The organism is Desulfonatronovibrio magnus (genome assembly GCF_000934755.1).
GTDB classification, from domain to species: domain Bacteria; phylum Desulfobacterota; class Desulfovibrionia; order Desulfovibrionales; family Desulfonatronovibrionaceae; genus Desulfonatronovibrio; species Desulfonatronovibrio magnus.
Genome location: NZ_JYNP01000018.1, coordinates 1 through 57,671, shown reverse-complemented (window position 1 = coordinate 57,671; position 57,671 = coordinate 1). Strand labels below are relative to the sequence as shown.

Annotated in this window: 48 protein-coding genes and 1 tRNA gene (1 of these 49 running past the window's edge); 26 read left to right on the top strand and 23 right to left on the bottom strand. The window is 44.5% G+C overall.

Translation table 11 applies throughout. The annotated features are described in order from the left end of the window. The 3 genes from LZ23_RS03030 to LZ23_RS22205 all read right to left on the bottom strand — a co-directional run. Window positions 1-918, bottom strand: the 5' portion of a protein-coding gene (locus LZ23_RS03030; protein WP_045211482.1) for an ABC transporter permease. The gene continues 237 nt to the left of window position 1, outside the view; only the first 918 of its 1,155 coding nucleotides appear in the window; it begins with the start codon at window positions 916-918; its stop codon lies off the left edge, out of view. Window positions 919-1,648: 730 nt separating this feature from the next. Continuing rightward, the gene (locus LZ23_RS03020) at window positions 1,649-2,863 is read right to left on the bottom strand and encodes a response regulator (protein ID WP_045211478.1); all 1,215 of its coding nucleotides are present in this window, start codon (window positions 2,861-2,863) and stop codon (window positions 1,649-1,651) included. Then, on the bottom strand, window positions 2,860-4,842 hold the full coding sequence (locus LZ23_RS22205) for a PAS domain S-box protein (RefSeq protein ID WP_052507065.1): 1,983 nt from the start codon (window positions 4,840-4,842) through the stop codon (window positions 2,860-2,862). Before LZ23_RS22205 ends, LZ23_RS03020 begins: the two co-directional genes overlap by 4 nt. Before the next feature lie 386 nt (window positions 4,843-5,228). Between LZ23_RS22205 and LZ23_RS03010 the strand changes: the two genes are divergently transcribed. The 3 genes from LZ23_RS03010 to LZ23_RS03000 all read left to right on the top strand — a co-directional run bounded on the left by LZ23_RS03010 (window position 5,229) and on the right by LZ23_RS03000 (window position 8,107). Further along, complete coding sequence (locus LZ23_RS03010) at window positions 5,229-6,389, top strand: HD domain-containing phosphohydrolase (protein WP_045211476.1); 1,161 nt, start codon at window positions 5,229-5,231, stop codon at window positions 6,387-6,389. Between the two features lie 74 nt (window positions 6,390-6,463). Next, window positions 6,464-6,688: a hypothetical protein gene (locus LZ23_RS03005; protein WP_045211474.1), complete on the top strand. Its 225-nt coding sequence runs from the start codon at window positions 6,464-6,466 to the stop codon at window positions 6,686-6,688. Window positions 6,689-6,745: 57 nt separating this feature from the next. After that, the gene (locus LZ23_RS03000) at window positions 6,746-8,107 is read left to right on the top strand and encodes an NlpC/P60 family N-terminal domain-containing protein (RefSeq protein WP_052507064.1); all 1,362 of its coding nucleotides are present in this window, start codon (window positions 6,746-6,748) and stop codon (window positions 8,105-8,107) included. Window positions 8,108-8,178: 71 nt separating this feature from the next. Here the strand turns inward: LZ23_RS03000 and LZ23_RS02995 are convergent, their stop codons facing one another. Continuing rightward, window positions 8,179-8,580 carry a flagellar protein FlaG gene (locus LZ23_RS02995; RefSeq protein ID WP_045211472.1) on the bottom strand — a complete coding sequence of 134 codons (402 nt, stop codon included), beginning with the start codon at window positions 8,578-8,580 and terminating at the stop codon, window positions 8,179-8,181. A gap of 357 nt (window positions 8,581-8,937) precedes the next feature. Then, complete coding sequence (locus LZ23_RS02990; RefSeq protein ID WP_045211470.1) at window positions 8,938-10,869, bottom strand: peptidase U32 family protein; 1,932 nt, start codon at window positions 10,867-10,869, stop codon at window positions 8,938-8,940. Window positions 10,870-11,620: 751 nt separating this feature from the next. On the opposite strand from LZ23_RS02990, the gene LZ23_RS25270 reads away from it, so the two are divergent. Then, window positions 11,621-11,752, top strand: a complete 132-nt coding sequence (locus LZ23_RS25270) for a hypothetical protein (protein WP_269745156.1) — start codon at window positions 11,621-11,623, stop codon at window positions 11,750-11,752. Between the two features lie 366 nt (window positions 11,753-12,118). On the opposite strand, the gene LZ23_RS02985 is transcribed toward LZ23_RS25270, so the two are convergent. From LZ23_RS02985 to LZ23_RS02940, 10 genes are all read right to left on the bottom strand, one after another. Further along, window positions 12,119-12,583 (bottom strand): hypothetical protein, encoded by a 465-nt coding sequence (locus LZ23_RS02985; RefSeq protein WP_045211469.1) that lies wholly within the window; start codon window positions 12,581-12,583, stop codon window positions 12,119-12,121. A 2-nt stretch (window positions 12,584-12,585) separates the two neighbouring features. Beyond that, window positions 12,586-13,545, bottom strand: coding sequence for a 4Fe-4S dicluster domain-containing protein (locus LZ23_RS02980; RefSeq protein ID WP_045211464.1), 960 nt, complete (start codon window positions 13,543-13,545; stop codon window positions 12,586-12,588). A gap of 386 nt (window positions 13,546-13,931) precedes the next feature. Then, window positions 13,932-14,624 (bottom strand): molecular chaperone TorD family protein, encoded by a 693-nt coding sequence (locus LZ23_RS22200; protein ID WP_052507063.1) that lies wholly within the window; start codon window positions 14,622-14,624, stop codon window positions 13,932-13,934. Window positions 14,625-14,744: 120 nt separating this feature from the next. Beyond that, complete coding sequence (locus tag LZ23_RS02970; RefSeq protein WP_332308254.1) at window positions 14,745-15,242, bottom strand: rhodanese-like domain-containing protein; 498 nt, start codon at window positions 15,240-15,242, stop codon at window positions 14,745-14,747. Window positions 15,243-15,410: 168 nt separating this feature from the next. Next, window positions 15,411-15,851, bottom strand: a complete 441-nt coding sequence (locus tag LZ23_RS02965; RefSeq protein WP_045211462.1) for a rhodanese-like domain-containing protein — start codon at window positions 15,849-15,851, stop codon at window positions 15,411-15,413. 75 nt (window positions 15,852-15,926) lie between these two features. Beyond that, a complete protein-coding gene (locus tag LZ23_RS02960) occupies window positions 15,927-16,328 on the bottom strand; it encodes a rhodanese-like domain-containing protein (protein WP_045211461.1) in 402 nt (133 codons plus the stop codon). A gap of 204 nt (window positions 16,329-16,532) precedes the next feature. Continuing rightward, window positions 16,533-17,243 (bottom strand): formate dehydrogenase subunit gamma, encoded by a 711-nt coding sequence (locus LZ23_RS02955; protein WP_045211460.1) that lies wholly within the window; start codon window positions 17,241-17,243, stop codon window positions 16,533-16,535. A gap of 1 nt (window position 17,244) precedes the next feature. Further along, window positions 17,245-17,985, bottom strand: a complete 741-nt coding sequence (locus LZ23_RS02950; protein ID WP_052507062.1) for a 4Fe-4S dicluster domain-containing protein — start codon at window positions 17,983-17,985, stop codon at window positions 17,245-17,247. Next, on the bottom strand, window positions 17,985-20,186 hold the full coding sequence (locus tag LZ23_RS02945) for a molybdopterin-containing oxidoreductase family protein (RefSeq protein WP_045211457.1): 2,202 nt from the start codon (window positions 20,184-20,186) through the stop codon (window positions 17,985-17,987). The genes LZ23_RS02950 and LZ23_RS02945 overlap by 1 nt, the downstream gene beginning before the upstream one ends. A 79-nt stretch (window positions 20,187-20,265) precedes the next feature. Then, on the bottom strand, window positions 20,266-20,613 hold the full coding sequence (locus LZ23_RS02940; RefSeq protein ID WP_045211455.1) for a c-type cytochrome: 348 nt from the start codon (window positions 20,611-20,613) through the stop codon (window positions 20,266-20,268). A gap of 1,306 nt (window positions 20,614-21,919) precedes the next feature. Between LZ23_RS02940 and LZ23_RS02935 the strand changes: the two genes are divergently transcribed. The 5 genes from LZ23_RS02935 to LZ23_RS22195 all read left to right on the top strand — a co-directional run bounded on the left by LZ23_RS02935 (window position 21,920) and on the right by LZ23_RS22195 (window position 30,415). After that, window positions 21,920-23,293, top strand: coding sequence for a sigma-54 interaction domain-containing protein (locus LZ23_RS02935; protein WP_269745155.1), 1,374 nt, complete (start codon window positions 21,920-21,922; stop codon window positions 23,291-23,293). 1 nt (window position 23,294) lies between these two features. Then, window positions 23,295-25,160, top strand: a complete 1,866-nt coding sequence (locus LZ23_RS02930) for an SLC13 family permease (protein ID WP_045211448.1) — start codon at window positions 23,295-23,297, stop codon at window positions 25,158-25,160. Window positions 25,161-25,504: 344 nt separating this feature from the next. Beyond that, window positions 25,505-26,755 carry a response regulator gene (locus LZ23_RS02925; protein ID WP_045211447.1) on the top strand — a complete coding sequence of 417 codons (1,251 nt, stop codon included), beginning with the start codon at window positions 25,505-25,507 and terminating at the stop codon, window positions 26,753-26,755. Further along, a complete protein-coding gene (locus LZ23_RS02920) occupies window positions 26,752-28,023 on the top strand; it encodes an HDOD domain-containing protein (RefSeq protein ID WP_045211446.1) in 1,272 nt (423 codons plus the stop codon). Before LZ23_RS02925 ends, LZ23_RS02920 begins: the two co-directional genes overlap by 4 nt. Next, window positions 28,013-30,415, top strand: a complete 2,403-nt coding sequence (locus LZ23_RS22195; RefSeq protein WP_052507061.1) for a PAS domain S-box protein — start codon at window positions 28,013-28,015, stop codon at window positions 30,413-30,415. Before LZ23_RS02920 ends, LZ23_RS22195 begins: the two co-directional genes overlap by 11 nt. A gap of 600 nt (window positions 30,416-31,015) precedes the next feature. Here LZ23_RS22195 and lgt read toward each other — a convergent pair. The 4 genes from lgt to LZ23_RS02885 all read right to left on the bottom strand — a co-directional run bounded on the left by lgt (window position 31,016) and on the right by LZ23_RS02885 (window position 34,971). Beyond that, window positions 31,016-31,801 carry a prolipoprotein diacylglyceryl transferase gene (gene lgt, locus LZ23_RS02905; protein WP_045211443.1) on the bottom strand — a complete coding sequence of 262 codons (786 nt, stop codon included), beginning with the start codon at window positions 31,799-31,801 and terminating at the stop codon, window positions 31,016-31,018. Window positions 31,802-32,383: 582 nt separating this feature from the next. Next, window positions 32,384-33,190, bottom strand: a complete 807-nt coding sequence (locus LZ23_RS02895) for a metal ABC transporter permease (RefSeq protein ID WP_045211439.1) — start codon at window positions 33,188-33,190, stop codon at window positions 32,384-32,386. Further along, window positions 33,183-33,899: a metal ABC transporter ATP-binding protein gene (locus LZ23_RS02890; protein WP_232300385.1), complete on the bottom strand. Its 717-nt coding sequence runs from the start codon at window positions 33,897-33,899 to the stop codon at window positions 33,183-33,185. Before LZ23_RS02890 ends, LZ23_RS02895 begins: the two co-directional genes overlap by 8 nt. Window positions 33,900-33,945: 46 nt before the next feature. After that, window positions 33,946-34,971, bottom strand: coding sequence for a metal ABC transporter solute-binding protein, Zn/Mn family (locus LZ23_RS02885; protein WP_052507060.1), 1,026 nt, complete (start codon window positions 34,969-34,971; stop codon window positions 33,946-33,948). Between the two features lie 429 nt (window positions 34,972-35,400). Here LZ23_RS02885 and LZ23_RS02880 point away from each other — a divergent pair, with 429 nt between their 5' ends. From LZ23_RS02880 to LZ23_RS02855, 6 genes are all read left to right on the top strand, one after another. After that, the gene (locus LZ23_RS02880; RefSeq protein WP_045211435.1) at window positions 35,401-35,781 is read left to right on the top strand and encodes a Fur family transcriptional regulator; all 381 of its coding nucleotides are present in this window, start codon (window positions 35,401-35,403) and stop codon (window positions 35,779-35,781) included. Between the two features lie 565 nt (window positions 35,782-36,346). Beyond that, a complete protein-coding gene (locus LZ23_RS02875; protein WP_045211433.1) occupies window positions 36,347-38,071 on the top strand; it encodes a proline--tRNA ligase in 1,725 nt (574 codons plus the stop codon). Between the two features lie 5 nt (window positions 38,072-38,076). Continuing rightward, window positions 38,077-39,417: an exodeoxyribonuclease VII large subunit gene (xseA, locus tag LZ23_RS02870; RefSeq protein WP_045211431.1), complete on the top strand. Its 1,341-nt coding sequence runs from the start codon at window positions 38,077-38,079 to the stop codon at window positions 39,415-39,417. Between the two features lie 23 nt (window positions 39,418-39,440). Beyond that, entirely contained in the window at window positions 39,441-41,435 is a 1,995-nt protein-coding gene (gene uvrB, locus LZ23_RS02865; protein ID WP_045211429.1) for an excinuclease ABC subunit UvrB, read from the top strand. 70 nt (window positions 41,436-41,505) lie between these two features. Continuing rightward, window positions 41,506-42,165 (top strand): nicotinate (nicotinamide) nucleotide adenylyltransferase, encoded by a 660-nt coding sequence (nadD, locus tag LZ23_RS02860; RefSeq protein WP_045211428.1) that lies wholly within the window; start codon window positions 41,506-41,508, stop codon window positions 42,163-42,165. Continuing rightward, window positions 42,153-42,917, top strand: a complete 765-nt coding sequence (locus LZ23_RS02855; protein WP_045211426.1) for an HAD family hydrolase — start codon at window positions 42,153-42,155, stop codon at window positions 42,915-42,917. Before nadD ends, LZ23_RS02855 begins: the two co-directional genes overlap by 13 nt. Window positions 42,918-42,991: 74 nt before the next feature. On the opposite strand, the gene LZ23_RS22190 is transcribed toward LZ23_RS02855, so the two are convergent. Further along, on the bottom strand, window positions 42,992-43,486 hold the full coding sequence (locus LZ23_RS22190) for an amphi-Trp domain-containing protein (RefSeq protein ID WP_052507059.1): 495 nt from the start codon (window positions 43,484-43,486) through the stop codon (window positions 42,992-42,994). Between the two features lie 240 nt (window positions 43,487-43,726). Here LZ23_RS22190 and trmFO point away from each other — a divergent pair, with 240 nt between their 5' ends. Next, on the top strand, window positions 43,727-45,049 hold the full coding sequence (gene trmFO, locus LZ23_RS02845; RefSeq protein ID WP_045211425.1) for a methylenetetrahydrofolate--tRNA-(uracil(54)-C(5))-methyltransferase (FADH(2)-oxidizing) TrmFO: 1,323 nt from the start codon (window positions 43,727-43,729) through the stop codon (window positions 45,047-45,049). Here the strand turns inward: trmFO and LZ23_RS02840 are convergent. Then, window positions 45,038-45,433 (bottom strand): secondary thiamine-phosphate synthase enzyme YjbQ, encoded by a 396-nt coding sequence (locus LZ23_RS02840; RefSeq protein WP_045211423.1) that lies wholly within the window; start codon window positions 45,431-45,433, stop codon window positions 45,038-45,040. The two genes, trmFO and LZ23_RS02840, sit on opposite strands and share 12 nt — an antisense overlap. A gap of 875 nt (window positions 45,434-46,308) precedes the next feature. Between LZ23_RS02840 and LZ23_RS02830 the strand changes: the two genes are divergently transcribed. The 8 genes from LZ23_RS02830 (at window position 46,309) to LZ23_RS02790 (ending at window position 54,289) form a co-directional block, all read left to right on the top strand. Then, a tRNA-Val gene (locus LZ23_RS02830) sits at window positions 46,309-46,383 on the top strand. Window positions 46,384-46,863: 480 nt separating this feature from the next. Continuing rightward, the gene (gene thrS, locus LZ23_RS02820) at window positions 46,864-48,804 is read left to right on the top strand and encodes a threonine--tRNA ligase (RefSeq protein WP_045211419.1); all 1,941 of its coding nucleotides are present in this window, start codon (window positions 46,864-46,866) and stop codon (window positions 48,802-48,804) included. Beyond that, window positions 48,788-49,312 (top strand): translation initiation factor IF-3, encoded by a 525-nt coding sequence (gene infC, locus LZ23_RS02815; RefSeq protein WP_045211417.1) that lies wholly within the window; start codon window positions 48,788-48,790, stop codon window positions 49,310-49,312. The genes thrS and infC overlap by 17 nt, the downstream gene beginning before the upstream one ends. 154 nt (window positions 49,313-49,466) lie before the next feature. Continuing rightward, window positions 49,467-49,667 carry a 50S ribosomal protein L35 gene (gene rpmI, locus LZ23_RS02810; RefSeq protein WP_045211415.1) on the top strand — a complete coding sequence of 67 codons (201 nt, stop codon included), beginning with the start codon at window positions 49,467-49,469 and terminating at the stop codon, window positions 49,665-49,667. A gap of 200 nt (window positions 49,668-49,867) precedes the next feature. After that, a complete protein-coding gene (rplT, locus tag LZ23_RS02805) occupies window positions 49,868-50,218 on the top strand; it encodes a 50S ribosomal protein L20 (protein WP_045211414.1) in 351 nt (116 codons plus the stop codon). Between the two features lie 3 nt (window positions 50,219-50,221). After that, window positions 50,222-51,274 (top strand): phenylalanine--tRNA ligase subunit alpha, encoded by a 1,053-nt coding sequence (pheS, locus tag LZ23_RS02800; RefSeq protein WP_045211412.1) that lies wholly within the window; start codon window positions 50,222-50,224, stop codon window positions 51,272-51,274. Between the two features lie 23 nt (window positions 51,275-51,297). Continuing rightward, window positions 51,298-53,694 (top strand): phenylalanine--tRNA ligase subunit beta, encoded by a 2,397-nt coding sequence (pheT, locus tag LZ23_RS02795; protein WP_045211411.1) that lies wholly within the window; start codon window positions 51,298-51,300, stop codon window positions 53,692-53,694. A gap of 292 nt (window positions 53,695-53,986) precedes the next feature. After that, on the top strand, window positions 53,987-54,289 hold the full coding sequence (locus LZ23_RS02790; RefSeq protein WP_045211409.1) for a MerR family transcriptional regulator: 303 nt from the start codon (window positions 53,987-53,989) through the stop codon (window positions 54,287-54,289). A 567-nt stretch (window positions 54,290-54,856) separates the two neighbouring features. Here the strand turns inward: LZ23_RS02790 and LZ23_RS02785 are convergent. Then, window positions 54,857-55,714, bottom strand: coding sequence for a PD-(D/E)XK nuclease family protein (locus tag LZ23_RS02785; RefSeq protein ID WP_045211407.1), 858 nt, complete (start codon window positions 55,712-55,714; stop codon window positions 54,857-54,859). 163 nt (window positions 55,715-55,877) lie between these two features. Here LZ23_RS02785 and LZ23_RS02780 point away from each other — a divergent pair, with 163 nt between their 5' ends. Together LZ23_RS02780 and LZ23_RS02775 are read left to right on the top strand one after the other, a co-directional pair. Further along, window positions 55,878-56,150, top strand: a complete 273-nt coding sequence (locus LZ23_RS02780; RefSeq protein ID WP_045211405.1) for a helix-turn-helix domain-containing protein — start codon at window positions 55,878-55,880, stop codon at window positions 56,148-56,150. Window positions 56,151-56,254: 104 nt separating this feature from the next. Then, window positions 56,255-56,506, top strand: a complete 252-nt coding sequence (locus LZ23_RS02775; protein WP_045211404.1) for a hypothetical protein — start codon at window positions 56,255-56,257, stop codon at window positions 56,504-56,506. Window positions 56,507-56,903: 397 nt separating this feature from the next. Here the strand turns inward: LZ23_RS02775 and LZ23_RS02765 are convergent. Continuing rightward, a partial coding sequence (locus tag LZ23_RS02765) for a PD-(D/E)XK nuclease domain-containing protein (RefSeq protein WP_045211402.1) occupies window positions 56,904-57,671 on the bottom strand: 768 nt, incomplete at its 5' end.

The window sequence follows — 57,671 nt, the reverse complement described above, 5'->3', positions numbered from 1 at the left end:
AATAAGTGGAAATCCAAGAGAAAGCATGACTATTGCACCGCCAATCAGGCTGAACAGAATAAAAAACATGGTCAGAAAAGGCATGATGATCATGGTAGCAAGCATGCGCGGCACCACCAGAAATTTGATGGGACTTAAGCCCATGGTGGTAAGAGCGTTAATTTCTTCATTGATTTTCATGGTTCCGATTTCAGCTGCAAAGGAAGATCCTGTTCTGCCTGCAAGGATAATGGCGGTCACCAATGGTCCGAGCTCTCTGACCATGGATAAGCCAAGCAGTCTGGCCACAAATATTTCAGCTCCAAACATCCTCAAGGGCATGGCGGACTGGAAGGAAATGATGAGCCCCATAAGAAAACCAATGAGGACTATGATAAAAACTGCCCTGGCTCCAACATTTTCAATGTGAACCATGACATCTTTCCAGCGGATGGTATGAGGCTTTACAGCACAATATGCAAAAGCTGAAACAAACTGACCAAGAAAGATAAAAAAAGCTTTAATGTCCAACCCGAGCTTGTGGGTGGCCCTGCCCATTTCCTCAAAGATGGATTTTTTGGCTGGTTCCGGCTTGTCCTGGCAGTCAAAGCATGACAATTGATGATGAAGGGCCTCAAAATCGCTGCGCAAACCTATAATTTCAGCCTGCCCCCCTTCAGCCTGAACGGAACGGATGGACTGCAGTAGAAAGGCCTGCCCGCTTATATCAATATAATCAAGATTGTGGGCATCTATGGTCAGATTGTTTCCAGATATCCCCTTAAGCTTATTGTCCATATTCTGCCATAACTTACCCACAGTCCTGTTATTCAGACTTCCGTTCAGGCGTAAAACCAGATCGTTGCCAGATGAATCAAAGGACCATTGCAATTTTTTTTCGGGTGAAGATTTGGCTGGATTTAAATGTTCTGTTGTCATGTTTGGAATTGAGAAATAGCGTTATGCAGCATTTGAATCTGTGTAACAGTTTAGCCATTCGCATGTGGCACGGCTTCCTGCCCGGAGGCATACAGCCCGGAGGGGGACTGGCTCTCCCAGCCCTTGTTTTATTAAGAAGCGCTATCTGCAAACAATAACTTATCTTGATGTGAAAAGTAAAGCCATAGCCATGAGTGTATTTTTTTTGGATATCAGGCTGAAGCACGGTGATCTGGAATATGCCTCTCAGCATGGTTCATTGTTGCAGGAAATGCAACACTACAGCGAAATTGTATTTAAGCTGGAAGGGGACTGGCTTTTTTGCCTGAGTATAGTCCAGTTGATTTATGGCTTGAGGTCGGCAAAAGTGCCTGTCCTCTGCTTTCCTTCTAAGTAACTAAAACCAAATTATCAACAAAATCAGATGGTTATAATTTTCATATTTTTACGATTTTTGCTTATGATTGATGCACATTTGCCAGAAAAGTTCCGTCAAAGATGGGAACTTTGCACCTGGCACTGGGACTGTCCCTCGCTGTGTAAATTTTGTCATCAAAGAAAATCTCTTCCAGGAACCAATGCAGCATCAATCTTTTTTAAAGTACCTCGCGGGGACTGTCCCAATTTCCAGAAAAGTGACAGACTCGTAAAGTTACTCACAGATTCGGTCCCGGGCCGCCCGGGTGAGGAGCTTAAAAAGGGCTACAGCTACCAGGAAATTATATCATTTTCATCCTTTTTGATGGCATACGTGGTCCAGTTCACCTCTGGCCAGTTTTTCCCAGTCCTTTAGTCTGTCAGTGAGTTGCAGGGTTTTGAGATAGTCAAAACTGTAGTCGGGCAGGTTGTAGTTTGGGTTAAAGACATTGTATCTTCTTTCAAGGATGTTGGAAACATGAGTGGTGGTGAGGGCTCGCATGCCTGACTGAGCAAGACATGGCTGATGATGAAAGGTGACTGCCTCCACAATATCATCTGGAAAACCCCACACTCCGAGCAGGTATCCGCCCACTTCGGCATGGCTGGTACCAAGAATCTGTATTTCAGCTGTGCGAACTGTCAGCCCCTTATTTCTGATTTTTTCCAGGATGGCATTGTATTCCTCAGGCAGTTGACTGGCCAGGACCAGCTTTCCTATGTCATGAAAGAGGCCTGCAAAATAACAGTCTTCAGCGCTTTCTCTTGACATACCCTCCAGTACAGCGAGTTTCTGAGCAAGATTTGCCGAACCTAAACAGTGTTCCCATAATTTTTTCAGGGAAAATCCAGGCACATTGGAAAGGTCATAAAGGCTGAAGATATGTACGGAAAGAATCAATGACCTGATAATATTTATTCCAAGCAGGGTCACAGCCTGTTCTAAGCTGGCAATATGGCGACAAAATCCAAAGAATGAAGAATTGACCAGTTTAAGAAGCTTGGCACTCATGCCAATATCCATGGCAATAATGCGGCTTACAGCTTTAATATCCGGATCACTTTTTCTGAGCTCTTCAGTCAGCTGATGATAGAGTTCAGGCAAGGCAGGCAGAGTGTCTAAGCTGGAAATAACTGCTTTTACAGGATGTCCATTGATGTGTTTTCTTACTTTGATGGCCCTCTGGATGGCTGACTTGATGGTCTCGGCCGAACTTGGTTTGGAAATATACTGATGTGCGGGCAGTACAGCCTGATAAACCACATCCAGATCAGAGTGCCCGGACAGAACCATGCGTATTGTTTCCGGCCAGAGTTTCATGACTTTTGTCAAAAGTTCGCCTCCGTGCATGCCCGGCATTCTCATGTCAGTGACGATCACGTCCACATTTTGCGCAGACATGATTTGCAGAGCCTGGTCACCGCTTGTGGCAAAGTGCATATCCCATTCGCCCCGCATGTTTCGGAGCATTCTTCTGATGCCGTTTAAAACATTTATTTCATCGTCTACGAAAAGTATTGTTGTCATTGACCTTTCTCTTCCTTGTGGTTGGTGGGTAAAAGCACGGTAAAAGTGGTTCCTTTTTGAGGTGTGGATTGAAAGCTGATCTTTCCCTGGTGCTTGTCTACAACAATGGAATAGGCCAGTGCCAATCCCTGTCCGGTGCCCATGCCTACAGGCTTGGTGGTGAAGAACTGTTCGAATATCCGATCCTGGATTTCATGGGGAATCCCAGTCCCGGTATCTGTAAAGTCTATTCTGGCGTGTCCTTCACTGATAGAAACATGGATGTGAATCAGCCCCTTTTTTCCGGTGGAGCCTACCTTTTTCTTGATTGAATAGGCTGCATTGACAATCAGGTTTAGAAAAACCTGGTTTAAATCATTAGGATATCCATGGACTATGGGCGATGCAGACTGACAAGTGATTTTTGTTTCAGCCACGTACTTCCATTCGTTGCGTGAGATGGCCAGAGTGTTTTCAATAGCATCCTTAAGATCAATACTGGTCATGTCGTTTCTTTCACCGGGATGGGAAAATCTTTTCATGGCTCGGACAATATTGCTGATATGATCAATGCCTTGCAAGGATTGGTCGATGCTGGAGGGCACCTCTGACTGAAGGAATGAATAGTCAGCCTGTTCAAGCATTTGCTCAAACTCATGCTTAGAGAAAAATGTAGACTGTTCATCATATCTTGCCCTGCATTTGTCCACAAGGTTGAGCAAATCATGAAAGGCGTCTTTTAAAAAACGGATATTGTCTCCAACGTACTGTGCAGGAGTGTTGATTTCGTGGGCGATGCCGGCAGCGAGAGAGCCCACTGCTTTCATTTTCTGGGCATGGGTCAGTTGCATTTCCAATTCCTTATGTTCAGAGATGTCATGAAAAGTAAGAATGATTGTTTTTTCAGAATTCAGACCGCTGCTGAATGCGCTGCAAAGCACTGGAATTTTGGTGCCGCGGATTGTTTTCAGGGAGCGTTCCTCGTTAAAGTAGGGCATTTTTTGAACAATAGAGGCAAAGGAAACGTTCTGGTCAGGAAAAAGTGCAGACATAACATCATCAATGGCAGCCCCGATTATTTTCTGGTTTGGGCAGCAGGCCAGTGCCTCAGCGTTTGCCCTGGTGATAACCCCGGAATCTCTGTCCAACACCATCATGCCTACTTTCAAGGCTTTAAGGACCTGTGAAAGGGCACGTTCGTTTTCAGCGAGAGACAGGGTTGTTTGTTTCTGTTTTGTTATATCCAGGCCTATGGCAAGGTAATAATTCAAGTGCCCCTGGTCATCAAACAGTGCCCGGTCTGTCCATGCCATCCATTTCAAATCTCCACTTTCATTTGTTACACGATGCTCATAAGAGTTGAAGGGATGTTCCACGCTAAGCTGCTGAAAATTTTTTCTGGCAGCTTCTCTTTCAGTCTCAGGCACAAAGTCCAGCCATCTGGCACCAAGAAGAGCTTCAGGGGTGCTGTTAAAAAAATCAGCATAAGCCTTGTTGACATAGGTTAGAGTGCTGTCCGAAGTAAAGGTACAGATCATGCTGGGCATATCCTCGGAAAGTTTTCGGAATTTTTCCTCGGATTGTCTGAGCCGGTTTACCGCTCTTTTTCTCTGCTTAAGAGTTTTAACTTCTATCTTTTTCAGACGCAGAGCCAGATCCATCTGGGCAATGAGGTGGTACTCCTCAAAAGGCTTGCGGAGATAGCCGTAAGGTCGGGCCCTTGCTGCCCTGCGCATGATGTCTTCACTGTATTCCGAGGTCAGAAACAATACCGGAATGTCCCAGTTGTTGCGGATGATGGATGCAGCTCTGATGCCGTCCATCTCCCCGCTGAGGTTGATGTCCATGAGTACGAGATCAGGAAATTTTTCAGGAATACTCTCTATAGCCTTTTCGGCAAAGGCCACGCAGTCGGTGACTTCATAGCTGTTTCTGAGCAGGAACTTTTGTATCAGCCCGGATATGGTCCTGGAATCTTCAACGATAAGCACTTTGGACATGTCTGGCTCCTTTTCAGCGATTTAGATATGGGAATGTGGACAGTATATAGTAGCCATAATTATGATGACAAGTTTAATTTAGAAAAGGACTGAATTTTTTTTTAAGCTTGTTATTTGTCTACTTTTTGAGTAACTTGTTACAGATTGTAATCGTATACATTAGTAACTTACCGTTTCAACCCTGTAGAAAAAAACAAGAAATTGATTTAACCTTGAAAGAGCAATGATGCCCAAGATCCTTATTTTTCAGCCTTCAGTCTGAAAAGTAAGGTTATCGTCCAAACTCAACTATTCTTGTTTAAACTGGGTTGTGGGCACAGCCCGCATTAGACTCAATTTTTTAAATTTTGTGCCAAGAGTTGTGCAGCTTTTTGCTGGAGTAACCCATGAATGACTATAAAATCCTGTTTGTTGATGATGATTTGAATATTTTGCAAGGCTTTAAAAGGACCTTGCGCAAGAAGTTTTGTGTGGACACAGCAAGCGGTCCTGTGGAGGGCATGAAGGCCATTAATGAAAAAGGGCCTTACGCAGTTGTGGTGGCTGATTTGAAAATGCCCGAAATGAATGGGGTTGAATTTCTTTCCAGGGTCAGAAATCTATTTCCGGACAGTGTAAGAATAATGCTTACCGGGCAGGCCGATTTAATCTCAGCAGTGGAGGCTATCAATGCCGGCAATGTGTTCAGGTTTTTGACCAAGCCATGTTACCCGGTGAATCTGGAGAGGGCCTTAAATGACGGCATTAAACAGTATCGACTGATCAGAGCAGAAAAAGAGATTTTGGAAGATACGGTAAGGGGAATTACCCAGGTTTTGACGGATATTTTGGGATCAACCAATGAACTGGCCATGGGCAGGGCTACAAGAATCAAGCATCTTGTCCGGGATACTGCAGCAAGACTTGGAGAAACTGATGTCTGGTTTTATGAAACAGGGGCCCTGCTTTCTCAGGTGGGCTGCATTACCTTGCCTCCCTCTGTACTGGAGAAACTAAAAACAGGGGAGAGGCTGCAAAGCCAGGAGATAGTACTTTTTGCCAGGCATCCTGAAAGCGGTTCCAGAATGATCAGTATGATTCCCCGTCTGGAAAATCTGGCCAGTATGATCGCTTACCAGGAAAAGCTGTATGATGGACGGGGAGTACCTCTGGATGAGGTTGAGGGTAAAGATATCCCTCTTGGATCCAGGATTCTTAAGCTGATTCTGGATTATGATCTGTTAATGTCGAGAGGTTATGATGTCCGGGGAGCCATGGAAAAGATTTTGATTAGAAAGGGGCGCTATGATCCTGATGTGATCAGAGCATTCGTGGAAGTGCTTCAGACTCAGGAACAATACGAGCACAAACAGATCAGACTGGCCGAACTTACTCCTTATATGGTGATTACTGAAGAGATCAGGTCACTTAGCGGCAGACTGCTGTTACAGAAAGGCAGTGAACTTAGCCCCAGCCAGATTGAAAAGCTGGTCAGTCTGGATAAAAGCCTTGGGGTAAAGCATCCCATATCAGTGCTTATTCCGCCCCAGGCTTTGAGGAAAGGCTGAGGTATTGTTGTGAAATCATTGTTTTGTAGTAATCTTTGAGTGACAATGGCTAATCAAGGTGCAGGGAAAATACCATGAAAGAAAGTACAGAGCAAAGGAAATGCCCTGATTGCGGCAAATCCAATTTGATAACGGGAAAAATGGGAGTCTCCAAACATACTTTTATTCCCCAAGGTCGTATTATGATGCTGGGTTATCCGGTGAAGGCTTTTGTCTGCTTAGACTGCGGCTTTCAGGGCAATTATCTCGAGGAAGCTAGCCTGAGTGACCTGAGACGCAGACGAGTTGATCCGCAGTAGATATTCATCGTGTACTCTCAATAAGTTAAACCCGGCAGGGTAGTTGAAAGGAAATATATGAAAACTCAAAGTAAACAAAGTGGTAACGTTTTCAGAGTATTTGTTTTGGTTACTTTCTGCATGCTTTTATTGGCCTGTGCAGCGAGAGAGCCGGGGATGGTCCGAGACCTTAAGATGCTGCCTCAGGATGCTGCTGAGTTTGTTACGGATGAGCAGACTCTGCTCATTTCAGAGGATGGGCAAATGGAAATGTATCAGGACTTTCTGATGAAATTTTATTCTCCCTGGCACAGAAATAATCCCAAATTTGATGCGGAACAGGTTTTCTGGGGGCTGAACAGGTTCAAGTCCCGAACGATTTATGGAGAAAACAATCTACCACTGCCTGACGGATGGCTGGCAGAGATGAAGAGAACATCGGACATAGATAATTATCCATCAATGCATCTTCGAGCTATAACAACCTCCAATGCTTCAATGCGTGTTCTTCCAACTCATCGGCCTCTTTTTTACAATCCATCACAGCCTGGAGAAGGATTTCCCTTTGATTACCTGCAAAACTCCCTGGTTCCTGCAGGGACTCCTGTTTTGATCACTCATATGAGTCAGGACAACCAGTGGGTTCTTGCTGAGACTGACTATGCTGCAGGGTGGATGAGGTGGACAGAAATTGCCACAGTGGATCAAGACTTTATGCAGATTTATGAGAACGGTTCATTGGCTGGATTTACAGTTGATGAAACTTCTGTATTGACTGACAAAGGAATGTTCCTGTTTGAGGGCAGGGTTGGGATGAGTCTTCCACTAAAATCTGAAACAGTATTAAGCGCATTTTATGACGTATTTGCGCCAGTGCGCGATAAAAATGGAGATGCGCACTTAGTCACGGTCAGGATAGGAAAGGATAAGATGAGCGTTATGCCGTTTCAGCCTACTCAAAATAAAATGGCATCATTACTTAACGCCATGATGGGGCAGAAATATGGCTGGGGAGGACTTTATGAAAACAGAGACTGTTCTGCCTTGCTCAAAGACTTGTTTTCGGGTTTCGGTATTTTTTTGCCGAGAAACTCAAGACAACAGGCTCAAGCAGGTTATTTTATTCCCATGCAGGGGATTTCAGCACAGGCAAAAATGGATCTTATTTCTGAGCATGGCAGGCCATGGCTGACAATTTTATATATGCCCGGACACGTAATGCTATATATAGGACATGATGCAGTACTTGATGAGCCGGTTATTTATCATTCCATGTGGGGACTGCGTACCTGGAGGCCTTTTAGTGCTAACCATGGCCGGTGGATTATCGGCAGGACTGTAATTACCAGCCTGCAGCCCGGAAAGGAAATGCGAGACATTGCCAGGCCTGAGGGGCTTCTTTTAGAAAGGATTACAGGCATGGTTCTGGTGGCATACTGAGTATGTTTTTTGTATTTAATTTTAAAATGATAGTTTTGGGTAGCAATTCACCATGCACAATTAGGTGCCCATCATAGTGTCTTATTGACAAACAAGCCCAGCATTTCTTCAATTGATTCAGCCAGTTTGAGCATTTCATCGGCTGGAATTTTTCTGATCACCCTTTCTCCTTCCGAATCCAGAACTTTGACCTGCATACCATCTCCATCTCGAAGGACCTGAAACTCCAGCTTTATGCCCATAGAGTCCATGTATTCTTTAACCGAGTTGGTCGCACTGACAAGTTTGTCATGTTCAAGTTTCGATAATTCAGTATTATCAGCTATTTTTGGAGAAAGGTCAGCCTGATTAGCAGGTATTCTTGGAGGAAGGTCAGCCTGGGCAGACTTCCGGTGGCTTATCTGTACTTCCTGTCTGTTGTATGTTGTGGACAGAAAGTTATCAACTGCTTGAGGTGATTCTGTCAGGTTCATGTCAATACCGCCTTGTTTAATGTTAATAGTATCTTACCGTTTCAATCCAGTAGAAAAAATGAAAGTTTTTTTACCTTGAAAGAGCAATGATGCTCAGGTTACTTAATTCTTCAGCCTTCAGCCTTCAGCCTTCAGCCTGAAAAGTACGGTAAACGGCCCGGCTTAACGATCCCTGTTTAAATTGGGTTGTGGGCACAGCCTGTACTAAAAGAGATTTAGCCTTCATATAACATATCGGGAATAGCTTAATAAACTTTAGGGCAGGGAGTAAAAAATTGATGGGAAAAGTATCACTTTCATGACTGAAAGATAAGCCTTGGTTCCCGTACCTTTGTGAAGTGGTTTCAGAGATGAGTACTACAGCAGGCCCTGTTCCCAGTTCCAAAGTCCAGGTCTTTGTTTGAGCTGCATTTTTTTGGGCAGAGTTTCTTTGAGGTGCAGAAAAAGACAGCATCCTGATTTGCGCAGGGTGGTATCATGTTGCCTGAGGTTAATTTCCCAGTTGGGAAAGGTGTAATAGTTTTCATCGTGTTGTGCTGTCCAGAAGGTTTCTTTTTTGGGACTTTCAAAAAATGCTACGGGCCTGGCTTCCTGAGCAAAAGTTCTGGAAATGCAAACAGGCCACAACCCCTGAATTATCACCCCTGTTGGAAGGGGGGAAGAGGTCATGAGCCGGGTCATGTCACTTTCAGCAAGCTCAGGGCTTAGCACGATTCCCTTAAAACCCATATCTTTTAACACCCTGATGTGAGCTGAGTTGGCAATATTGCAGAAAGGTCCAGCCCAAAGATTTAGTCTGGCTGAAGTATTAAACAGAGCATTTTGCCAGGGAGAACCGAGAACAAAATTTACAGCTCCTTTTTTCTGCAAAAAACTTGTCAGTTCAATCCATTCCTTTTCAACCCCAGGCCAGATCACAGGTGGAAGGAAGTACCAGTTTTTTTTGAATGGTCCAAGCTTGGATCTAATGGCAGGATCCAGGCTGAGCTGGATGCCTGCTTCTTTTCGCTCTCTTGGAGGAAATCTGAAGACATCAATATTTTTCAATTGATTTCTAATGACAGCAGGTTTTGGATTTTGATACTGAAAAGACACTTGAATTTTTTCAGGCCCAATAGCATCCAGCTGATTTTCCATCTCCCTGATCATTGTCATAAGCTCTTTTTCCTGGCGATCCACCAGGAATACAGGAGATCCGTGGCGTGTTCCTGGAGGAAGATTGAATTTTCCTTTGGAAGGAACAGGCTTTCTTATCTTTACTGTTTTATGTCCAGATTGACCCTCATAGCCTATGCGAACCAGGTCTCCAGGCTGCAATTGTGACCAGGGAGTAAAGAAAATGTTTTTGTCGGAACCTTTTGTTTTGCCCATATATTGACCTGAGGCAGGTTCATTTTTTGGGTCTATGGGGTTGAATGGTCTTTGGGGCAGAAAGTTATAGTGAGTAAATTTTCTGCTCAGAGCCATATTCAGCAGTCCTATGGCTTGTTTACGGGCTCTGGGATCGTCAGGATTGTCTCTGATAATCTGATATGCTTTGGTAGTATAAAATACATAGTGAGGCCCTTTTTTACGTCCCTCAATTTTCCAGGCCCGCAGCTGGGGAATATCCAGCAGGGTTTTCGCCAGGATATCAAGTCCTAAATCCTGACAGGAAAAATAAGTGCCCTTGGAGCCTTTATAAGTATAGGAACGTCTGCAGGGCTGAACACACCGTCCTCGAAGACCGCTTTTGCCCCCAAGGTAACTGCTCCAGTAACAGCGTCCTGATATGGCGTAACAAAGTGCACCGTGAACGAATACTTCCAGATCAATATTTGAAAGTGATGCCAAGTGTTTTATTTCATCAATATTCAGCTCTCTTGGCAGGACCACTCTTTTGATATTAAGACTTTTAAGCTGGTCCAGGGCTGACAGACAATGGAAATTGCTCAGGGTTGACAGATGCAGTTCAGACTTAATACCCACCTGTTGAGCAATATCAACGAGTCCGAGATCAGAAAAAATAATGGCATCAGGCTGAACCTGCTTCTCAAGCCTCTGTAAAAGCCTGCCGGTTTTATCTAATTCATCATGTTTGATAAGTGTATTCAGGGCCACATAAACCCTGCAATTTTTCCTTTTTGCAAGAGATGTCAAAGAGCTCAGCTCTGCGATGGAAAAATTGTCTGCCTCCATCCTGGCTGAAAGGTGTTTGAGACCGCAATATACAGCGTCTGCTCCGGCTGATAGAGCAGCAAGAAAGGAAAGCCTGCTACCAGCAGGGGCCAAAATTTCCGGCTTTATCATTACACAATACCTTTTAGTAACTTACCGTTTCAATCTTTTAGAAAAAAACAAGAAATGTATCTGTTTAGCGCTTACAAGTAACTAAAATCAAATTATTAATAAATTCAAAGCATTATGGTTTTACCTTACAGATTGCTTCGGTCGCTTAGGCTCCCTCGTGGGTGACAGGTTTTCAGCAACCATATCCCTGACACCTCAGGTGTCATTGCGAGCGAGTCTTCGAGCGCGGCAATCTCTAACGTGTTAAGGCTATTACTTCTTTTTTTGTGGCTTAAGCCACATTTCAAAGAAGCGGCTGGAGCCGCAATAACAAGACGTCCCCAGGCTGGAGCCTGGGAACGAGTGGTGTAAGTTACTCACACGTTCGGTCCCGGGCCGCCCAGGTGAGGAGCCTACAAGTAACTACAATCTTTTTGCCAATAAAATCAGATGTTTACAGTTTTCATATTTTGACGATTTTTGCTCATGATTGATGCACATTTGCCAGAAAAGTTCCGTCAAAGATGAGAGCTTTACGCCTGGCACAGGGACTGTCCCAATTTCCAGAAAAGTGACAGACTCTTAAAGTTACTCGCAGGTTCGGTCCTGTTCCGCCCAGGTGAGGAGCTTTTAAGGAAAGCAGTGGACAGGTACTCCGTAACCCACTTGAGCATCAATTTGTGCTCAAAATGACTCATTTTTGGGACAAGTGGGCCCCGGAAGAGCCAGTCCCCCTCCGGGCTGCATGCCTCCGGGCAGGAAGCCATGCCACATGCAAAGCGCTAAACAGATACCTAGAAATATGTTTAATCTTGAAAGAGCAATGATGCCCAAGATCTTTATTCTTCAACCTTCAGCCTTCAACCTTCAGCCTTCAGCCTTCAACCTTCAGTCTTCAGCCTGAAAAGTAAGGGTATCGCCCAAACTTAACTATTCTTGTTTAAATTGGGTTGTGGGCACATCCCGCATTAGTTCTTGTATTTGTTAAAATTTTAATTGTAGTTATTTAGTGTAAAAAAAGCAATTTATTTTCTCATAGTTTTTTGGCCTGCTGAGTTGTAACAGGGGGGCGTCATTTTATGGATTGTCCACTTACCCTCTGGACAGTCAAAAGTTCTTGTGCAACCCCTTGGATGTATTGCCACTTTACAATCTTTAGATATCCAGACGTTTCCAACGCCTAACCATTTGAAATCATAATGTTTTTTTCTTCAACTAATAACAATTAACTGATAACTATTAACTCTCAAGTTACCCTGAAAAAACCATTTTACTGATTGAGATAAGGCTTTGCAGCCAACCTGGCGTATATAGCCGCAACGCATAGTAAAGCACCCGCTGCCAGGTGTATCCAGATTATGGAAGTGGTGGCCAGGGGGCTGAAGAAAACATCAGGTAAGTTTTTGGCAGCCCTTAAAAAGCCTGTGATAATTATAGCCAAAAACAGACCTGCCCTTATGAATCCGTTCATGGTTAGACTTACACCTTGCTTTCTATCTTTTATAAATATGGCTGACCATTTTAACACAATAAAGAGCAAAACTGCTGCCGCGATATAGTGTAGATAATGGTTGAAGTGATAATCAGCTGTCCAGGCCATCCCAGGAATATCAGCAATATAATAGCGTTTAAATAAAGGCATCTGAGCCAGTCCCGACAAAATAAGCAGGCCAATGGATATTTTAAAAACATGCACTTCCCAGCGCTTGGCAATGTGGTTGACTTTGTTTTTCATGTTTACTCCGTATCTATTTTTGCATCTTTATCAGCTTTATGACTCAGCAGGCCAGCAGCAAGACCGGCCAGAGGCGCACCAACCAGGGCTGCAGTAAGATATTCCGACTTGCTCATGGTGTTTTCAACAGGTTTAAGATGGGGCTTACCTGGCCCGGTAGTTATGTTTTCATTTAAAACATTGAAAGGAACTGGTGAAACATAAAAAGTATTGGTTCCGCCGTTTTCCTGGTCACCATATATGTATCCTTGAATATCATCAGCCAACTCTCTGGCCTGAGCCAGTATTTTGTCCCTGGGACCAATGGTCTGCAGCTGCATGGGGCACGCTTCTATGCAGGCAGGCAGTTCCCCTTCTGCCAGTTTCTGGTAACAGCGGTCGCATTTGTACATGACGCCGTTGCCGGCAAATCTTGGCATGAGATCAAGATACAGACCTACACCAGTCTGGCGTTGCGGGATCAACCATGGGCAAACGTCTTTACACTTTCCTCCACCAAGGCAGATCCTGTCGTTAATTCTGACTGTTCCACTGACTTCCCGTACTGCTGCTCCCCAGGGACACAAATTGGCGCATGGAGGGTTCTGGCAGTGCAGACATCTCCTGGGAATGTGAATCTCAAAATTCCGGCCATTGTACGTTCCCTTAGATGTTTGAATATAGAGCCAGTTGTAAGGAGTCAGTCGATTGCTTACATCCTGTTTGTCTGACCAGTCTTCAACCGGCACCCGGGATGGAAACATTTCCGGGTAGGGCTTCTCCGGGTTTGGGAATTTACTGCTGTTTGCTTCTTTACATGCTTTAACGCATTCACGACAGTTGATGCAGGATTCAATATCCAGCATTGTGGCAATGGTGTGTCCTCTTTGAGCAGCTTCTAAAGTTCCAGGCAGGATCATACCGGCTACCCCCGCTGCAGTGAAGCTCAGAAAGTGCCTTCTGGACAGTTTTTTGGCATTCATAGTTTTTCTCCGTATTTTATTACTCCAATAATGTTTTGCATATGTCTCACCCGTGAAGCCCGTGACCTAACCTGCGAGTAACTTACATCCATCAAAACCTGGATTCCGGGTTTCGCCGAAGTGACGGTAAAGAGTAAGAACTTGCTTTAACCGTCAATCCGAGCTTTATAAGGGGCCAGTTTTTGAAGTTATTTGGGATAAGCGTAACGTTTGCAGCAACCAGGGTACGGCACCTCGCACCGAATGAAGTGACATACCGGACAGGGCAAAGTGTGTGCCATAAAAATGGAAATGGCTAACGTGCTGGAATGATAGATATTATCAGATTGTGTGTTTTTGAAAGGGCCAAAGGAAGGTCAAAAACTTAATCAGATGATTATACAGGGTTAATCAATCTTTCCAATAATAATGAGCAGTTGTTTCATGGTCTGGGCTGTCTGGCAAAAAAAAGAGGCAGGCATGTAATTGGGAATGCTTTTTTGAAATTTTGAGATCCATGGGAGCATGAATTCAGAAGCAAACACCTGAATATGCTTGATCAGATCCGGGTCAGGGTCTGGCTCAATGTGTTCCAGCAGAAACAGCAGGTATTCAAGTTCAATGCAAAGATGGTCAGGAGGTTCACCCATGCCCGACTTGGTGTCCATCCCGATATCTTCCAGCAGGCGGGTCATTTCAGCTGCAGGCTCGTTCATAAGCAGATGCTGTTCGTCATAATAAAATGAGTGATACAAAGACGCAGTCACACCTCCTCTGGTGTTGATAAATATGCGTACAAATTCGCTTTCCAGTTCTATTTGCAGGTCATCATGGGAAAGGTCTGATAAGAGAATGTTGATGGTTTGTAGAGTTTGATCAAGCTCAAATTCTGGAGTCCTGTGCAATGACATCCAGATTGACTTAGACCAGTCTATCAGCTCAACCCAGTCTTTTTTACCGTCTTTACTCCAGAAGATATGAATCAAAAGTCTTAACGCGTCCTTGAATATTTGCTGTCTCTCAGTGGACAGGTTCTGATATTGAAGCTTAGAAGAAGTATTATGCGTTTCTGAAAATTTAAAATATGAGCTGTTTGTCATAGCGATTTTGAAGGTAAAAGTGGTTTATTAAGGCTTGACACGGCTTCCTGCCTGGAGGCTTACAGCCCGGCGGGGGACTGTCTTTATTGGACTTTTACAGAAACGCATAATGCTTCCGGATTATCTTCCTTCAAGGTCATCAGGATAGTGTTCTGTCCAGGCAGCCATTCCAGCAGTGTATCGGTAAACATCGGTATAGCCAAGGCGCACGGCCCATTTGGCGGCGATGCCGCTTAAGATTCACCTGAAATCTCTACAATAGGTTACTATGGTCATGTCTTTATCTTCACCTAAAGCATCCGTGAGCTCAGCACGTTTTTCATTAGGAAGTGACTGCAAATGAGAAAGATCAAAGGTGACATTTATTGCACCCGGAAGAAAACCGCTACTCAGTTCGTAAGTATATCGGTTGTCAAGTATGATGAAATCCTGTTCTTCCTGATAGAGTTGCTTTAGTTCGCTGGTAGTGATTACTTTGTATCCTTCGCGCTGAGCAACACTCTGGGCGTGGTCCCACCAGCCAGCAGTTCTTTCAGCATTTACAGGGTGGCTTAAGATAAGCAGGCTGATGGATATGATTAAAAAAAGCGGGAATAAATTTTTTTTGGCTCTTTTCATGACAATATTCCTGTTGGATGTTTAGAAGTTTCAACAGATATACTCAGTCTTTTTTGCAGTTAGATAGTGACATGGTTCGCATTTTAAAAAAATTTTCAGGTCGGAACCAATACCAGGATATCAGGTTTCAGTTCCGACCGTCAACAGAAGGTAATGAAGAAAGGCAGATTATTCTATGGTGAAGCTTCCATCCGGAGCATAGGACACTTCTGCATCAATATAATAAACACTGGTCAGGTCAGGGCGCATGTCCATAAACATGTAAAATGCTTCGCCACTTCTGGCACCGGTGGAGCAGATAAAGATTATTGGTTTTTCATCGGTAAAGGTATTAATATTGGCTTCAAGCTGGTCCACTGTCATATTGATGGATGATGGAATGTGTCCAGCACCGAATTCCTGCTGAGAACGGACATCAATGAGCTGGATACTGTGTGGATTGGTGGTCATCAGTTCTATAAAAAAGTCTGTGTCAACTGATCCTTCAAATGGACCTTGCTTAATTTCTGAGACCGGTGCTGCAGCAACAGGCTCATCTGCCTTCTCTACTGCGGGGGTTTCAGTGATGTCTTCGAGGGTCCATGAAATGTATCTGCTGTCCCACTCCACATTACCGGCTGCGTAGACAACAACATTGGTGTAACCCAGTTCTTCCGCCTTCCAGGCGGAGTTGTGACTCAGAGGTCAGGCAAAGTTCTGGCAGTGAAAGATTAAAAGGGCCGACTTATCAGCAGGCAGTTTGTGTATGAGTTCGTCGAACTGGCTGTCAGGCATGCTGATGGCAGTTGGTATATGGCCACGGTCATAGCGTGGGCGTTTGGGCCTTGAATCAATAAGAACCACATCTTCTCTGGGTTCAATTCTTAAAAGGTTGTCACAGACAAAAGGTTTCACAAAATCAATACCCACAATGGTATGAAAAGGGTTGGGCACTTGAGCAGGATCAAACTCTACATCTACAGTTGGAATGCGACCCGGGTCATAAGCTGCTTTGGGTGCTTCCTTTGTTACACAGCCGGTCAGAAATAAAACGGAAATCCCTAATACAATGAATAAGTTTCGTATGGTTTTCCATTGAGAGTTCATAAGGCTACCTCCTTAAGCTATAGGGTGTTATTAAAAAAAGTAATGGTTTAGCCATCTTGTTCGGACATGTTCCTGGTTTATTTTCTGCTTTGCTACAAGGAAAGAGACTGAGCTGTAAAAGCAGATTAATAACTACTCTTTTTATCGGTAACTTAATCGTAATTTCAAAAAGAGGGTCGCGAATCAATCACGACCCTTTAATATCTAAGGTTTGTCTTTTACTTCGTCATACCACAGCTCATGATGATGCCTGGCATAAGATTCAGGCACTGACCCTGAAAACATGGATTTAAAGGCAGGCCTTTCTTCCCTTGAAATGGCAGCCATGTAAATGTGAACCAGGAGTCCGGCAAAGGCCAGACCTGCCATGAGGAAGTGTATAGTCCTGGACCAGGCCACAGGAGTCGGATTGTTAAGAATCATAGTGGACAGATACATGATTACCCCGGTGACAGCCAGGATTAACCCGGCAACAACAGTGAGCTGGGCAAACAGTTTCTGACCGGCATTGTAAAAACCCTGTGGAGGAATATCGGTCCCCATGCCCATTTTGGTCAGGGCCTTATCACCCAGGGTGAGTTGAACATTCTTTTTAATCATCCAGGACATGTCTCTGGCAGGATTAATTGAAAATGATTCCTTTAAAAAGCCCATACTGTCTTTGAATCTGAAAATAATGTACAGAATAAAGACTACAGCCCAGGTCAGGCCTACATAAATGTGGAAATTCAATAGCATTTCGCCGCTGCCGAATATAGATCGCATGAGGCTGGGCCACCACGCACCTATGGGATTGATCTGATCATTTTTAATTAGCCCAAGTCCTGTGAGAGTCAGAAAAATCCAGCATAACGCATTGAACCAATGGATGAAGATGGCGGCCTTGTCATGTCGGTGGATCATTTTTTCACTCATACTAAACCTCCTCCTTTTTTTCCTCATGGGAGGCTTCATCACTTGTAAAAAGCTGCTTCAGGAACATGGCTGCCACACCCAGGCCTGACAGTCCAACAGCTACTTTTACCAGTGGGTTGACCACGCCTACCATGGCCTGATGAGCTGCAGGATATTCCACAGGACCCGGCCAGTCCATGGGCATGGTGGAAGACAGGTAAAACATATTTGGTTCGGTATCTACAGGTCTGCTGACAATGCGCACAGTTTCCTGTTCTCTTAAAAGTCTTGAAACGTCGCTGTCAGGATCATTTCTGTCACCAAAATTTCTGGCTTTGGTAGGGCAAGTGTCCACGCATGCAGGTAGAAGTCCCATGTCCAATCGTTCCCGGCAGAAGTCGCACTTGTCCGGAACACGTTTAACAGGATGCCTGTACCTGGCATGATATGGACAGGCCTTGACACAATTACCGCATCCTATGCACAAATCCTCATTGACATGGATAATACCGGTTTCATCGTCCTTGAAGGTGGCTCCGCTAGGACAGGCATACACGCAGGTAGGATTGTCACACTGCATGCATCCACCAGGCTGAAAGTGCATGGAAGTATATTTTCCAAGGGTAAAGTCAGGGTCTGAGTTTTTAATCCAGTTACGCCAGAAACCTCGGGGAACCTTGTGCTGAACCTTGCACGAAACCATGCAGGCCTTGCAGTCAATGCACACCGAAGAATCAATGACCATACAGTATTTTTTCTTCATCAGGCCACCTTCCTTACGGTTACAAGGGTTTCATGCATGGCCATGTTTCCGGAAATTTCATCATGGTAATCCTCAAGAACTTCTGCAATACTGGCTCCTCTGTTGTGAACAAGACTCATCTGGGGTGAAAGGGCGCCGAATCCGGTGGCCATGTAAACAGTCTGTTTTTCAATGCCCTGAGTCAGCTCCAGACGCAGTCTGCCGGAACCGACCTGGCTTTTCACTTCCACCAGATCACCGTCTTTGAGTCCCATATTTTGCGCTGGTTCAGGGTGCATATTCAGAACGTTCTCTTCCATGAACTCGGTAAGAAGTTCAAGATTGGTATTGCTGTGAGTGAAAAAGGCTGTTCTACCCACAACCAGCCTGAATTCATTTTCGCCCGGCATTCTTCTTTTTCGGTAAACTGGCATGGGATCTACGCCGGATCTGGCATAACGCTGGTTGAATATTTCCTTGACCCCGCTAAGTGTTTTAAGAGGAGATCCAGAGTATATACCGTACACCTGGCTGGGGTTGTAGTAAACACCATCATTAAGCATGGCTTCCAAAGCCCCGTCCAGTCCATCAAGCTGTTTTTGCCTGTATTCATCCATTGTAAAGTCAAAAGAATCACCAAAGCCCATTCTTTTTGACAGTTCCTGGCAAATCCAGAAAGGAGATCTGGACTCAAACATTTCCGGAACTACAGGATCTCTAAGTACTGCACAGGCGCATGCTGATGAACCCTGCAGCGCGGAAACAGGGTCCTTTCTTTCCAGAAAACTGGCTCCAGGCAGAACCACATCAGAGTACCAGGCTGTATCTGTCATGGCGATATCAATATTAACTATGAAGTCCAAGTGATCAATCATTTCCAGTGTCTTGTTTCTGTTGGCCGCTGTCTGCATGAAGTTGGTCTTAAAATTGAACCAGCCCTTGATGGGATATGGCTCTCCGGAAATAATTGCTTCGCGCATGAGCTGAAATGAGCCTTCATGATCTATCAATCCCGGGACCAGTCCAGCTTCAACCCGGTCAAAAGGGTTGTCGTCATACCACGGGACATCATAATATGGTGTTTTCACTCCCACTTCGCGCAGGGCCAGCAGGCCGCCCGGCTTGTCAAAGTTGTTCAGAAGGGCATTGGTTATAGCCATGGCCCTTCTTATCTGGGTGGAATCCTTATAATCAGATGTGCGTCTACCAGGGTAAACCATGGCAGATGGTGCAGCAGCACTTATTTCTCTCGCTATTCTGATAATGTCTTCAGATGGAATGCCGCATTCCTCCTGAGCCCATTCAGGTGTGTACTGTTGAATGTGCAGGAAAAACTCATCAAAGCCGTATGTCATTTTAGGACAGCAGCCATCACGGTCGTAAAGCTCTTCTTTGACAATGACGTGGCAAAGGGCCAGGAAAAAAGCCATATCTGTACCAGGCTTGATCTGGTACCACTCGTCTGCCATGGCCGCGGTTTTGGTGAATCTTGGGTCAAGAACAATAATTTTACAGCCGTTTTTACGGGCTTCAAAAAAATCCATGGTGTCTGGAGTGATAATGGCTTCAAAAGGATTGGCTCCAGCAATAAGGATATATTTACTGTAAAAAACGTCTGGGTAGGGCACTTCCCCGATGGTATCCAAGTAAGCTCTGTTTTTACTGAGCAGGCAAAGGGTTTCATGTGAGGTGATGTTGAATGAACCATATACTTCGGCAAATCTATGCACTAACTGGGACTGCATGTCAGAACCGGGAATAAACATCATTCCGCATCGGGTGTACTTCTCGCCAATTTCCAGCATTTTTTCAGCTGTATAGTCTAAGGCTTCTTCCCAGCTGATTCGCTCCCATTTTCCTTCTCCACGTTTACCTGTTCTTCTTAAAGGATATTTCAGTCTGTCTGGATCATAAATATGGTTGGTGGCAGCATTGCCTCTGGCACAGATCATGCCTCTTGATTTTAGAAATTTCGGGTTAGGATCGATTTTTTCAATTACGCCGTTGCGCACTCGGGCGATCATGCCGCATCTGTTGAAGCACATGTCGCAGGCAGTAAAGTGAGAAGTAAGATCTCCTTTTGGTGGCCTGGACCCTGAAGCGTGAGCTCCAGGTACAAGGGATTTGACTAAGGGAGTACCCGCTCCTGCAGTGACAGCTGCAGCAGCAAGGCTGGTTTTGAGAAATTTTCTTCGGCTTAAGGGGGGCAACTTGTCCTTCATAAAAGGCTCCTTATTAGGTTCATCCGCCCGACAGGCTTTAATGAATCAGCGTGCCGGGCAGAGAAGTTGTCAAAGACTCTTAGCCGCATCTTTCAGGAGTAGGAGAGTCTGCAGCACCATTGTACAGGTAGGTGAAAATGTCATTGATGTCAGAATCAGAGATTTCTTTCCAGTGTTCGAAACAGGGCAGTTCATCAATGTTTTCAAGTACCTCCATCCACTCGGCCTGGCGCTTTGCATCAGGTCCAAGATAATGGGCATGATACTCCTGCTGTTCATGAATGGGGTTTTCCATATGACAGGGTCTACATTCCTGCCTGAAAAGAAATCTTCCTTTTCTGGGGTTGCCGTCCATGGCTGCGAGTGCTATCCCAATCTGGGTTGCAAACATAATTGCTACAATAGATAAAGCGACCATCTTTCTCATTACATACCTCCTGATAAAGTTGTTCAATTTAGAAAAGTTCCAAGCTGGGGGTTTTGGACCAAACCAGCGGGTTTCTGCCTTTAAATAAAAAATTTGAAATCTTACCGGATCTTAATTTCGGATTTGGCTTCTTGCCTGTTTTAGAAATCAGCAGCCCGCGTTTTCCATTTTAACGCTGAATTGAGGTGATGCACCAATTTATACAGGAAAAGATCGAGTCTGTGCAGGAACCTGGTCTAAAATTTTTATAAGTAAATGTTTTTCTTATGAAATGCTTATTGTCAAGTTAAAAACTGTAATAGTTTAGCTTTTTTTCAGTAAAGCATGGGGCAGGCATTCCCGGACCAGCTTGAACTATAACCGATGTTTTAAACGTTTTATTTATGAGGCAAGTGGATCCCGTAAGTTCCAGTCCCTGTGCCACATCCAAGGGTTTAATTGCAAAAAAATTATGTTTCATACAGATCATGATGAACAGCCATTGACTAAGTTACAGGTTAAAAGGCAAACTGTTAAATATAATGATTTTTTTAAAAAAATATGTGAAGGCAATGTGTACTTTTTCACATATTTATTGAGCACAATTCATGCCATGGTTTTTTTTGCGTAACTATCTGATATAATTTATTTATTTTTTTATGTTTTTTATTGTGTAAAATTTTGAAGCTGTATATTTAATCATGTGATTAATCATTTACGATTGATTTTTTTTGAAGCGCTTCACCCGGGGGGGCCGGGACCGAACCTGTGACTAACTTTACGAGTCTGTCACTTTTCTGGAAATTGGGACAGTCCCCGCGAGGTACTATATAAAAGATTGATGCTGTATTGGTTCCTGGAGGAAATTTGCTTTAATGAAAAAATTTACACAGCGAGGGACAGTCCCTGTGCCAGGCGCAAAGTTCCCACCTTTGACGGAACTTTTCAGGCAAAAGTGCATGAATCATAAGCAAAAATCGTAAAAATGTGAAAACTGTAAAAACTGTAAACATCTGATTTTATTAATAAAACGATTGTAGTTACTTGTAAGCTCCTCACCCGGGCGGACCGGGACCGAACCTGTGAGTAACTAAAAATTCAGCCTTAGCACGAGATTGCTTCGCTTCGCTCGCAACAAGGATTGCCGCGCTCGAAGACTCGCTCGCAATGACACCTGAGCTGTCAGGGATGTGGTTGCTGAAAACCTGTCACCCACAAGTGAGCCTAAGCGACCGAAGCAGTCTGTATGGTAAAACCATAACGCTTTGTATTTATTACATATACGATTGTAGTTACTTCTAAGAAGAAGGAGGGCGAGTTGAAGCCTGTGAGTTTTAATTTATATTGTAAGGATATTGTTGAAATTATGCATGAGGGGCTGCTGGTGGTTGCAGAGGATGGAACCATTCAGATGGTCAATAAGGCACTGGAGCAGATTACGGGATATAAGAGAGAAGAATTGATTGACAAGCCATGTACCATATTCAGGTGTGATGCTTGCACGCTTCTTATGGATACTGAAAGTGGGGCATGGTGCAAGTTGTTTGAGAAAAAAAAGATCATCAAGAGAAAGTGCCACATCATGCGCAAGGACGGTTCTTATGTAACTGTTCTTAAAACAGCCAGCATTTTGTACGATGATGACTCCAATGCCCTGGGATCAGTGGAGATCATGACCGATATTTCTGAACTGGACATCCTGGACACCAAAGTGCAGCAGCTTTCACGGATGCTGGACCAGGACACAGTTTTTCATGGCATGGTAGGGTACTCCGACAGCATGAAAAAGATTTTTAATCTTATTGAAAAAGCAGCCCAAAGTGATTTTCCGGTATTTATCTGTGGTGAATCAGGAACAGGCAAAGAACTTGTGGCCAGAGCAATTCATGAATTGGGTCCCAGGTCTGAGCAGCCATATGTTCAGGTCAATTGCGCAGCACTCAGCGAATCACTTCTGGAAAGTGAGCTTTTTGGGCATGTTAAGGGAGCTTTTACAGGGGCGGTCCAACATCGTAAAGGCAGATTTGAAATTGCACATAAAGGTGACATTTTTCTGGACGAGATAGGGGATCTGCCCATGCCGGTACAGGTTAAACTTTTAAGAGTCCTGGAAAACAAGACTTTTGAGCGGGTTGGAGAAAGCAGGTCCATTTCCGTGGATGTACGCTTTATTACCGCCACCAACAAGTACCTGCCCACTCTCATTGGTCAGGCTGAATTTCGAGAAGATCTTTTTTACCGCATTAATGTCATACCCATTCATTTGCCTGCACTCAGGGAGCGCAAAGAGGATATTCCGCATTTGGTGGACTTCTTCATGAAAAGACTGTCTGTCAACAATAAGCATAAAGTCAGGGGACTCAGTCCTCAGGCCATGAAAATTTTTATGGATTATTCCTGGCCGGGAAATATCCGGGAGCTTAAAAGTGCTTTGGAGTATAGTTTTGTGATTGCTGATTCGGATCTGATCAAGCCTGAGCATCTTCCTGATAATCTGACCTGCAGCTTTGTACCTCAGGCTTCAGGATCCTGTCCTGGTAACCCTGGCCAAAAGGATCAGAAAAATGAGCTTATTGAGGCCTTGAGACAGAGTAAGGGAAACAAATCCCAGGCTGCCAGGATTCTTGGTATCAATAGAGTGACTGTTTTGAACAGAATGAGAAAATATGGTATAGATCTTAAAAGGGATATATTATATTAAAATGAGCGAAGTATCTGTATTAACACCGGAAATGATCTGGGTTTTCGGGATTTTAGGCCTGACGGTTTTTCTTTTTGTGTCTGAAGTGGTCAGAGTCGATGTAGCTGCAGTGTTGATCATGATGATTATTGGGCTATTGATCCTGATTCCAGGTGCCCCGGTTCTGGTTCCGGGTGACCAGTTATTCAGCGGTTTTGCCAGTAACGCAGTCATTTCAATTATTGCCGTTATTATCCTTGGCAAATCCTTAGATAAAACAGGCCTGATGAACAAGCTGGCTTCATTGATTCTCAAGTTTGGAGGAACAACTGAGAAACGCATTGTACCCATTATTTCCGGAACAGTGGGGATTGTTTCCGGACTTATGCAGAATGTCGGCGCAGCAGCATTGTTTATGTCGGTAATCAAGCGTATCTCAGTGCGAGCTGATCTTCCCATGTCCAGAATGCTCATGCCCATGGCTTTCTGTGCCATACTTGGAGGTACACTGACTCTTATAGGATCAAGTCCTCTTATTCTACTGAATGACTTGATCCGCACCTTTAATGCCACCCTTCCGGAAACCGTAGAACCCATGCGCGGTTTTAACATGTTTGACGTTACTCCCATTGGACTGACTCTGATTTTTACCGGAGTAGTATATTTTACACTGTTTGGACCGTATGTGCTTCCTGTAAAGAAAAGCTCCAAAGACCAGGACATTTCCACTGTGGAGTATTTTAGAAAACTGTACGGACTTAGAGGTGATATATTTGAGATTCATGTGCTGCGGGAAAGCCCTCTGTATGGCAAGACCGTCTTAGAAGTGGAGGCTCTTTTTGGCAACAGAATTGCCATCATTGGACTATATCAGAATCGAGACATGAGGATTTCTCCTGCCTATGATATTGTGATTGAACAGGATGCAGTACTGGCTCTGCTGGGAAGCAGGGAAGATATTAATGACGTTTGTTCAGAAATGGATCTGCAATGTCATGGTGTTATGAGGCATTTTGCCGAAGTGCTATCGGCCTCAACAGCTGGTGTTTCTGAGGTTGTTATTCCACCCCGTTCCAATGTTATCGGCAAGACTCTCATGGACATCACAATGCGCAGGAGCTATGGAACCAGCGTTCTGGCCATTAACAGGGGGGGGCAGGTCATACGAGGCAACATTCGTGATCTGCCGCTGCAAGCCGGAGATACTCTGGTTCTGCACAGCCTCTGGCAGGATTTAATGGCCCTGGAAAAGGATCCTGATTTTGTTGTGGTTTCTTCAGACTTTCCCCATGAGGTTATACTGCATGAAAAACTACCCCATGCAGTTATTATTTCTCTCATTACTTTTGGATTGGTAATTTTTAGTGATCTTCGCCTTTCCGTGTCACTCATGTCAGGAGCTATTGCCATGGTTGTGGCCGGTGTGTTGACCATGGACGAAGCCTATAAATCTGTGAGCTGGCAATCAGTTTTTTTGCTGGCCAGTCTCATTCCTCTGGGATTGGCCATGGAATCTACCGGAGCTGCAGCCTGGATAGCAATGCAGACAATCAATGTCCTGGGGGATGTGCCTGTTTGGGTGCTGCAGGCTGCAGTTGCAGTTCTGGCTACTGTTTTTACCCTGCTTATGTCCAATGTGGGAGCTACGGTTTTACTGGTCCCACTGGCAATTAATATTGCCGTGTTGTCCGGGGCTGATCCAGCCATGTTTGCCCTGACTGTGGCTATAAGCACATCTAATTCTTTTCTTATTCCCACTCATCAGGTCAATGCTCTAATCATGGGTCCGGGAGGTTATAGAAATACTGACTTCATGAGGGCTGGAAGCATTATGACCATTCTTTTTCTTGTTGTTTCACTTGTCATGCTTAACCTGTTATTTGCATGACGGGCTTCTTCTTTATAATGTGGCTGGAGTCTGTGATGTCTAAGGTCCAAGGTTTTAAGTTTTAAGTATTAGGTTTTAAGTATTAGGTTTTAAGTTTTAAGTCCAAGGTTAAGGTTCAAGTCCAAAGTCTAAACTTTTGATGTGCAAAGTCCGAGTTCTTCAGCTTTGAGCTTTGAGCTTTGAGCTTTCAGCTTTGAGCTTTCAGCTTTGAGCTTTGAGCTTTCAGCTTTGAGCTTTCAGCTTTCAGCTTTCAGCTTTCAGCTTTCAGCTTTGAGCTTTCAGCTTTGAGCTTTGAGCTTTCAGCTGCAAAACAACATATTTCAATGCTATGAGGAAAAACAGCCATGCCGACAATTACAGTTTTCAGTGCTCCCTATTGCCGGGAAGAGGAAGTGGTCAGCAGTCTTGTCAATGACATGCGGCTCAATATTGTCCGGGACAGGCAAATTATTGCACAGGCCTCGGAAAAGTATGAAATTGCGGAAGATAAGTTTTACAAAGCATTGTTTGGAAAGACATCAGTATTCAATAAATTCACCAAGGAGAAGCAACGTTGTATTGCCTGCTATAAATCCGTTCTGGCAGCCCATTTTCTTAAACATGACCTGTTATTAATCGGTTTTGGCGGTTTTCTTATACCCAAAGGGTTGACTCATGTACTTAAGGTGTGTCTGACGGCTGATTTGAGCTATCGGTTAGAGATAGCAGCCCAACAGCATCATCTCAACGCCAACGATCTGAACAAGCTGATTTCTCAAGAAGATGAAAGCCGTTATCGCTGGACAGAATATGTCGTCCATCAAGGCCCCTGGGAATCTTCACTTTATGATATTCTCATTTCCATGGATAAATCTTCTGTGGATGAGGCTGCATCTATCATCAGATCTTATGCTAAAAGGGCTGTTACGCTGCCCAACAAAGAATCTTTGCTTGCAGCAGAGAATTTTGCTCTTACAGCCGATATTGAGGCTGAACTGTCATTAAGAGGCTGGATAGTCAGGGCCAAATTCATCCAGGACAAGCTTGTCATCAGGCTGGAAAAAAATATCATGCGTACTGAAAAACTGGAAGGAGACCTGAAATCTATTATGGAAAATCTTGTGGAGGATGTGGAATATGAGATCCAGGCCGGACCGGATATGTTTGAAACAGACGTATATCGTCCTTTTGATTCTGAAACTCCTTCCAAAGTGTTGCTGGTGGATGATGAAAAAAGGTATGCCCAGAAATTGTCAGACCGTTTGCGAATGAGAGAGATGGGCACTGCTGTAGTATATAATGGAGAGGAAGCCTTGGAATTGATAGAAGAAGATGAACCCGAAGTGGTTATTCTTGATTTAATGCTGCCTGAAATTGATGGAATACAGGTTCTTAGCCTTATCAAAAGAAGTCATGCAAATCTGCCTGTTATTATTTTGTCTGGAGGGGGACAGGAGAAAGAATTGCGTCAGTGTGCTCAAATGGGTGCTTTTGCCTGCCTGCAAAAGCCTGTAGATATAAAAAAACTAACTGAAACCATTCGTAGAGCTTATTCTGAAAAACAGACTGCTTCTTTAACTGGCAAGGAACAGGGACAACGGGAGGAGCAGTTATGAGAGTTGTTAGTATGGAGGATTTGAAGCCGGGTATGATTCTGGTCTCAGATTTACGGACAAGCAAAGGCAGGCTTATTTTGCCTACCGGGCACAGATTGACCGAGGAGCGTATAAAAATCGCCCGCATCTGGGGCATTACTGAAGCAAAGGTTGAAGGTCCGCCCGTTGATGAAGAAGATCTTGATCTTTTTGCTTGTTTTGATCCTGATGTAACCAGCGTTCTGCAGGCTATGGTGAACTGGCGTTTTGCAGGTTGCGACCGAAATTTTCAAGTACATAAAAAATTAGAATGGCTTTTTACAAAGAAGATTACCCAGGGGCTTGACAGAAAAAATGCGAGAAAAGTGGTCGAGAAGTACCGGGGGCGGGATGATCATCTCAAAAAATTAATTTGCCATGAACCAGAAAAGAAGAAGATTGATATGGAGTCCCTTGTCAAAAGGGAAGTTGAGCTGGTGTCATTACCGGATGTCTTTTATGAGATCATGGAAGTGGTCAAAAGCCCTGTAAGTTCTGCAGCTCATATTGCTGAAGTTATCAGTAAGGATACAAGTCTTTCTTCAAGAATGCTAAAATTAGTCAACAGTACTTTTTACAGTTTTATTTCCAGGATAGACACCCTGTCCAGAGCTGTGACCATAGTAGGCACAGTAGAGATCACTAACCTGGCCATGGGCATTTCCGTGACATCCATGTTTGATGATATTCCTGAAGATATCGTAAATGTAAACGATTTCTGGGAACACAGTATTGCCGTGGGAGTTCTGGCAAGAATTCTGGCCGCTGAAGCAGGCATGCCTGATACTGAAAGGGTATTTGTAGGCGGACTGCTCCATGATATTGGCAGAATGGTTCTCATTAAGCATCATCCCGATGTCTGCGCAGGGATTCTGCTTGCTGCTGCAGAACAGCCGGTTCCCTTGTATCAGCTTGAGCGTAAGCATACAGGTTTTACCCATGCTGACCTTGGAGAGGCGTTGCTAAAGGAATGGAATATCCCCCCCACCCTGGCCGACATTCTTGCACGTCATCATGCACGTAGCTGGGATAACCTTGACGAAGCTTTACTGGTACAGATTGCTGATTCCATTGCCCATGGCATGGGGTTCGGGCACAGCGGATCAAGGCGAGTAACGCCCATAGATAAAGAGGCATGGCAGGTGACCGGACTTAAACCAAGTGTTTTGACCAAAGTGGTATCTCAAACCAGTAATCAACTGCGTGATTTAATGCAAATTATAGTTCCGGGGAGTGGTGATGAAGGATGATCTGATAGAAAAGTTGAAGACAAGGGTCAAATTTCTTGAAGAGACACAAAGAAATATAATTGATACCCTGAACTCTACTGCTGACTGGGCTGATTTTCGCCCTGAACATGGCCGGTTTGAAGACAGAATGGATATTCTGAAGGATATTGCCTCCAGGATTATTCGTCTTGCTCAGTTTAAAAGTATTGGTATATGGCTTGTAGATGAAGAAACAAACAGTTTTGATTTTGTACTGAATGATCCTGCAGATACTAAAGCTCAGCTCTGTTCGGAGTTTGACCACCTTGTGGATGATGGACTGATTGCTCTGGCCATTAACAGTGAGAAGCCTGTTTTTGCTTCTGCTTCAGAAACACAAGGCAGATTTATGATCCAGGCCATTGCAACTGCTTCCAGAATCAGGGGGATATTTCTGGGACACCTGGAGCATGGTCAGGGATTACCTGATGCCACAATTCCTCTGGTGATGATTCTTTGTCAAAACTGCGCGTCTTCCCTTGAAGCCCTGGAATTGTACAGTCTTCTCAGAAAGAAAAATGAAGCTCTTATAGAGAGAGAGGACAGACTGGCCAAGGTTATGACCGCGATAAACGAAGGTATCTGGGACTGGGATATTACTGATGACAAGTTATATTTTGATGACAGATATTATACCATGGCCGGATATGAACCAGGGGAATTTGCCAGCACATTTGAAGAGTTTGCCAAAAGAGTTCACCCTGATGACTTTATAACTTTGAAGAAGCTTATCGATGACAATTTTTCAGGTCAAAAGGAAGTGCTGGACTGGGTTTTCAGGTTTCTAAAGCGTGATGGCGAATGGCTTTGGATACGCGGCCGGGGGAAGGTAGTTCAACGCGACAGACAGGGCAATCCCATGCGTATGGTGGGAACGCATACAGACATCAGCGACCGAATGCTGGCTGAGCAAAATCTATTGGTCAGTGAAGAACGTTATCGTCTTCTTTCTGATGTAACCATGGAAGGGATTGTCATACATAAATCCGGCATAGTGAAGGATGTAAACACATCAATGACCAAGATCTTCGGTTACACTCGAGATGAGCTTCTGGGGAGAGATATTCTTGAAGTTGCCTTTCACCCGGAAGATCATGTAGTAATCAGAGAAAATATAATTAAAGATTATGCGCGGCCCTACACAGTCAGGGGGATAAGGAAAAATGGAGAAGTATTTCATGCTGAGCTTGAAGCCAGGAATTTTCAGGTTGGCACTGATGAGTACAGAGTAGGTGCGGTCCGGGATATTTCTGAGCGCATCAAGGCCAGAAATGAACTAATGTTGTCACATGATCGACTGAAAACTGTAATGAACAGTATTGAAGCCTTTGTGTTTATTATTGATATGGACAGCCACAAAGTGCTTTTTTGTAATGAATTTGCCTCAAGAGTTTTTGGGGATATTATTGGTAAAGAATGTTGGAAAGTGATACAGGCACAACAGGATGGACCATGTTCATTTTGTACAAATCATGAGTTGATAAGCCCGGACGGCAAGCCCTCAGGAGTTTATACATGGGAATACAGGAATTCTCTGACTGGGCGCTGGTACGACTGTCGTGACAGGGCCATTCACTGGATTGACGGCAGGCTGGTGCGAATGGAAATTGCTACAGATATAACACAGCGCAAAGAAGCTCAGGAAAAGCTGACCGAGGTTAACCAGGAGCTTGAACAGGCATTGGCTGAAAAAGATAAATTTTTTTCCATAATAGCACATGATTTAAAATCGCCCATGTCAGGGCTGCTCAGTCTGTCTCAAATGATTGCAGCTGACGGGGTGTCATGGACCCGGGACGAGATAAAGGAGGCATCAGCAGGGCTTTACAGATCTTCAAAGAGCCTGTTTGCCTTGTTGGAAAATTTGTTGCAATGGGCCAGGATGCAGCGTGGATTGATCAAGTTTGAGCCGGAGTCACGAGAATTGTGTGAACTGGTATCCATCAACACAGGTGTTCTGGAGTCGGTAGCTGCGCAAAAAAAAATTAAGATCGTTCAATCAGTCCCGGATGGTCTTGAAGTATGGGCTGATGAGTTTATGATCAACACCATTTTACGTAATCTGCTTTCCAATGCAATAAAGTTTACCCCACGAGGTGGCACTGTAAATATTTCAGCTGAAAAAATTGCTGATTTTGTTGAGTTGGGGATCCATGACAATGGCATGGGCATGGAAGAGGATGATATCGCCAAAGTTTTTTCCATTGCCCATAAAAGTGTCATGCCCGGTACAGAAGGGGAGACCAGTACTGGATTGGGTTTGATTCTTTGCAAGGATTTTGTGGAAAAGCATGGAGGTAAAATACGTATTGAAAGCAGGGTCGGGGAGGGCACCAGCGTGCTTTTTACCTTGCCCCAGTCTGAGGGTAGCTAAGTTTGTGACAGGCTTAAAGGGGAAGGCTGAAGGCTGAAGGGGGAAGGGGGAAGGATGAAGGGGGAAGGTTAAGAAACTGGTAACTGTTCAGCAAGATCCAACAGGAAGATCTGGACTCCGGATCATGACCGGGGTTTTGGTTAAAGCAGAGAGTTGCTCTGTACCGTCATTGCGGCGAAAGCCGGAATCCAGGATAGAATAATAGTCATATGCCGTATGTGGTGAATAATTACCACTACAGGAACACTTAATTTATGCAGAAAGGGGACTGGCTCTTTTGCCGCCGGATAGTCCATGTCTGGTATGCGGTTTAAGGTCGGCAAAAGTGCCTTTCCCCGATGGGAGCATTACGCGTTTCTGACAACTGAAAAAATTGATGTGTTTGTCACAGCTTTTTTTGGGTTAAAAGCGGTTTATCATGGCTTGGCACGGCTTCCTGCCCGGAGGCTTACAGCCCGGAGGGGGACTGTCCCTGGCTTCGGGACTGTCCCCTATCTGGTTGTCAGAAACGCGTAATGCTCCCGTCCCCGATGGTAGAAGCAATAATTAACACAAAATGTCGCTGCAGTGTTACAACAACTTATAGACTGGAGATTGTTGCTATTTTTTTCGATATGCCAGCACTATGGCAGTCAATCCCACAAAGATAAGGGGCACACACAGGATTTGTCCCATGGTCATCCAGTCCATAAGCAAAAATCCAAGATGAGCATCAGGTTCCCGGAAAAATTCCACAATAAATCTGAATACTCCATATCCCAGACAAAACATACCTGAAACAGCCATTTTTGGTCTTTTTTGATTAGAGAAAAACCATATAATTATAAACAATACCAGTCCTTCAAGAAAGGCCTGATAAAGCTGGGAAGGGTGTCTTGAAACGAACCCGGAAGCATGATCAGGAAAGACCATTCCCCATGGCATGTCTGTAGGGCGTCCCCATAGTTCTGAATTGATGAAATTGCCCAGTCTGCCGAACATAAGACCCAAAGGAGCAAGGGGTGAAACAAAGTCGCTTACTGTGAAAAAAGATCTGTTGGTTTTGCGGGCGTAAAGCCACAAACAGACAAGAACTCCAACCAGACCGCCATGAAAAGACATCCCTCCCTGCCAGATCATGACGAGTTCCCAGGGGCGAGAGATAAAGCTGAAAAAATCATAAAACAACACATAACCCACTCTGGCCCCGATAATTACACCCAGGGCGCAATAGGTGATCAAGTCGGGCAGTTCCTGTCTGGTCCAGCCTGATCCAGGCTTTCCAGCTCTGTATCTCGCCAGGAGCCAGGCAGTTGCAAAGCCAATAAGATACATGAGTCCATACCAGCGTAACTGAAGAGGACCTATCTCAAAGGCAACGGGATTGATATCAGGATAATTCAGCATGGATTACAATTATTTTACTCACTACTGCAAGACTGTTGCAAGTCTGAAGCTGTTACAAGAGTGAAATTAAAGGGTTTAAAGTCCAAGGTCCAAGGTCTAAGGTCTAAGGTCCAAGGTCTAAAGTTCGAAGTCCCAAGTCAAAAGAGTAAAGTCAAAAGTCTAAAGTCGAAGTTACAAGGCCTTCTCCTTTCAGCCTTAGTGCTCGTTCCCAGGCTCCTGCCTGGGAACAAGAAAAAAACTGGATTCCGGCCTTCGCCGGAATGACGGCAAAAAGTAATAGTTTGCTTTAACCGTCACCCCGGACTTGATCCGGGGTCCAGTTTTTTTGAAGTTACTTGTAAGCTCCTCAGCCGGGCGGACCGGGACCGAACTTGTGAGTAACAAAAAATCAGCCTTAGCACGAGATTGCTTCGCTTCGCTCGCAACAAGGATTGCCGCGCTCGAAGACTCGCTCGCAATGACACCTGAGCTGTCAGGGATGTAGTTGCTCTAAACCTGTCATCCACGAGGGAGCCTAAGCGACCGAAGCAATCTGTATGGTAAAACCATAATGCCTTGATTTTATTACATATACGATTGTAGTTACTTATAGGGTATTTTTGAAACCAGTCCGGACAGAAAGAAAAATGCTGCAGCCACCATTACTATGGTAGCGCCTGTGGTCAGGTTGAGATAATAAGACAGCCATATTCCGGTCTGAGTAAAGAATATACTTATCAAAACAGCTGCAAGCATCATGCTTTTCAATGATCTGGTGTACTTTTCAGCAAGATACGACGGAATGGTCAATAGGGCAATAACAAGGATCAGTCCCACCACCTGAATAGTCATGACTACTGTCAAGGCTACCATTATCAACAGTAGAAAGTAGAGTGCCCCCACAGGCACCCCCATGGCAACAGCAAATTCTTCGTCATAGGACATGGTTAGAAAATCTCTGTAAAATAATTGTATCAGGATAAAAATTCCCAGATTCATGACAGCCATGGTCCATAATGAGGATTTGGGAACCATGAGAATGCTTCCGAAAAGATAACTCATGAGGTCCACATTGTATCCCGGGGTCAGGTCTATCAGAATGATCCCGGTGGACATGCCTACAGCCCATATAACACCAATGACAGTATCAGCGCGGTGCTTTTTGCCCCTGCTGACCAAGCCCATGATTAGAGCGGAAATCAACGCTGCCAGTGCAGCACCCATGTTGGGCGAAAAACCTGCAAAGAAAGCCAGTCCAATGCCACCATACGATGCATGGGCTATGCCTCCGGAAATAAAGACAATCCTGTTGACCACAACTAAGGCGCCGATAATACCACAGGCAATGCTCACTAACAGACCGGCCATGAGGGCATTACGCATGAATTCGTACTGAAGGACTTCAATCATGTGTGCAATGATGGTGTTTGAGGACCCTGTGCGGAATTGATCCGTGGGTGATGAGCTCCACAGGGCAGTGATATACTTTTTCCAGCATATCCTGACTTATTTCCGAAGAGTCGTGAAAGTACAGATTTTTATTAACACATGCAACTGATTTGGCATGGCTGGAAAGGACGGACAGATCGTGACTGATGACCACGATGGTTTTGCCTGACCGGTTTAAGTCGTTGAGTAGATCATAAAGCCTGGAATGAAAGCTCTGGTCAACGCTGGCTGTAGGTTCATCCAGAAAAAGAATTTCTGGATCACAGGCCAGTGCCCTGGCAATGAGTACACGCTGCTTCTGACCTCCGGATAGATTGCTGATCAAGGTGTTTTTGAGTTTTTCCATTCCCACATGCTCAAGAGCCTTCTCTGCCATAGAGTAGTCCTGAGGCTTGTATTTCTTGAAGCGCCCAATGCTTCCAAGCCGGCCCATGAGCACGACATCAAGGACATTTACTGGAAACTTGTCAGCGCTTGTTGCATGCTGGGGAACATAACCGATTTTGTGTGCTGCTTTTCCAGGAATTTCTCCAAGTATGTATATCTGTCCTTCTTGCAGGGGCAGAATGCCCAGCATAATTTTAATGAGGGTGGACTTGCCACCCCCATTGGGTCCGAGAACAGCAACAAAATCTCCTGCTGCAACCTCAAGGTTGACATTTTCCAGCACAGGATGGCTGTTGTAGGAAAAACTGAGGTTTTTGACCTTTATGGCATTAATGTTGTTTTACCCCCATTGCTGACTGGATTTCACCGGCCACAGTCAGCATGTTTTCTTTCCAGTTTTCAGATAAAGGATTGATGGACAGGGTTTTCCCTTCAATAGAATCGGCTATGGTTTGAGCACTGCGTTTGGAAAATTGAGGTGATACAAAAACAACTCTTATATTTTCCTGCAGGGCTGTGTCAATAAGCTGTCTTAAATCACCGGGCTTAGGTTCTTTGCCTTCCACCTCAACAGGTATTTGCCTGAGACCATAGGCCCGGGCAAAGTATCCCCAGGCTGGATGAAAGACCATGAATTTGCTGCCTGGCTTGATGTCCGCAAACATATGCTTAATCTCCTGATCAAGATGTACCAGTTCGTTAATGAAGTTTATGTAGTTCTGCTGAAAATAGTCAGCATCTTCAGGATTGGCTTTGGTAAGCGATTTGAAAATGTTTGACGCCTGTAGCATGACTAAATCAGGAGAAAGCCAGATGTGAGGGTCGTGCCCGTCATGCCTGTGGGCATGATGTTCATGCTGGTCATCATCGTGTCCATGCCCGTGTCCGTGCTCATGTCCGTGCTCATGTCCGTGCTCATGCCCGTGATTATGCCCGTGCTCATGGTGATGTTCATGGTGGTGGTCGTGGGAGCAGGAAGCCATGGATATTTTTTTTATGTTATGATCAGTATGAACTATAGTCAGGTCAGGATGCATGGACTTGATGCGAGGTAAAAGTGTTTTTTCATATTCCACACCAATGGCCATGTAGATATCAGCGCTACCCAATTGAGTCATTTGCGCAGGTCTTGGCTCGAATGAATGTGGACTGGCCCCGGGTGGGAGCATTATGTTGACATTTACTCTGGATCCTCCAATTTTTTCAACAAAATACTTTTGGGGAGGGATGCTGACCATGATTTGAATTTCATTATCTGCCCTGGCAAAAGATGGCATCATTAATAATACAGCTGAAAATGCCATGATAATAATGAAAATTTTGTTCTGACTTAACTCGGTTTTTGAGTGGCTCATTTTTTTCTCCTTTTTTGATACAAATGCAGCCCTGGGTAAACCCGGCTTCGCCAAAGCGAATAATTTCCGAAAAACACCATGCCTGTGGCTGCAAGAATTTCAGTAAACATGCACAGGTTCCAACAAGCTAACATGAAGCTCAATATGAAAATGATAATAGGTTATTGATTATTAAAAGTCAATGCCTCGGTTGTGGAATTAGCATCTAAAGCCTGTGAACGAGAATGGCCAAGATCCTAATTCTTCAGCCTTCAGCCTTCAGCCTGAAAATTCCAGTTATCGTCCCAACTTAACGACCCTTGTTTAAATTGGGTTGTTAACACAGGGTTGTGGACACAGCCCGCATTACTCATGCAAAGTGCTGAGAGATATTGGAAAAAGTTGCATCTTCATTAGTTTATCCATATAGTAGAGTCAGGAGGCACATACATGAAGCATAAAACTCGGCAAAGAGACGCAATTGTAAAGTGTATCAGGCAGTCAAAAGGTCCCATGAGTCCCCAGGAAATCCTGAGCAAGGCCAAAGAGGAAGTCTCGGGTTTGGGTATAGCCACGGTTTATAGAAATCTGAGAGAGCTTAAGAAAGAGGGCTTTGTCAGGGAGTTTGTCATGCCTGGTCAGGGAGCCAGGTATGAAAAAAGTGATCCTTCGCTGCACCATCATCACCATTTCTGCTGCAGGAAATGCGACAGGGTTTTCTGTGTTGACGGCTGTCCGGGAGAATTCAATACCATGGTGCCCAACGGGTTTATTCTTGAAGATCATGAAATTGTACTTTATGGACGCTGCAGTGATTGCCGTGCAGTTTAGCAGACAGTAAGAGCGTGTATGTTTATCATCTTGCCTGCCCCATAGTTCAGGCTGTGCCCACAAATCAACTGAAACAAGGATTGTTAAGTTGAGGTTATAACAGAGTTTTTAGGCTGAAGGTTTAAGGCTGAAGGCTGAAGGTTTGGGGTCATGGACATTATTGCTTTTGTCAGTTTCAAATAGTTTTTTTTGTTTCTTGCTATTAGTAACTTATTTCTGAAATCCTGTCATAAAAAAAAGAAAATTTGAATCGCAAAGACGCGAAGGACTCAAAGTTAAAGACATTAATGAAGATATTTTTTTGAAAACCGGGCATCGGTTTTCAAAAAGGCTGCCTTTTCATTTGCCGTTCCCCGGCAAATGAAAAAACTTCTTTCTTCCTTTGCGCCCTTTGCGTCTTGAGTGAGTCTTCGAACGGGCGGTTAAAATATCTTTTTTGAGGTTGTGGGCACAGTCCGCGTTAGGATTGAAGCTGTACGTCACCAAGATGCTCACAAAGAGTTAATGACCCGCAACGAGTTGAAAGTTACAACCATTCAAACAAACTTTTTACCAGGAGATCTACATGCGCTGGAGCCGATACTTTATTCCCACTTTGAAAGAGGATCCTTCTGAAGCTGAAGTAATCAGTCACAAACTTTTGCTCAGAGCGGGTATGATCCGCAAACTGACATCAGGAATCTATACTTATCTTCCAACTGGCTGGAAGTCTTTGCAGAAGATTTCAACTATTGTGCGCCAGGAAATGAACAGGTTCAACGGCATTGAGATGCTCATGCCAGCTGTTCAACCCGGAGATTTATGGATAGAGTCACAGCGCTGGGAGGCTTATGGCAGAGAGTTGTTGCGCTTTCAGGACAGGCATAATCGCGATTACTGCATTGGACCAACTCATGAAGAAGTTATTACTGATCTTATACGCCGTGAGATAAAGTCTTACAGGCACCTGCCCGTTAATCTATACCAGATACAAACCAAATTTCGTGATGAAATCAGGCCAAGATTTGGTTTGATGCGCGGTCGCGAATTTATCATGAAGGACGCGTATTCTTTTGATGTTGACGATGCCGGTGCGTCCAGAAGTTATGAGGAAATGCGCAAAGCCTACATCAGTATTTTTGAAAAGCTTGGTCTGAAGTTCAGAGCGGTTGAAGCTGATTCCGGGGCCATAGGAGGCAGCTTTTCTCATGAGTTCATGGTTTTGGCTGATACAGGCGAGGATACCATTGCCACGTGCAATGACTGTGATTTTGCCGCCAACTTAGAAAAGGCTGAAGTTAAATGTCATGGTGATGATTGTGCAGAATGTGCTTTGCCTGCGGAAAAAATAGCTACTCCAGGATTGCATACTGTTGACGAGGTAGCTGATTTCCTTAAAGTTCCTGCCGGCAAGGTCATTAAGACCATGCTCTATAAAGCTGATGGCCGATCCATTGCCGCCCTTGTTCGCGGGGATCGTGAACTCAATGAAATCAAGCTGAAAAATATTCTCAATGCCCAGAACTTAGAAATGGCCAGGCAGGCAGATATTGAATCCTGGACTGGTGCCAGAGTAGGTTTTGCAGGTCCTGTTGGATTGAATGTTGATCGCATTGTGGCTGATCTGGAGCTGCAGTTTGATACAGACTGGGTGACCGGAGCCAATGAAACCGACGCCCACCTTAAACATGTAGATTTAAGGCGTGATGCCCAGATCGGCGGATATTTCGACCTTAGAATCATAACTGAAAAAGACCCCTGTCCGCGCTGTGAGGGAAATATCTACTTGACCAAGGGAATAGAGGTTGGTCATATTTTCAAGCTTGGTACAAAGTACAGTCAGGCCATGAAGGCAACATACTTAGATGAGGGCGGCAAAGAAAAGTTGATCGTCATGGGGTGCTACGGCATTGGGGTCAGCAGAATTCTGGCTGCCTGTATTGAACAGAATCACGACCAGAATGGAATAATATTCACTCCGGCCATTGCTCCTTTTGAGGCAGTGGTCATTGCTTTAAATTACAAGGATGAACAGGTTGGAAAAGAGGCTGACAATGTATATGAAAAGCTCAAAACAATGGGAGTTGATGTGCTTCTTGATGACCGTGATGAGCGCCCGGGATTTAAATTCAAAGATGTGGACCTTATCGGCTCTCCCATTCAGATAGTTATTGGAGGCAAGGGTATCAAGAACGGTATTTTTGAAGTCAAGATCAGGCATTCAGGTCAGAGGTTTGAAATTCCCATGGACAATTTTGATGACGAATTTGCTTCAATCAGAAAAGATGTTCATGCTCACTTTGGTTTGTAAACATTATGCCCCATATCTTTTCAGTAGCTGAACTGACTTCTTCCATTAAGGAACTGGTTGAAGTGCATTTCCCATTTATCTGGGTCAGAGGTCAGGTTTCCAATTTGTCCAGACCAGGATCAGGACATATCTACTTTTCCCTCAAAGATGATCAGGCAGGATTGCAGGTGGCGTGGTTCAAAAATACCCAGCCTTTCAGCCGTCAGAATAAGGCTGATCCTGCTGCTACTCTGGAAAATGGTCAGGATGTCGTCTGCGCTGGAAAAATCGGAGTGTATGCTCCGAGAGGAACTTACCAGCTTATAGCTGAACTGGTTCAGGAACAGGGCCTTGGTGATCTTTTTCTGGCGTTTGAGGCCTTGAAAAAAAAGCTGCAGGCCCAGGGATATTTCGACGAGAGCAGGAAAAGGCCAGTGCCATACAGTCCAGACAGGGTGGCAGTGGTTACAGCACCCACAGGTGCGGTTATACATGATTTTACTCGAGTAGCTGAAGATCTTGGACTTGGCAGTGAAATAAGAGTTTATCCATGCCTGGTACAGGGTGACCGTGCGCCCGGACAGATTGTCAAAGCAATTAAACTGGCCAATGAACATGCATGGGCACAGTTGATTGTTGTTATGCGCGGAGGGGGCTCCCTTGAGGATTTGTGGGCCTTTAATGATGAACAGGTTGCTCATGCAATTTTTGAATCCACACTGCCGGTGCTGACAGGCATCGGGCATGAAACAGATACCACCATAGCAGACTTGACTGCTGATAAAAGAGTTGCCACCCCCAGCCAGGCTGCTCAGTCATTGTGGCCTCAGAGAAAAGACCTGGCTCAAAAACTCGATGAAATGGAGCTGACACTGATTAAAAGTTACTCCAATTATCTAAAAGAAAATGAAAACGAACTCAACAGCTTAATCAAGGCTTTGGGCTGGTTGAGCCCGGCACATCGCATGCAGAGGCTCGAAGAACGTCTTGAGGCATTGAAAGATCGCCTGATACGTGCAATGAGGGATGTTTTACAAAACAGAAGCCAGCGACTGGCCGATTTGTCCAGCAGGTTGAGATTTAGATTCGGTCCTGAGTTCTGGGACATGCGAAGCAACGAATTGTCTTACCTGGAAAGCAGATTGCTGGCAGGCGGACAGTCTTTACACACAATGAATGAAAACAGATTGAACATTGCTTCTCAAAGGCTGTCGGATCTTGATCCACATGGTCCTTTAAAGCGCGGCTATTCTCTTGTGGAAGTTGACAAAACAGGACAGTTTCTGCGCGGTGTAAAGGATGTGCAATCAGGAGACGGTTTGAAAATTCTTGTACTTGATGGTCGTATCAAGGCACGGGTTGAGTGAGTGTTGTTGATGGTTAGTGAGATATGAACCAGTTCAAGTTAATTTCCGAATATACTCCTCAAGGGGACCAGGTTCAGGCCATAGCCCAAATTATCAAAAATATTGAGCAGGGCGTTGACAGCCAGGTCCTGCTCGGCGTGACCGGTTCGGGGAAAACTTTTACCATGGCCAATGTTATTGCCGGAGTAAACAGACCGGCCCTGATAATGGCCCCCAACAAGACTCTTGCCGCCCAGTTATATAATGAATTCAAGCTTCTTTTTCCTGAAAATGCTGTGGAGTATTTTGTAAGCTATTATGATTACTACCAGCCTGAAGCATACTTGCCTCGAACAGATACATATATTGAAAAAGACTCATCCATCAATGATGACATTGACAAGCTAAGGCACTCAGCCACACATGCGCTGCTGACCAGGGAGGATGTGCTTATTGTTGCATCTGTCTCCTGTATTTATGGTCTGGGATCTCCAGAGTACTATTCCAAGATGATTATTCCCATTGAAGAAGGGCAGACCATTGACATGGATGAACTTATGGGCAGGTTGGTGGAGATCCAGTATGAACGCAATGATTACGATTTCCACAGAGGAACTTTCAGAGTTAGAGGGGATGTTCTTGAGCTTATCCCTGCGTACAGGGTAGAGCAGGCCCTGAGAATAGAGTTTTTTGGAGACACAGTGGAGGCTCTTTATGATGCTGATCCTTTAACAGGCGAAATAAAGAGCAGACTGAAAAAAACTATTATCTATCCAGGCAGCCACTATGTCTCAGACCAGGACAATCTACATCGGGCAATGAACGATATCCGGGAAGAATTAAGGCGCAGACTGGTCTGGTTTGAAGAACAGAATATGCTTGTTGAAGCTCAGCGATTAGAGCAGAAAACCCAGTTGGATCTGGAAATGATTCAGGAAATGGGTTATTGCAATGGCATAGAAAACTATTCCCGGCATCTGGATGGACGCAAGTCTGGACAGCCTCCATCCTGTCTTCTTGATTACTTTCCTGACGACTACCTTCTGTTTATGGATGAATCACACATCTCTGTTTCCCAGGTTGGCGGGATGTATAATGGTGATATTTCCAGAAAAAAGACTCTGGTAGATTTTGGCTTCAGGCTTCCTTCAGCTCTTGATAACCGACCCTTAAGCTTTGATGAGTTTCTTGAACGAATGGGGCAGACTGTTTTTGTGTCAGCTACCCCGGGGCAATGGGAGATGGATCGCTCCCATGGTATTGTTGTGGAGCAGATTATCAGGCCTACAGGCTTGGTGGATCCTGAAATCGAAGTGCGTCCCACAACAGGACAGATGGATGATTTGCTTAATGAATGTCTGAAAAGACAAAACAATGATGAAAGGGTGCTGGTAACTACGCTGACCAAAAGAATGGCTGAAGATCTGACTGATTATATTCAAGAGCGCGGCGTAAGGTCCAGATACTTGCATTCTGATATTGATACTCTGGAACGAGTGGCTATTATTCAGGCTTTGCGGGCTGGAGAGTTCAGTGTTCTGGTTGGCATCAATCTTCTGCGAGAAGGGCTGGATATTCCTGAGGTTTCTCTTGTGGCTATACTGGACGCTGACAAAGAAGGTTTTTTGCGCTCCACAAGATCCATGATTCAGACTTTTGGGCGAGCTGCGAGAAATTTGGAAGGTCGGGTTATCATGTATGCTGATAAAATAACCGGTTCCATGCAGAGAGCCATGGAAGAGACTGAAAGAAGAAGGCAGAAGCAGGTTCAGCATAATGTAGAGAATAATATTACTCCAGTTTCCATAACCAAAAAGGGAGTTAATACTCTTTACGATATGCACCAGCCTGAAAAGCAGGCCACAATGGCTCTCGCTGCAGAAGATGTTCAGGCTTATGGAATGGACAGGGGCAAACTGGAAAAAGACATTGTGAAACTGGAAAGAGAGATGCGGGCTCTGGCCAGGGATTTGGAATTTGAAAAGGCTGCCTTTGTGAGGGACAAAATTCAAGCTTTGAAAAAGCTTTTGCTGACTTGAGCGGGAACGGCTACTCAGACATGCGTAAATTATTACACAAAAACATGAGATACATGCGTCAGAGAAATATATGAAAAATGCCAGAACAGGTCTATTGGGGGGCAGCTTCAATCCGCCTCATATCGGGCATTTAAGACTGTGCATTGAACTTCTGGAACAGGCTGAACTCGATACCATCCAGCTAATTCCTGCTCACATTCCTCCTCACAAAAAGGTTGACAATATTCTTCCCTTTGACATGCGCTGTGCCATGCTTGAAGCTGCCATACAGGATCATCCCGAGCTTTCCGTGAACCGCATGGAAAGGGAACGAACAGGCCCTTCGTTTACTTTTGATACCTTGCAGACAAGCATTGACAGGTCGCCAGACACAAACTTTACCTTTATTCTGGGTGACAATGATTTGCTGACCATGGAAAAGTGGTATAAGGGCAAAGAGATCGGTATGTTGTGCGACTTGACTGTAGCCGGCAGGTCAGGGGCTGATCCTGCTGAACTTGATATTTTTATTAACAGCTTTTGGAATGTCAAACGCCACAATACAGGCAGGTGGGATATATTGAATGGAGGCACTGTCAGGTATTTTTCGGTGCCCATACTGGATATCAGTTCGAGTATGATTCGTTCCAGATGGCTGAGCGGGAAAAAAATTGACTGGCTCGTGCCTCAGACTGTTAAAGTATACCTTGAGTCTTATTCCCAGGAGATCAGAAAAACATGGCAAGCATAAATAAACTCAGCTATTATGAAGAGGCTTTGACCCGGACCTTGTCCAGCATCAGAGGGATTGTTTTTGATAAAGACGGCACACTGTTCGATTTTCACAGGACATGGCTGCCAGCTGTTCATAATGCTGCTGAATTTGCTTCTCAGGGCGACGGGGAGTTGTCAGAACTGTTGATGACAGCGGGAGGATTAGATCTCGAAACTGGCAGATTTCTCCCAAACTCAGTAATAGCTTTAGGCAGTCCTGAAGAACTTGCTGACTTCTGGATCGATTTGGGCTCAAATATATCTAAAAATAAGTTAATTGCATACCTTGATGATGTTTTCAGTCGTTTAGGACTTGAGCACGCAGCGCCTGTGACTGATCTCCCACGATTTTTTACTTTTTTGAAACAGCAGGGTCTTATTGTGGGAATAGCCACCAATGACAGCTACTCAGGAGCTGAGTCCACAGTGCAGGAGTTTGGATTGACTGAACTGGTGGATTTTATTGCAGGCTATGACAGCGGATTCGGACCTAAGCCCGGACCAGGCATGACCACAGCGTTTTGTACTCATATGGGGCTCCATCCTGAGCATGTGGCAGTGGTGGGAGACAGTGACCATGATATGATGATGGCTAAGCTGGCCAAGGCTGGTTTGAGAGTGGGTGTTCTTACCGGTGCTGGTACCAGAGAGTCATTGAGCAAAACCGCTCATATAGTAATTCAGGATATCACCAGGTTGGAGGATATTATCCTAAAAGCCAGGGAGTGATGTCCAGCTATGAGCTATGAGCTACCAGCTGTCAGTTGCCAGGTTATTCCTGATAACTGACAGCTGATATAATGCTATGATTGCTTGCCTATGGTCATTTTTATGTTTTGTTGCTCTTTTTCATCGTCCTGATCTTGATCAGGTTCATGATCATTGGGAGAGCTTTCTTCGTTCTGGTCTGATTCTGAAGCACTGCCCGGAATGGGAGGTGCAGATGATGCTGGAGGTCCAGCCGATGTCTGTTCTGAATATGTTGACAGCGCAGGCACTACTTTTGCGTCTTCATCTTTTTCATCTTCTTCCGGATTGGATATGCTTACGTTAAGTGGTTTGGTTTCATATTGTTTGTCCTTGCGCCAGCTAAGTTCCATGGAAATTTTTTCTTTCTCTTTCTTGGATTTGATCTTTATTTCCACCTCAGCGGCAGAACCTGGGTTTAATGTTAAGCTCTCATCATTGTTTTGAAAATTTATGGTATCGTTTTTGAGGCCGGAAACAAAGTCTTCAAAAAAGCTGATCAGATCCTGTTTTGGCAAAACACCTTTGATTTTCATTTCTTTTTTGCTCATAAGTGGACTCCATATTTTTTGTTTTTTGTGTAAGTAAATTTACAGTCAATAGTTTTCTGTACAATTCTTGAAATTGTCAAGTTACAACTTGTGTAACTCTTCATCAGCTTTGTGGTAAATTAGCCTCGGTTGTCAGCTCTTTCCAGGCTGTGGCCTTGGAACAAGAGCAATAAAAAAACTAGGAACCAGGAACCAAGAACCAGGAACAAAAAAAATGACTGTCAATAATAAGGATATACAGTGAAAAATATAGCCATCATAGGAGGAGGGCTGGCCGGGTGTGAGGCAGCCTGGCAACTCGCAAGACACAATATCAGTTGTACTGTCTTTGAAATGAAGCCTGACAGGTACTCTCCAGCTCATGAAAATCCCAATCTTGGGGAACTTGTCTGTTCCAACTCATTTCGCTCAGAGGAACTGTCAACTGGCATAGGTCTTTTGCAGCGGGAAATGCTGGAATTGGGCAGTTTAGTCATGCAATCTGCTCTGGCCAACAGAGTGCCGGCAGGCAAAGCTCTTGCAGTTGATCGACATGGTTTTGCTCAATTTTTAACCAATGCCCTGCATAATAATCCTCAAATAGAAGTTAGAAGGAAAGAGATAGACAGTCTGGACCATCCGGATCTTGCTGATTTTGATAAGGTTATCATTGCAGCTGGACCTCTTATGAGCGATGCGCTGGCTCAGAGTCTTGCTGAAGTTATCGGGCGGGACAGTCTGTATTTTTATGATGCCATTGCGCCCATTGTAAGCGCAGAGTCCATAGATATGGTCAAGGCCTTCCGGGGATCAAGATATCGTCCTGAGGATAATGACTATTTAAACTGCCCCATGAATCGTGATCAGTACCAGCATTTCTATTCAGAGCTGATTAAAGCCCAGACTGTATCTGCCAGGGATTTTGAAAAAGAAATACATTTCCAGGGTTGTATGCCTATAGAGGCTATGGCCTGCAAGGGTGAAATGACCATGGCCTACGGCCCCTTGAAGCCGGTTGGGCTGCCAAACCCCAGAACAGGCAAAGAGGCTTTTGCAGTGGTTCAGCTGCGGGCCGAGAATGTTGCAGGGACAGCATTTAATATGGTAGGTTTTCAGACCAGGTTAAAGTATCCTGAACAGAAGCGTGTTTTTTCTTTAATACCCGGCCTTGAACAAGCAGAGTTTCTTCGTCTTGGCAGTATGCACAGAAATACCTATGTAGACTCGCCCAAAGTTCTTGGTCCTGATTTGGAGCTCAAAGGCAGAGCAGGAGTACATCTATCAGGGCAGATAACCGGCGTGGAGGGTTATCTTGAATCAGCCGCAACAGGTCTTTGGCTGGGTATGAAACTTGCGGTTCAAGGCCGGGAAATTGCGCTGCCTGAACCGCCGGCTGATACTGCTTTGGGTGCTCTATTGAACCATCTTGGCAGAATTGAGAAAAATTTTCAGCCTTCCAATATAAACTTTGGGCTTTTCCCTGCCCTCAATGTTCGGGCTAAAAAGGCCAGGCGCAAGGAACTCCATGCCGAAAGAGCTCAGAAGAGTTTTGCTGCCTGGAAAAAGGAGCTTTTACCCCTGTAGCCATTTGAGCCAGACTTTTCTTGATCTGGGGCCGTCAAATTCAGCAAAAAATATTTTTTGCCAGGTGCCAAGCATCAGCCGACCGTCTTCCACAATTACCTGGACGGAAGGTCCAATGATGCTTGTCTTGATATGCGCGTCGCTATTACCTTCAGCGTGCCTGTAGTCTCCCCGGTGCGGTACCATTTTTTCCAGAAAGGCCAGGATGTCACGCATTACATCAGGGTCAGCCCCTTCATTAATCGTAATGCCACCGGTAGTGTGGGGACAATAGATGGTTACTATCCCGCTTATGAGGTTATGTGATTTGAGGTACTGTTGCACCTCGGAAGTGATATCCATCAAGCACTGTCTTGTTCTGGTCTTAACTGTGATCGAATCCATTTTTTTTTCTCTCCTCTTTTATCCCTGCAGCAAAACTTATGCGTCTTACTCCAGAGGGATTATTGTGCTGCCGATATTTGCAAGCGCCTCACCCGGGCGGCCTGGGACCGAACGTGTGAGAAACTTGAAATAGCCTTAACGCGTTTGAGATTGCCGCGCTCGCCTTAGTTGAATGGCTGCGCCTGCACTGCGTGTATTCAACGAGGTAAAAAGACTCGCTCGCAATGACACATGAGGTGTTGCATGTGTAGTTGCTCAAAATCTGTCACCCACGAAGGTGCCTAAGCGACCGAAGCAATCTGTAAGGTAAAACCATAATGCTCTTAATTTATTACTAATTTGGTTTTAGTTACTTAGAAGCTCCTCACCTGGGCGGACCAGGACCGAACTTGTGAGTAACTGTCTTTAAAGTGGAGCCTGCATCCTGCAGGCTATTGAATTCCAGGCGGCTGGAAGCCGCCTCCACCTTAAAGAACAGTCCCATATTTGAAAATTGGGACAGTCCCCGCGAGGTACTATAAAACAGATTGATACTGCATTGGTTCCTGGAAGAAATTTGCTTCAATGAAAAAATTTACACAGCGAGGGACAGTCCCCCTCCGGGCTGTAAGCCTCCGGGCAGGAAGCTGTGCCAGGCGCAAAGCTCCCATCTTTGACGGAACTTTTCTGGCAAATGTGCATCAATCATAAGCAAAAATCATAAAAATGTGAAAATTGTAACCATTTGAATTTATTATCAAAACGATTCTAGTTACTTGTAAGCTTTCCACCCGGGCTGACAGGGTAGGGTGCTTATAACTTCTTAACTTATCTGAATATAATATACTTGACAAGACAGAGAAAATGCTGGTAGCAAACCTGTCTGTTCGGGATGCAGGCGCGTAGCTCAGGGGGAGAGCATTTGCTTGACGTGCAAAGGGTCGGGAGTTCAAATCTCCCCGCGCCTACCATTATCAAGGATCATCAATCAGGGAGGCCCTTGCCTCCCTGATTTTTTTAGATTTTTTTACTGCTCTGATTTCTTTTGGTTATATAGCACTACAAATTTACACAAAATGTTGCTGTAGTTGCAGTATTGACAACTATCCAGCCTTTTTGCCTGGACCAGCTCGGGGACAGCCAGCCATTTGAAGTGATCTTGTCAAGACCGCGTGTATTATGGATGTACTGTTTTTGAATGCCGGGTTATCCGGCACATCTATCCCTGTTCAGGTTACATCAGGCTGCTTAGCAATCAGACAAACTATTACGCAGGAACAGTCATTCCCTCAATAGTTTTTAAAAGTTTCTAAAAAATATTGAGAAGCTATTATATAGCATCTAATGTTTTTTTTGTGACGCTGGATTGTTATACTGCTTTAACCTTGCTTTGAGCTTTTGGCTTAAAACTTTTAACTATATAAAAATATAATCTATTCATGGATAATAAAATGGTCAAAGTTGCAGGCACTCATGAAGAAGTCCAGGTGGTTTCTGGAGCAACCTGCAGAGAAGTTCTGTCTCAAGCTCTTTCCGGCAAGAAGCTTAAGGAGGTTGTAGCCTGTAAGTGCAATGAAGGGCTGTATGATCTTAAATCTGCTGTGGATGAGGAATGCGACTCTGTGGAGCCGGTGTTTCTTTCAAGTCCTGAAGGGCTGAAAGTTTTACGGCACAGTGCGGCTCACATTATGGCCGAAGCAGTCAAGTCATTGTTTCCGACTGCTAAGGTTACAATCGGCCCGGACATTGAAAACGGCTATTACTATGACTTTGATTTTGAGCGCTCCTTCACCCCTGAAGACCTGGAAAAAATTGAAGCGAAAATGACCGAAAGTGTAGCTCAGAATCTTCCATTTGAGCGTATTGTGGTTTCTAAGGATGAAGCCAAAAAAATGTTTCTTGGTATGAATGAAACTTATAAGCTCGAGATTATTGATGATCTTGATGAAGATACAGTCTCAATCTATAAACATGGTGATTTTGTTGATCTATGCAGGGGACCGCACCTGCCAGATACAGGCTATCTCAAGGCTTTCAAGCTTACATCTGTTGCAGGAGCCTACTGGCGGGGTGATGAAAAGCGTCCCATGCTGCAAAGAATATACGGTACAGCCTTTGCGACACCCAAGGACTTGAAAAAACACCTTGCGCAATTGGAGGAAGCCAGAAAGCGGGATCATCGCAAACTTGGCACTCAACTTGATTTATTTAGTTTTTCAGAAGAAGCCGGGCCAGGTATGCCAATTTTTCATCCGAAAGGTGCGCTGGTCAGAACAATTCTTGAAGATTTTGAGCGTAAAGAGCATCTCAGGCGTGGATACCAGATAGTTCAGGGCCCACAGATTTTACGCAGGGAACTCTGGGAAAAATCAGGGCACTATGATAATTACCGTGAGAATATGTACTTTACTGATATTGAAGAACATTCCTACGGAATAAAGCCTATGAACTGTCTTTCGCACATGCTGATTTACAAGTCCAGGCTTCGAAGTTACAGGGATCTGCCTTTGCGATATTTTGAACTGGGACGTGTTCACAGACACGAAAAATCCGGTGTTTTGCATGGTTTATTAAGGGTCCGAGAATTCACTCAGGATGACGCCCATATTCTTTGCAGACCGGATCAGCTTCAAGGGGAGATTGTATCCATTGTCAAGTTTGTTCAGGATATTATGGCTCTATTTGAGTTTGATTACGAAGTAGAGATCAGCACCAGGCCGGAAAAATCTATTGGCAGTGATGCTGACTGGGATCGAGCTACAACTGCATTGACTAATGCCTTGCAAAGCATCGGTCTTGACTACAGCGTTAACCCCGGAGACGGAGCTTTTTATGGACCCAAAATCGATGTAAAACTAAAGGACGCTCTGGGTAGAAAATGGCAATGCGCAACTGTACAATGTGATTTTACCCTGCCGGAGAGGTTTGATCTTTCTTACACGGGAGAAGATGGTAATCGGCACAGGCCTGTTATGCTGCATAGAGTGATTCTTGGAGCCATTGAGCGATTTCTTGGAGTCTTAATTGAGCACTATGCAGGAGCATTTCCAGTATGGCTTGCTCCGGTTCAGGCCAGGATCTTGAATATTACCGATGTCCAGAAGGAATATGTCGAAAAGTGCTGTAAAACTCTCAAGGATCAAGGCATCAGGGTCGACATGGACATTCGGAACGAAAAGCTGGGGTACAAAGTACGTGAGGCTCAAATTGAGAAGGTTCCTTATATTCTGGTAGCTGGAGAAAAAGAAATCAGCGCATCAGGGCTGAATGTTCGTGTCAGGGGAGGTAAAAACCTTGGTCTGAAGTCATTGCCCGATGTGATTGAATTAATATATGATGAAATGGATGAACCGTTCAAGAAGGGAGGAATGAGTTATAGATACCTCTACTAAGGCCCGACGCAACAGGCAGATCAGGGCGAGAGAAGTACGTGTAATCAATGAGGATGGCGAGCAGCTTGGGGTCATGGACAGCGCAAAAGCCATAAGTCAGGCTGAATCCATGGGGCTTGACCTGGTGGAAGTGGCACCCAATGCCGATCCTCCGGTTTGCAGAATAATGGATTTTGGCAAATATCAGTTTCAACAGCAGAAAAAGAAACAGGAAGCCAAAAAGAAGCAGACCAAGGTTCAGATTAAAGAGATCAAGGTCAGACCCAAAACTGATGATAATGATCTCAACACCAAGGTGCGTCACATATTAAGGTTTATTGAGGCTGGGGACAGATGCAAGGTTACTGTTGCCTTCAGAGGCAGAGAACTGGCCCATAAGGACCGGGGAGCTGAAATTTTATCCCGTATTGTTGATATGACTTCAGATGTGGCAAAGGTGGAGCAGGAACCTCGTTTTGAAGGTCGAACAATGCATTTGTTGCTGGCTCCCATTAATCCTAAGAAATGATGTCAATTCTCATTTTTGGTATTTAGTTCAGCGCTATACTAAAAGCCTGGCATGTAATCCGTAACTTCTTCGGAAAGCTGACGCACAGGCTGCACTCCAGGTTTGAGTTGATACATCAAGTTTATAAGCACAAATTTTATGTCAGGAGGATATAATGCCCAAGATTAAAACAAACAGAAGTGCTGCCAAACGGTTCAGCATTACCGGCAGTGGAAAGGTCAAGAGACGGAAACAGAATCTGCGTCATATACTGACCAAGAAAAGTGCCAAAAGAAAAAGAAAACTGGGCAAGTCAGCCATTGTTGACAGTGCCAACATGAAATCAGTTAAAAGGCTTTTGCCTAATTCTTTTTAGACATTATTGTACTGATTATTACATTGTCTATACAGTCTAACTCGGTAATTGTACGCAATATAGCCGTAAGTTAGCTATTATCAGCAAAAACCAGGTAATTTACAACCATTAGCAAATGACATTGTTTTGTTTTTTGTTTCAGACTGTCTACAGTAATTTACCAAATCACTAAAAATTGCACTCCAAAAGGGGAGGATTCAATGCGGGTTAAAAGAGGTAAAACCGCCCACAAGCGGCATAAAAAATATTTAAAGTTAGCCAAGGGATACCGCGGGGGAAGAAGCAAGCTCTACCGCACCGCTCGTGAAGCAGTGGAGCGGAGTTTATGTTATGCCTATCGTGACCGGAGGCAGAAAAAACGTGAATTCAGGAAACTCTGGGTTGTGCGTATCAATGCCGCTGCCAGAGAATATGGTTTATCTTACAGTCGCTTTATGAATGGACTGAGCAAGGCCGGAGTTGAGTTGAATCGTAAGGTTTTGGCTGATATGGCTGTAAATGAAAAAGCAGCATTTGCCAGACTTGCGGAAATGGTCAAGTCCGGGACATAAACAATGAATTCATCTGCTGATCTCAGCAAAAATCTTAAAAGCCTGATCCAGAATTTTAAAATAGTTCTGGATCAGGCTTCTTCGTTGCAGGAATTGGAAGATGCTCGAGTAGACTTTCTTGGCAGGAAAGGAAGGCTTGCATCCATTATGTCCTGTTTGCCCGAACTATCCAAAGATGATCGACCGGCTTTGGGGCGTCTTGCCAACGAAGTCAAGGATGCACTTAATGATCTGTACTCTGAAAAGACTCGTTTTCTTGAAGAACAGAAACAGCAATTGAGTATGGCATCTTTTGATCCTACCTTTCCAGGACGAGCTCCTGATGTCGGTTCTTTGCATCCTGTTACTAAAGTTATTAATGATATCTGCGCCATCTTTATCAGGCTTGGATTCGACGTTGTCACAGGTCCTGAAGTGGAAACCGACTTCTATAACTTTGAAGCACTGAACCTTCCGCCCGGACATCCTGCGAGAGATATGCAGGACACTTTGTATATCAGTGAAAATGTTGTTTTGCGAACTCATACTTCTCCTTTGCAGGTCAGAACCATGCTCAAACGCAAACCTCCTGTAGCAGCCATAGCTCCTGGAAAGGTTTATCGCAGAGACTCGGATCTGACGCACACACCCATGTTTCACCAGATCGAAGGCTTTCTGGTGGATACTGATGTTAACATGGCTGACCTGCGTGGAACTTTGACTGCGTTTGCTCATGAGATTTTTGATCCTGGTGTCAAGGTCCGATTCAGACCAAGTTTCTTTCCTTTCACAGAGCCGAGTGCTGAAGTGGATATCAGTTGTGTTATGTGCAATGGCAGTGGAAAGGCAAAAGACGGCAGTACCTGCAGGATATGCAAGGAAACAGGATGGGTTGAGATTCTTGGTTGTGGCATGATAGATCCGGAAGTATTCGCCAAGGTGGATTATGATCCTGAGCGCTATACTGGATTTGCCTTTGGTCTGGGCGTAGAAAGGGTGGCCATGCTTAAGTATGGCATTGGTGATCTCAGAATGTTTTTCGAAAATGACCTGCGTTTTCTCAAACAATTTGCGTAGCAGGTTTAGCAAGGATATAATAGATGCTTCTCAGTTTGACTTGGCTAAAAGAATTCACTCCTTATGAAGGAACTGTGGAAGAACTCGCTCACAGACTGACCATGGTGGGTCTGGAAGTTGAGGAAATCCAAAAACCTTTTGCATACCTTTCAGGGTTGGTTGTGGGGCATGTGGTAGAGAAAAAAGCCCATCCAGATGCAGACAAACTTTCTCTTTGCCAGGTGGATATTGGTACAGGTGAGCTGTTGCCCATAGTATGCGGTGCTCCCAATGTTGCTTCCGGGCAGAAAGTAGCTGTTGCCCCTGTGGGTACGGTTATGCCGAACGAAATGCTAATAAAAAAGGCCAAAATTCGCGGGCAGGTCTCTAAGGGGATGATCTGTTCTGAAATAGAGCTTGAGCTGGGCTCGGATTCTTCCGGTATAATGGTCCTTGATGAAGGGCTTAAGCCTGGAACGGGTCTGATTCAGGCCTTGAACCTTGAAGAGTACGTACTGGATATTGGCATCACACCCAATCGATCAGACTGTCTAAGTGTTCTGGGTCTTGCAAGAGAAACAGCAGCAATTTTTGATTTACCCCTTACCATTCCCTGGTTGAACCTGCAGGAAAATCATTCTCTGAACTGCAACTCCATGGTCAGGGTGGTTATTGATGATTCATATGGATGTCCACTTTATCAGGCAAGGATAATTTCTGAGTGTGAGGTCAAGCCAAGTCCTGCGGCTGTTCGATACAGGCTTATGGCTGTCGGGGTTCGCCCCATTAATAATATTGTTGATGTCACCAACTACATTTTGATGGAACTGGGACAACCACTTCATTCTTTTGACAATGACCTGATGAAAGGTGAACTTGTTAGAGTTGACAGGGCAACTGATGGAATGAAGTTTACAACTCTTGATGGACAGCAAAGGACTCTTGCAAAAGATGATCTTCTGATCTGGGATGCTGAAAGGCCGGTTGCTCTGGCCGGTGTAATGGGCGGGGCAGAGACAGAGATACACAAGGATAGCCGGAATGTACTCCTTGAGTGTGCAGTGTTTGATCCTTTAAGTATTCGAAAAACTGCAAGAAGACTTGGTCTGAGCAGCGAAGCATCCTTTCGGTTTGAACGTGGAGTTGATCATCCTGGATCAAGGTTTGCCATTGACAGAGCTGCTGAGCTTATCAGCTCAATGTCCGGTGGGACTGTGGCAGGGGGAGTATCTCAGGCTGAGCCCAGACCATTTCAATCTGTTTCAGTCAACTTTCGTCCTTCCAAAGTTGGGTCTTTACTGGCCATTGATGTAGATGCAGATTATTGTCGAAAAACTCTTTCCGGACTTGGATGTGTACTTTCAGATGGCGATAATGAATTTAAAGTTACTGCTCCAAGCTACAGACCGGATCTTGAGCGGGAAGTGGATCTGATAGAAGAAGTTGGCAGGATATACGGTTTAGACCGTATCCCTGAGCATCTCCCGCGTATAAAAAAATCTCTTGGCCAGCAGCCGCTGGACCTGAGTTTTGATTTTATCGTCAGGATCAAGGATTGGGCCAGAGGTCTCGGGCTTAACGAAGTCGTCAATTACAGCTTTGTAGGTCGCTCTGACCTTGATGCCATTGGTGGGGAAGAAACTTACAGGGTAGATGTGTTTAATCCTTTAAGCGAAGACCAGAATGTGCTGAGGACAGACCTGTTACCCGGATTATTACAATCTTTGCGCCACAATCTGGGGCATGACAACAATCGTTTAAAAGTCTTTGAAGTTGCCAGAGCATTTTTTTCTCATAATCAGTCTGAAACCGGAGTCAAAGAAATTAACCGGCTTGCTGTTCTTCTATATGGCGCACGCCACTCAGGGCAATGGCCTCATATTGAGGATGATTTTGACTATGCTGATATCAAGGGTTTGCTTGAAAATTTAACTAAAGTATTCGTCAGGTTGCCTGTTAATTTTATTCAGGAGTTCAACCATAGTTATTTGTCTCCAGCAGTCAGATTCATCTGTAATGATGTTGAGCTTGGTTTTCTTGGCAGGGTAAAGCCTGACATAGCCAGGATATACAAAGCCAGAAAAGATATCTGGTTTGCCGATATTGACCTTGATGAGCTTCAAAAAATCTTTCTTGATCAGGAAATCAGTTTTGTATCTCTGCCTCGTTTTCCGGTGGTCCGCCGAGATATGACCATTATAGCACCCATGGACATCAAGCACGATCAGATTATGGATGTTGTTCTTGGCAGTGGGGCAAACATCCTGGAAGAAGCAACTCTAACTGATGTTTACTATCCGGAAAATTCTGCTGAAAAAAATATGACCTATCGCATGACTTATCGGCATCCCGACAAGACCTTAAAAGACAAAGAAGTCGAAAAGGTGCATCAGAAAATTGCCCAAGATCTGACCAGTAAACTCCCCCTCAGATTTGCCTGATATTATATATTGCCGGACCCCGTGAGATTTATCCCAATCCATGGGGTCCTGTACTCATCAGCGCCTTGGATGTGGCCAGCTTCCTGCCCGGAGACATACAGCCCGGAGGGGGATTGGTTTTTCCGGGGCCCCTGTGTCTAACAAAATGAGTCATTTTGTTCACGAAATTTTCTCAAATGGGTGCTGAGTATCTATCCACTGCTTTCCTCTAAAGCTGAACAGATATGGGGCCCGAATTGAAACCGATCAACTAATACTTTACCAATTTGCTGCATATGTTTATTCTTTTTCCATGAGCAGGGAAGAAGGTAAGTATAAAATAGGTCAGGTTGCTGAAATGCTGGGGCTGGAAGCTTATGTACTGCGCTTTTGGGAAACTGAGTTTGAACAGTTGCGTCCCAATAGAACAGCTAAGGGCCAGCGTTATTATACCTGCGAACATATCAAACTTCTAAAAAAGATCAAAAAACTTCTGTATAAGGATAAGCTGACCATTGACGGCGCTCGCATGCGCCTCGAAGAGCAGAGCAGGTTTGCCGATACTCTGGATGAAATAAAATCATCCCTCCTGGATATAAAAAAAATCCTCAGTTAATTCATTACAAGCTCCTCACTTGGGCGGCTCGGGACCGAACTTGCGAGTAACTTTACGAGTCTGTCACTTTTCTGAAAATTGGGACAGTCCCCGCGAGGTGCTACAAACAAGACTGATGCTGCATTGGTTAGTGAAAGAAATTTGCTTTGATGAAAAAATCTACACAGCGAGGGACAGTCCCGATGCCAGGCGTAAAGCTCTCATCTTTGACGGAACTTTTCAGGCAAATGTGCATCAATAATAAGCAAAAAACGTAAAAATATGAAAATTGTAACCGGCTGATTTTATTAGCAAAACGATTCCAGTTACTTAGAAGCTCCTCCCCCGGGCGGCCCGGGACCGAACCTTTGAGTAACCAAAAAATCAGCCTTAACGCGTTCGAGATTGCCGCGCTCGAAGACTCGCTCGCAATGACACCTGAGCTGTCAGGGATGTGGTTGCTGAAAACCTGTCACCCACGAGGGAGCCTAAGCGACCGAAGCAATCTGTATGGTAAAACCATAATGCTTTGAATTTATTGCCAATTTGGTTTTAGTTACTTGTAAGAACTACAATCGCATATGTAATCTACAGATTAACTTTGTCAGCATATGAATATGTCTCTATGCCCAGTCGCTCGGCCACCTTTAAAGCCAGGGGGTCAATCATGGGGGATATGACCATAGTCCGGTTAACTTTGAGGTCATGCTTCTTCTCATAATATTCTTTTTTTCGATAAAAAACATGCATTTCAGACTTGCTAATGGAAGACTTGATTTCGCAAATAATAATATCCCCATTGTAAATGACCACATCAAGTTCGATCTGTTCAGGCCGGCCAAAAACCATACCTTCCATGTCATAGTCTTCGTAACGTTCAACCCTGACACTGAATGACTCGGTTAGAATCGCCTTAAGCCCGTTGCGGAACGAGGCTTCGCTGTGCAGACCCCACCTGGCGCCCAGAGCTCCGATGCTGGAATCAAACCTTTGAGACAATTTAGATATGGATTTAACCATTTCCCGCAATTCTTTCAGATTTTCCTCCCATTTCTTCTGATTTTCTTCCCATTTTTTATCCTGGGTCAGCTTTAACTCCTTGAATTCTTTCTGACTTTTCTCCCATTTTTTTTGGCTCTCTTCCCATTTCTTATCCTGAGCCAGTCTGAGTTCCCGCAATTCTTTCTGATTCTCTTCCCATTTCTTATCTTGAGCCAGCCTGAGTTCCCGCAATTCTTTCTGATTCTCTTCCCATCTTATTTGACTGATCTCTCGGTCCCTTTTCAGCTCATCAAAAAGTCTCTCTATGCGATCATCTGTTTGATTCCTGTCAGCGTATTGTTTGCGAGTCAGCCTGAGAATAAAATCATGAATCTCAGGGTCAGTTTCCATAATTTTCGGCAGTTCCAACTTGATGATCTGCTTGATATTCTGGGTTGATTCCATAATACTATCTCCTGCATTTACTGTTACTGCTTTGTTTAACAAAGCTGACTGACACTTACAGTATATCTCAAAGCTACATAAATATCCAGTTACATTTAGCCCTTTTCTGAGTTAAACAGTGGACAGGCACGCCAGCATAATTACTGCGTAACGGGAGGAACTTTTGACTCTCAAGATATATATCGAAAAACGAAAAAAGAAAAGCCCCAGTTTTGGGGAGAGCTTTGATAAAGGGTATAAGCAATTTAAGATTGGTGTCCTCTTGAAGCAGGCACGTCTTGAAGCAGGGCTCACTCAAGAACAGGTTGCCTTTATATTAAATACCAAAAAATCAGCTATTTTTAGAATTGAAAACCACGCTGAGGATATCCGGCTTTCAACTTTAGTAAATTATGCTCAAGCAGTAGGGAAAAATCTTCATCTAAAAGTAGCCTGACTACAGCGAACCAATATGTGGAGCATATTGCGTCTGTACCTGTTTTTTTGCTGGACGAAAAGTTATGCATGAAATATTATGGCAACATAATGTGAGGTGATAATATGCAACGCACAACAATTATGCTGCCCAGAGAATTGAAGATTTGGGCGGCCAGCAAGTCCAGAAAAATGGGAATCTCTCTGGGACAGCTCATCCGGGAAGCCCTGCAAAAGGAAATTGACAGTACTGAAGTCAGCAATGGCTTGCAGGACTGCTTTTACGAGGACAAGGCTATTTATCAGGGCTATTCCTCTCCCGATTTTAGCGCTGAACACGATGAATATCATTATGGCGAGTCTTATGATATTCGTTGATACTGGTCCATTATTAGCGCGTTATCTCGTCAAAGATCAGTTTCATCAGCTTGCATTGAATATATGGGCCGAACTGGAAAAATAGTCATGAAAGACTTGCCACAAGCAGCCTTGTGCTGAACGAAACCGCTACTCTGCTGGGAAGAAGAGCTGGCAATATCTTTGCCGCCGAGAGGCTTAGCAACATCTATGCATCACATGCTTTCCAGATATGGCGGCCCGACAAAGAGGATGAACTGCGTGCTCTGCAGCTGTTCGCATAATTATCTGATCAAGGCGTGTCCTTCACAAACTGCGTCTCCTTTACGCTCATGATATCCAGGTATGTTTCGCAAGTGTTTACGTTTGATCGTCATTTTGATTTGGCGGGCTTCAAACGGTTGCCCTGATAAATGGTCTAATTCTTCTCCCACTCAAACCCCACAATATTCCGGTCCTGGCTGGAAAACTCCACACCTATGAGATAAACTTCCTGGCCTGCATACTTTTCTGTGTATCCTCTGGCTTTAATCTGCTCCAGAGGCTTGCCCTCACCTGCAAGCTCCACCACCTTGAATTCAATGATATATACCCGGTCCTGAAAACGGATTGACAAGTCCAGCCGCCCTTTGTTGGTGGGATCTTCAGGATGAACATTTAAACCCAGAGCGGCAAAATAGCAGTACACAACCGAGGCATAATAACCTTCATACCGGGATAATTGATTCTTGCGATACCAGTCGCTGGGGATGGAGGCAAAAAAGGCATGAAAAATATCGCGTAGACTGTCCAGGTCATTGGCCAGCAGGGCATCATAGGCTGAAAACTTGGCATTTTCTGCTTCTGCCAGTGAACCGACCAGATAAGTAAGTAGAGAATCAGCCAGGCTTTGTCTAACCTCAAGGTTTGGATACCCTAAGGTAAACCGCTTACCACCGACTATTTGCTTTGCAGATTTTATGGTCAGGTAACCGGTCTGAAAGAGCAGGGTTTCAACCTCAATATGCTCAATATCAAAACTGCCCATAAGCTTTTCACTTGCCTGAATAGACTCCAGATAAGGAATTGAATACCTTCTGGAATGCAGCATCTTAACCAGAAAACTGGGAGTGCCGGTCTCAAACCAGTAATTGGAAAATTCTTTTGACTTCAGGTAAAGTAAAATATCAAAAGGATTATAAACTTC

Bases quoted from the DNA above. Each gene is read 5' to 3' on its own strand.
- LZ23_RS25270 (WP_269745156.1), top strand. From the start codon at position 11,621: ATGCAAAGCGCTAAACAGATACCTAGAAATATGTTTAATCTTGAAAGA.
- lgt (WP_045211443.1), bottom strand. From the start codon at position 31,801: ATGCTGAATTATCCTGATATCAATCCCGTTGCCTTTGAGATAGGTCCT.
- LZ23_RS02785 (WP_045211407.1), bottom strand. From the start codon at position 55,714: ATGGAATCAACCCAGAATATCAAGCAGATCATCAAGTTGGAACTGCCG.
- LZ23_RS02960 (WP_045211461.1), bottom strand. From the start codon at position 16,328: ATGAACTCTCAATGGAAAACCATACGAAACTTATTCATTGTATTAGGG.
- LZ23_RS22205 (WP_052507065.1), bottom strand. From the start codon at position 4,842: ATGTCCAAAGTGCTTATCGTTGAAGATTCCAGGACCATATCCGGGCTG.
- LZ23_RS02985 (WP_045211469.1), bottom strand. From the start codon at position 12,583: ATGAAAAACAAAGTCAACCACATTGCCAAGCGCTGGGAAGTGCATGTT.
- LZ23_RS02875 (WP_045211433.1), top strand. From the start codon at position 36,347: ATGCGCTGGAGCCGATACTTTATTCCCACTTTGAAAGAGGATCCTTCT.
- LZ23_RS02930 (WP_045211448.1), top strand. From the start codon at position 23,295: ATGAGCGAAGTATCTGTATTAACACCGGAAATGATCTGGGTTTTCGGG.
- pheS (WP_045211412.1), top strand. From the start codon at position 50,222: ATGAATTCATCTGCTGATCTCAGCAAAAATCTTAAAAGCCTGATCCAG.
- uvrB (WP_045211429.1), top strand. From the start codon at position 39,441: ATGAACCAGTTCAAGTTAATTTCCGAATATACTCCTCAAGGGGACCAG.
- LZ23_RS02990 (WP_045211470.1), bottom strand. From the start codon at position 10,869: ATGATAAAGCCGGAAATTTTGGCCCCTGCTGGTAGCAGGCTTTCCTTT.
- LZ23_RS02945 (WP_045211457.1), bottom strand. From the start codon at position 20,186: ATGAAGGACAAGTTGCCCCCCTTAAGCCGAAGAAAATTTCTCAAAACC.
- LZ23_RS22200 (WP_052507063.1), bottom strand. From the start codon at position 14,624: ATGACAAACAGCTCATATTTTAAATTTTCAGAAACGCATAATACTTCT.
- LZ23_RS03020 (WP_045211478.1), bottom strand. From the start codon at position 2,863: ATGACAACAATACTTTTCGTAGACGATGAAATAAATGTTTTAAACGGC.
- LZ23_RS02880 (WP_045211435.1), top strand. From the start codon at position 35,401: ATGAAGCATAAAACTCGGCAAAGAGACGCAATTGTAAAGTGTATCAGG.
- LZ23_RS02790 (WP_045211409.1), top strand. From the start codon at position 53,987: ATGAGCAGGGAAGAAGGTAAGTATAAAATAGGTCAGGTTGCTGAAATG.
- LZ23_RS02950 (WP_052507062.1), bottom strand. From the start codon at position 17,985: ATGAAGAAAAAATACTGTATGGTCATTGATTCTTCGGTGTGCATTGAC.
- LZ23_RS02955 (WP_045211460.1), bottom strand. From the start codon at position 17,243: ATGAGTGAAAAAATGATCCACCGACATGACAAGGCCGCCATCTTCATC.
- LZ23_RS02940 (WP_045211455.1), bottom strand. From the start codon at position 20,613: ATGAGAAAGATGGTCGCTTTATCTATTGTAGCAATTATGTTTGCAACC.
- LZ23_RS03000 (WP_052507064.1), top strand. From the start codon at position 6,746: ATGAAAACTCAAAGTAAACAAAGTGGTAACGTTTTCAGAGTATTTGTT.
- LZ23_RS02840 (WP_045211423.1), bottom strand. From the start codon at position 45,433: ATGGATTCGATCACAGTTAAGACCAGAACAAGACAGTGCTTGATGGAT.
- LZ23_RS03010 (WP_045211476.1), top strand. From the start codon at position 5,229: ATGAATGACTATAAAATCCTGTTTGTTGATGATGATTTGAATATTTTG.
- LZ23_RS02925 (WP_045211447.1), top strand. From the start codon at position 25,505: ATGCCGACAATTACAGTTTTCAGTGCTCCCTATTGCCGGGAAGAGGAA.
- LZ23_RS02775 (WP_045211404.1), top strand. From the start codon at position 56,255: ATGCAACGCACAACAATTATGCTGCCCAGAGAATTGAAGATTTGGGCG.
- LZ23_RS02995 (WP_045211472.1), bottom strand. From the start codon at position 8,580: ATGAACCTGACAGAATCACCTCAAGCAGTTGATAACTTTCTGTCCACA.
- rplT (WP_045211414.1), top strand. From the start codon at position 49,868: ATGCGGGTTAAAAGAGGTAAAACCGCCCACAAGCGGCATAAAAAATAT.
- LZ23_RS22190 (WP_052507059.1), bottom strand. From the start codon at position 43,486: ATGAGCAAAAAAGAAATGAAAATCAAAGGTGTTTTGCCAAAACAGGAT.
- LZ23_RS02855 (WP_045211426.1), top strand. From the start codon at position 42,153: ATGGCAAGCATAAATAAACTCAGCTATTATGAAGAGGCTTTGACCCGG.
- LZ23_RS02885 (WP_052507060.1), bottom strand. From the start codon at position 34,971: ATGAGCCACTCAAAAACCGAGTTAAGTCAGAACAAAATTTTCATTATT.
- pheT (WP_045211411.1), top strand. From the start codon at position 51,298: ATGCTTCTCAGTTTGACTTGGCTAAAAGAATTCACTCCTTATGAAGGA.
- nadD (WP_045211428.1), top strand. From the start codon at position 41,506: ATGAAAAATGCCAGAACAGGTCTATTGGGGGGCAGCTTCAATCCGCCT.
- LZ23_RS02920 (WP_045211446.1), top strand. From the start codon at position 26,752: ATGAGAGTTGTTAGTATGGAGGATTTGAAGCCGGGTATGATTCTGGTC.
- thrS (WP_045211419.1), top strand. From the start codon at position 46,864: ATGGTCAAAGTTGCAGGCACTCATGAAGAAGTCCAGGTGGTTTCTGGA.
- LZ23_RS22195 (WP_052507061.1), top strand. From the start codon at position 28,013: ATGAAGGATGATCTGATAGAAAAGTTGAAGACAAGGGTCAAATTTCTT.
- LZ23_RS02895 (WP_045211439.1), bottom strand. From the start codon at position 33,190: ATGATTGAAGTCCTTCAGTACGAATTCATGCGTAATGCCCTCATGGCC.
- rpmI (WP_045211415.1), top strand. From the start codon at position 49,467: ATGCCCAAGATTAAAACAAACAGAAGTGCTGCCAAACGGTTCAGCATT.
- LZ23_RS03005 (WP_045211474.1), top strand. From the start codon at position 6,464: ATGAAAGAAAGTACAGAGCAAAGGAAATGCCCTGATTGCGGCAAATCC.
- LZ23_RS02980 (WP_045211464.1), bottom strand. From the start codon at position 13,545: ATGAATGCCAAAAAACTGTCCAGAAGGCACTTTCTGAGCTTCACTGCA.
- xseA (WP_045211431.1), top strand. From the start codon at position 38,077: ATGCCCCATATCTTTTCAGTAGCTGAACTGACTTCTTCCATTAAGGAA.